General features: G+C 58.8%; 50 protein-coding genes and 1 pseudogene (1 of these 51 running past the window's edge). 37 read left to right on the top strand and 14 right to left on the bottom strand.

Going from position 1 to position 57671, the window contains the following annotated elements; all coding sequences use genetic code 11:
* The 7 genes from ACQKEK_RS12805 to ACQKEK_RS12775 form a co-directional block, all read left to right on the top strand.
* Window positions 1–585, top strand: the 3' portion of a protein-coding gene (locus ACQKEK_RS12805) for a methyl-accepting chemotaxis protein (RefSeq protein ID WP_499142999.1). The gene continues 1092 nt to the left of window position 1, outside the view; only the last 585 of its 1677 coding nucleotides appear in the window; its start codon lies beyond the left edge, outside the window; the stop codon is at window positions 583–585.
* Between the two features lie 62 nt (window positions 586–647).
* Entirely contained in the window at window positions 648–866 is a 219-nt protein-coding gene (locus ACQKEK_RS12800) for a ferredoxin (RefSeq protein ID WP_319299201.1), read from the top strand.
* A 63-nt stretch (window positions 867–929) separates the two neighbouring features.
* Window positions 930–1691: an SDR family NAD(P)-dependent oxidoreductase gene (locus ACQKEK_RS12795; protein WP_319299200.1), complete on the top strand. Its 762-nt coding sequence runs from the start codon at window positions 930–932 to the stop codon at window positions 1689–1691.
* Between the two features lie 61 nt (window positions 1692–1752).
* Complete coding sequence (locus ACQKEK_RS12790; RefSeq protein WP_319299199.1) at window positions 1753–2694, top strand: VOC family protein; 942 nt, start codon at window positions 1753–1755, stop codon at window positions 2692–2694.
* Window position 2695: 1 nt separating this feature from the next.
* Window positions 2696–3592 carry a fumarylacetoacetate hydrolase family protein gene (locus ACQKEK_RS12785; protein ID WP_319299198.1) on the top strand — a complete coding sequence of 299 codons (897 nt, stop codon included), beginning with the start codon at window positions 2696–2698 and terminating at the stop codon, window positions 3590–3592.
* Between the two features lie 40 nt (window positions 3593–3632).
* Window positions 3633–5219, top strand: coding sequence for an MFS transporter (locus tag ACQKEK_RS12780; protein WP_319299197.1), 1587 nt, complete (start codon window positions 3633–3635; stop codon window positions 5217–5219).
* A gap of 91 nt (window positions 5220–5310) precedes the next feature.
* A complete protein-coding gene (locus ACQKEK_RS12775; RefSeq protein WP_212619692.1) occupies window positions 5311–6105 on the top strand; it encodes an IclR family transcriptional regulator in 795 nt (264 codons plus the stop codon).
* 3 nt (window positions 6106–6108) lie between these two features.
* Here ACQKEK_RS12775 and ACQKEK_RS12770 read toward each other — a convergent pair whose 3' ends face one another.
* Window positions 6109–7299, bottom strand: a complete 1191-nt coding sequence (locus ACQKEK_RS12770; protein ID WP_319299196.1) for a thiolase family protein — start codon at window positions 7297–7299, stop codon at window positions 6109–6111.
* Window positions 7300–7698: a Zn-ribbon domain-containing OB-fold protein gene (locus ACQKEK_RS12765; protein ID WP_319299195.1), complete on the bottom strand. Its 399-nt coding sequence runs from the start codon at window positions 7696–7698 to the stop codon at window positions 7300–7302.
* Window positions 7699–7832: 134 nt separating this feature from the next.
* On the opposite strand from ACQKEK_RS12765, the gene ACQKEK_RS12760 reads away from it, so the two are divergent.
* From ACQKEK_RS12760 to ACQKEK_RS12745, 4 genes are all read left to right on the top strand, one after another.
* Window positions 7833–8534 (top strand): SDR family NAD(P)-dependent oxidoreductase, encoded by a 702-nt coding sequence (locus ACQKEK_RS12760; protein WP_486036354.1) that lies wholly within the window; start codon window positions 7833–7835, stop codon window positions 8532–8534.
* Window positions 8531–9529 carry a fumarylacetoacetate hydrolase family protein gene (locus tag ACQKEK_RS12755; RefSeq protein WP_319299193.1) on the top strand — a complete coding sequence of 333 codons (999 nt, stop codon included), beginning with the start codon at window positions 8531–8533 and terminating at the stop codon, window positions 9527–9529. The genes ACQKEK_RS12760 and ACQKEK_RS12755 overlap by 4 nt, the downstream gene beginning before the upstream one ends.
* Before the next feature lie 184 nt (window positions 9530–9713).
* Complete coding sequence (locus ACQKEK_RS12750; RefSeq protein ID WP_319299192.1) at window positions 9714–11120, top strand: aromatic ring-hydroxylating dioxygenase subunit alpha; 1407 nt, start codon at window positions 9714–9716, stop codon at window positions 11118–11120.
* A gap of 48 nt (window positions 11121–11168) precedes the next feature.
* Entirely contained in the window at window positions 11169–11744 is a 576-nt protein-coding gene (locus ACQKEK_RS12745) for an aromatic-ring-hydroxylating dioxygenase subunit beta (protein WP_312965229.1), read from the top strand.
* A gap of 59 nt (window positions 11745–11803) precedes the next feature.
* Here ACQKEK_RS12745 and ACQKEK_RS12740 read toward each other — a convergent pair whose 3' ends face one another.
* Window positions 11804–12547, bottom strand: coding sequence for a DUF2889 domain-containing protein (locus ACQKEK_RS12740; RefSeq protein WP_312965231.1), 744 nt, complete (start codon window positions 12545–12547; stop codon window positions 11804–11806).
* Between the two features lie 103 nt (window positions 12548–12650).
* Here ACQKEK_RS12740 and ACQKEK_RS12735 point away from each other — a divergent pair, with 103 nt between their 5' ends.
* Window positions 12651–13451 (top strand): SDR family NAD(P)-dependent oxidoreductase, encoded by an 801-nt coding sequence (locus ACQKEK_RS12735; protein WP_312965233.1) that lies wholly within the window; start codon window positions 12651–12653, stop codon window positions 13449–13451.
* Between the two features lie 111 nt (window positions 13452–13562).
* Here ACQKEK_RS12735 and ACQKEK_RS12730 read toward each other — a convergent pair whose 3' ends face one another.
* Window positions 13563–15194, bottom strand: coding sequence for an ATP-dependent acyl-CoA ligase (locus ACQKEK_RS12730; protein WP_319299278.1), 1632 nt, complete (start codon window positions 15192–15194; stop codon window positions 13563–13565).
* 182 nt (window positions 15195–15376) lie between these two features.
* Between ACQKEK_RS12730 and ACQKEK_RS12725 the strand changes: the two genes are divergently transcribed.
* The 15 genes from ACQKEK_RS12725 to ACQKEK_RS12655 all read left to right on the top strand — a co-directional run bounded on the left by ACQKEK_RS12725 (window position 15377) and on the right by ACQKEK_RS12655 (window position 31182).
* Window positions 15377–16105, top strand: a complete 729-nt coding sequence (locus ACQKEK_RS12725; RefSeq protein WP_319299191.1) for a TetR/AcrR family transcriptional regulator — start codon at window positions 15377–15379, stop codon at window positions 16103–16105.
* Window positions 16106–16446: 341 nt separating this feature from the next.
* Window positions 16447–17523 (top strand): amidohydrolase family protein, encoded by a 1077-nt coding sequence (locus ACQKEK_RS12720; protein ID WP_031310963.1) that lies wholly within the window; start codon window positions 16447–16449, stop codon window positions 17521–17523.
* On the top strand, window positions 17523–18377 hold the full coding sequence (locus ACQKEK_RS12715; RefSeq protein ID WP_319299190.1) for a fumarylacetoacetate hydrolase family protein: 855 nt from the start codon (window positions 17523–17525) through the stop codon (window positions 18375–18377). The genes ACQKEK_RS12720 and ACQKEK_RS12715 overlap by 1 nt, the downstream gene beginning before the upstream one ends.
* A 16-nt stretch (window positions 18378–18393) precedes the next feature.
* Window positions 18394–19299, top strand: coding sequence for a 3-hydroxyacyl-CoA dehydrogenase (locus ACQKEK_RS12710; protein ID WP_131648039.1), 906 nt, complete (start codon window positions 18394–18396; stop codon window positions 19297–19299).
* On the top strand, window positions 19296–20471 hold the full coding sequence (locus ACQKEK_RS12705; RefSeq protein WP_499142992.1) for a thiolase family protein: 1176 nt from the start codon (window positions 19296–19298) through the stop codon (window positions 20469–20471). The genes ACQKEK_RS12710 and ACQKEK_RS12705 overlap by 4 nt, the downstream gene beginning before the upstream one ends.
* A 24-nt stretch (window positions 20472–20495) precedes the next feature.
* A complete protein-coding gene (locus ACQKEK_RS12700) occupies window positions 20496–20999 on the top strand; it encodes a carboxymuconolactone decarboxylase family protein (RefSeq protein ID WP_255962029.1) in 504 nt (167 codons plus the stop codon).
* 163 nt (window positions 21000–21162) lie between these two features.
* On the top strand, window positions 21163–22437 hold the full coding sequence (locus ACQKEK_RS12695) for a cytochrome P450 (protein ID WP_255962028.1): 1275 nt from the start codon (window positions 21163–21165) through the stop codon (window positions 22435–22437).
* Window positions 22438–22668: 231 nt separating this feature from the next.
* The gene (locus ACQKEK_RS12690) at window positions 22669–23976 is read left to right on the top strand and encodes an amidohydrolase family protein (RefSeq protein WP_042928790.1); all 1308 of its coding nucleotides are present in this window, start codon (window positions 22669–22671) and stop codon (window positions 23974–23976) included.
* A 137-nt stretch (window positions 23977–24113) separates the two neighbouring features.
* On the top strand, window positions 24114–25262 hold the full coding sequence (locus ACQKEK_RS12685; protein WP_255962027.1) for an acyl-CoA dehydrogenase family protein: 1149 nt from the start codon (window positions 24114–24116) through the stop codon (window positions 25260–25262).
* Window positions 25263–25264: 2 nt separating this feature from the next.
* Window positions 25265–26338, top strand: coding sequence for an acyl-CoA dehydrogenase family protein (locus ACQKEK_RS12680; RefSeq protein ID WP_499142990.1), 1074 nt, complete (start codon window positions 25265–25267; stop codon window positions 26336–26338).
* Entirely contained in the window at window positions 26335–27135 is an 801-nt protein-coding gene (locus ACQKEK_RS12675) for a crotonase/enoyl-CoA hydratase family protein (protein WP_255962024.1), read from the top strand. The genes ACQKEK_RS12680 and ACQKEK_RS12675 overlap by 4 nt, the downstream gene beginning before the upstream one ends.
* A gap of 44 nt (window positions 27136–27179) precedes the next feature.
* On the top strand, window positions 27180–28304 hold the full coding sequence (locus ACQKEK_RS12670) for an acyl-CoA dehydrogenase family protein (RefSeq protein WP_486036402.1): 1125 nt from the start codon (window positions 27180–27182) through the stop codon (window positions 28302–28304).
* A 43-nt stretch (window positions 28305–28347) separates the two neighbouring features.
* The gene (locus tag ACQKEK_RS12665) at window positions 28348–29220 is read left to right on the top strand and encodes a cache domain-containing protein (RefSeq protein ID WP_499142988.1); all 873 of its coding nucleotides are present in this window, start codon (window positions 28348–28350) and stop codon (window positions 29218–29220) included.
* 44 nt (window positions 29221–29264) lie between these two features.
* Window positions 29265–30011: an alpha/beta fold hydrolase gene (locus ACQKEK_RS12660; protein ID WP_499142986.1), complete on the top strand. Its 747-nt coding sequence runs from the start codon at window positions 29265–29267 to the stop codon at window positions 30009–30011.
* A 793-nt stretch (window positions 30012–30804) separates the two neighbouring features.
* Window positions 30805–31182, top strand: coding sequence for an MmyB family transcriptional regulator (locus ACQKEK_RS12655; RefSeq protein WP_499142984.1), 378 nt, complete (start codon window positions 30805–30807; stop codon window positions 31180–31182).
* Window positions 31183–31360: 178 nt separating this feature from the next.
* Here the strand turns inward: ACQKEK_RS12655 and ACQKEK_RS12650 are convergent, their stop codons facing one another.
* On the bottom strand, window positions 31361–32014 hold the full coding sequence (locus tag ACQKEK_RS12650) for a TetR/AcrR family transcriptional regulator (protein ID WP_499142982.1): 654 nt from the start codon (window positions 32012–32014) through the stop codon (window positions 31361–31363).
* Window positions 32015–32171: 157 nt separating this feature from the next.
* On the opposite strand from ACQKEK_RS12650, the gene ACQKEK_RS12645 reads away from it, so the two are divergent.
* The 7 genes from ACQKEK_RS12645 (at window position 32172) to ACQKEK_RS12615 (ending at window position 40676) form a co-directional block, all read left to right on the top strand.
* Window positions 32172–33782 carry an MFS transporter gene (locus ACQKEK_RS12645; protein WP_499142980.1) on the top strand — a complete coding sequence of 537 codons (1611 nt, stop codon included), beginning with the start codon at window positions 32172–32174 and terminating at the stop codon, window positions 33780–33782.
* A 3-nt stretch (window positions 33783–33785) separates the two neighbouring features.
* Window positions 33786–34946 (top strand): HlyD family secretion protein, encoded by a 1161-nt coding sequence (locus ACQKEK_RS12640; RefSeq protein WP_499142979.1) that lies wholly within the window; start codon window positions 33786–33788, stop codon window positions 34944–34946.
* Window positions 34943–36385: an efflux transporter outer membrane subunit gene (locus ACQKEK_RS12635; protein WP_499142977.1), complete on the top strand. Its 1443-nt coding sequence runs from the start codon at window positions 34943–34945 to the stop codon at window positions 36383–36385. Before ACQKEK_RS12640 ends, ACQKEK_RS12635 begins: the two co-directional genes overlap by 4 nt.
* On the top strand, window positions 36385–37368 hold the full coding sequence (locus ACQKEK_RS12630; protein ID WP_423836949.1) for a lipid A deacylase LpxR family protein: 984 nt from the start codon (window positions 36385–36387) through the stop codon (window positions 37366–37368). Before ACQKEK_RS12635 ends, ACQKEK_RS12630 begins: the two co-directional genes overlap by 1 nt.
* 56 nt (window positions 37369–37424) lie before the next feature.
* A complete protein-coding gene (locus tag ACQKEK_RS12625; protein ID WP_319299179.1) occupies window positions 37425–37595 on the top strand; it encodes a hypothetical protein in 171 nt (56 codons plus the stop codon).
* Window positions 37596–37854: 259 nt separating this feature from the next.
* Window positions 37855–39687, top strand: a complete 1833-nt coding sequence (locus ACQKEK_RS12620; RefSeq protein WP_319299178.1) for an esterase/lipase family protein — start codon at window positions 37855–37857, stop codon at window positions 39685–39687.
* Entirely contained in the window at window positions 39684–40676 is a 993-nt protein-coding gene (locus ACQKEK_RS12615) for an Lnb N-terminal periplasmic domain-containing protein (RefSeq protein WP_319299177.1), read from the top strand. Before ACQKEK_RS12620 ends, ACQKEK_RS12615 begins: the two co-directional genes overlap by 4 nt.
* Before the next feature lie 25 nt (window positions 40677–40701).
* Here the strand turns inward: ACQKEK_RS12615 and ACQKEK_RS12610 are convergent, their stop codons facing one another.
* The 6 genes from ACQKEK_RS12610 to ACQKEK_RS12585 all read right to left on the bottom strand — a co-directional run bounded on the left by ACQKEK_RS12610 (window position 40702) and on the right by ACQKEK_RS12585 (window position 48950).
* Window positions 40702–41682, bottom strand: a complete 981-nt coding sequence (locus ACQKEK_RS12610) for a hypothetical protein (protein WP_499142975.1) — start codon at window positions 41680–41682, stop codon at window positions 40702–40704.
* Window positions 41645–41896, bottom strand: coding sequence for a hypothetical protein (locus ACQKEK_RS12605; protein ID WP_319299175.1), 252 nt, complete (start codon window positions 41894–41896; stop codon window positions 41645–41647). The genes ACQKEK_RS12610 and ACQKEK_RS12605 overlap by 38 nt, the downstream gene beginning before the upstream one ends.
* 565 nt (window positions 41897–42461) lie before the next feature.
* The gene (locus ACQKEK_RS12600; RefSeq protein ID WP_319299174.1) at window positions 42462–43592 is read right to left on the bottom strand and encodes an ABC transporter permease; all 1131 of its coding nucleotides are present in this window, start codon (window positions 43590–43592) and stop codon (window positions 42462–42464) included.
* 1 nt (window position 43593) lies between these two features.
* Window positions 43594–46365: a ribosome-associated ATPase/putative transporter RbbA gene (rbbA, locus tag ACQKEK_RS12595; protein WP_319299173.1), complete on the bottom strand. Its 2772-nt coding sequence runs from the start codon at window positions 46363–46365 to the stop codon at window positions 43594–43596.
* A 3-nt stretch (window positions 46366–46368) separates the two neighbouring features.
* Window positions 46369–47448 (bottom strand): HlyD family secretion protein, encoded by a 1080-nt coding sequence (locus ACQKEK_RS12590; protein WP_499142972.1) that lies wholly within the window; start codon window positions 47446–47448, stop codon window positions 46369–46371.
* Window positions 47449–47462: 14 nt separating this feature from the next.
* Window positions 47463–48950, bottom strand: coding sequence for an efflux transporter outer membrane subunit (locus ACQKEK_RS12585; RefSeq protein WP_319299171.1), 1488 nt, complete (start codon window positions 48948–48950; stop codon window positions 47463–47465).
* 635 nt (window positions 48951–49585) lie between these two features.
* Between ACQKEK_RS12585 and ACQKEK_RS12580 the strand changes: the two genes are divergently transcribed.
* Window positions 49586–50248, top strand: a complete 663-nt coding sequence (locus tag ACQKEK_RS12580; RefSeq protein ID WP_319299170.1) for a TetR/AcrR family transcriptional regulator — start codon at window positions 49586–49588, stop codon at window positions 50246–50248.
* Window positions 50249–50582: 334 nt separating this feature from the next.
* On the opposite strand, the gene ACQKEK_RS12575 is transcribed toward ACQKEK_RS12580, so the two are convergent.
* The 3 genes from ACQKEK_RS12575 to ACQKEK_RS12565 are packed head-to-tail and all read right to left on the bottom strand — an operon-like array spanning window position 50583 to window position 53704.
* On the bottom strand, window positions 50583–50990 hold the full coding sequence (locus ACQKEK_RS12575) for a phosphate ABC transporter substrate-binding protein (RefSeq protein ID WP_499142970.1): 408 nt from the start codon (window positions 50988–50990) through the stop codon (window positions 50583–50585).
* 11 nt (window positions 50991–51001) lie between these two features.
* Window positions 51002–52057, bottom strand: coding sequence for a porin (locus ACQKEK_RS12570; RefSeq protein WP_319299168.1), 1056 nt, complete (start codon window positions 52055–52057; stop codon window positions 51002–51004).
* Window positions 52058–52084: 27 nt separating this feature from the next.
* On the bottom strand, window positions 52085–53704 hold the full coding sequence (locus ACQKEK_RS12565; RefSeq protein WP_499142968.1) for a methyl-accepting chemotaxis protein: 1620 nt from the start codon (window positions 53702–53704) through the stop codon (window positions 52085–52087).
* A gap of 316 nt (window positions 53705–54020) precedes the next feature.
* On the opposite strand from ACQKEK_RS12565, the gene ACQKEK_RS12560 reads away from it, so the two are divergent.
* Both ACQKEK_RS12560 and ACQKEK_RS12555 read left to right on the top strand, forming a co-directional pair.
* Window positions 54021–56516, top strand: a complete 2496-nt coding sequence (locus tag ACQKEK_RS12560) for a putative bifunctional diguanylate cyclase/phosphodiesterase (protein ID WP_255964291.1) — start codon at window positions 54021–54023, stop codon at window positions 56514–56516.
* A gap of 700 nt (window positions 56517–57216) precedes the next feature.
* A pseudogene (locus ACQKEK_RS12555) lies at window positions 57217–57671 on the top strand (GntR family transcriptional regulator); the annotation flags it as partial.

Below are 57671 nucleotides of genomic sequence, written 5' to 3'. Positions count from 1 at the left end.
CGCGTTTCGGTGGGTGATTTCGTAGAGAGCACATCGGCAATCACTGCGAGCATCACGCAGGTAAAGGAATTGTCGGCTCAGACCAATCTTCTTGCTTTGAACGCGGCGATAGAGGCGGCGCGTGCAGGCGAGAGCGGGCGCGGCTTCAGCGTGGTTGCCGATGAGGTAAGGAATCTGGCGCAACGTTCCGCGCTGGCAGCGAATTCGATCAATGACCTCACCTTAAGGTTGGATGATCAGTCGGGAGTGGTCGACCAAGCGCTGCAAGCTGGTACGGTCGCGCTGGACGACAGCAGCAAGCTCCTCGTGGAACTTGAGAGCACGCTGCAACAGGCAGCTGTGCTAGTAGGGGATTCGACACGCGGCGTGGATGAGATTGCAAGGGCAGTCGAAACTCAAAGTGAAGGCGGGCGTGATATCGCCTCGAATGTTGAGCGCATAGCGCGCATGGCTGGCGAGGGTGATGCGATCACTCACAGCGTTGCAAGCGCTGTTGCGGGACTTCGCGAGCTTTCACAGGAACTGAACCTTGCGGTGAGCCGTTTCAGCTTCGAATCTGAAGCGGTGGAATGTTCAAAAAAATAATGTACAAAAAATCGATAAGTGTTCATTATCAGTGGTAGCTGGGCCTGATAAGGAGACAACAAATGAGTTCAGAAAAAGTACAATTCAAAGTGGTTGCCGACCGTGGCCGCTGCTGCGGATATGGTCTGTGCGCGTCAGTCTGCCCGAGCATCTACAAGCTCGATGCTGATGGCCTTGTGTATCTCGATAGCGACCTCGTTCCCGTAGAGCTCGAAGAAGAAGCCCGCGAGGGTGCAGCGGCTTGCCCCGCCGAAGCGATTTGGCTCGAAGAAATCAGATGAATGACGAATCGGCCTAGTCGCTGGTAATAGGACTAGGCGGATCGGGATATCGGGAGGACAGCAATGGTAGGTCGCTTACAGAACAAGGTTGCGCTGATCACCGGTACTGGCGGTGGGCAGGGTAGGGCAGCCGCGCTGCGTTTCGCTCAGGAAGGCGCCATTGTGGTGGGTTGTGACTTCAATGGGCCGGCGCACGAGGAAACCGCTGCGCTGATGCAGGAGCAGGGTTTGCGCTTATATGGCATGGCTCCGCTGGATCTTGGCGATCACGAACAGGCCAAGGCCTGGATCGACGCCGCCGTGGCCGAGCATGGTCGCATCGACATCCTTTATAACAACGCTTCGGCCGCGCGTTTTGGTGCGGTTAGCGAGATGTCAATCGAGGACTGGCACTACACCATCCGTAATGAACTGGATCTGCTGTTCTACACCACCAAATACGCTTGGCGTCATCTTGCCGAGCAGCGTGGCGTGATTATCAATATTTCATCCACTGCAGCGTGGGGCGGCTCCAAGGTCGCCGGCATCTCGGCGCATTCGGCTGCCAAGGGTGCGGTGGTGTCCTTTACCCGCCAGCTCGCGGTGGAAGGTGCGCCGGTTGGCATACGTGCTGTCAGCCTCAGCCCCGGATTCGTTGCGACGCCCGGTACCCGTGCATTTCTGGAGAATCCGGAAGCGCGTGCAGCGTTGCTAGATGGCGTGCTGATGGACCGTCCCGGTGAGCCTGAAGAGGTGGTCGCCATGGCGCTGTTTGTGGCTTCCAGCGAGGCCTCGTTCATTACCGGGTCGGATTTCGTCATAGACGGCGGGTTGCTCGCAATCTAGCAGCGCTCGTGCGGGCGCCGGTGGCGTCCGTGAACCTAGAACAACAAAGAGGTGAATTCTCGTGGATATCATCGGCATCGGTTACATGGGCTTCGAAACCACCAAACTCGATGAGTGGCGTGACTATGGCCCAAACGTCATGGGCTTCGGAATCGGCCGCAGCCCCGAGAGCGACCCCGATTCGCTTTATTTCAAGATCGACGATCGCCGCCATCGTTTTGCCTTCCACCCCGGTAAGGTCGACCGTCTCGCCTATATAGGCTGGGAAGCGATAGGGCGGATGGCCTTCGAGGATGCGTTGAAGAAATTCACCGCTGCCGGCGTTGAGTTCACCCGCGGCGACGCGGAGCTTTGCGAGAAGCGCGGCGTGCGCGAGCTGATCCGTTTTCGCGATCCGGTCGGCTATCAGCATGAACTTTTCTACGCACAAAAATGGACGCCACGCTCCTTCATGCCGGGGCGCTGCCATGGCGGCTTCGTTGCCAATGAGCGCGGTGCTGGGCACGTAGTGGTGATCACGCCGGAATACGGCCCCGAACTCGAGAATTTCCTGATCAACGTGATGGGCTTCAGCTGGTATGGCGCAGGCGCTGGCAAGGGTCGCACCGGCTTTTTCCGTTCCAAGCTGAACCATCACACCAGCCATGACATCGCATACGGGTTCGGGCCGGGGCGTATGGGTGTGCAGCATGTCGGCATCGTTGTCAGCAGCATCCGCGACGTTGGCGAGACCTATGACATCGTGCGTAAACGTGAGCTGCCAATGATGATGACGCTCGGCCAGCATGCCCAGGACCCGCACGTGTCCTTCTACCATTTCACGCCTTCGGGCTTCGCCATCGAGACCATTGCCGAGATCGAGCCGTGGCAGGGCGATCCGTTCGAACTCAATCCAGAAGTATTGAGCGTGTGGGGGCATGAAATGGTTGGCCCCATCCTCGGCCCGAGCGTGAAAACGCCTGAAGAGGTACTCGATCCGGATTTCTTGGCCAGCAAGCGCTGAGATGCGCATCGCGCGCGTGGAAGTTGCCGGCGAGGCCTTTTGGGCGTTGCTGGATGCCAACGGCCTTCGCTTGCGGGCCATTCGGGCGCCTTTCAGCGAATGGGCACCGTCGCTTGGCGCGGAAGGAGAAGCGGCGCTGGATCTCGACGCTGAGTGGATTCCTCTATCAGCGTGCCGCCTGCTACCGCCACTTCAGCTTGGCGGGCGGATTTTCGGCGTTGGGCTCAACTATCTGAGCCATCTCGAGCGGCTAGGTAGCAAAGCGCCGGCACATACCCTGGCGTATTCGATTCCGGAATCAGCTTTGGTTGGCGCGGGTGAAGACATTCAATTTCCAGCCGTGACGGGTGAGCTCGACTATGAAGTCGAGCTAGTCGCCGTGGTCGCCCGTCCTCTACTGGACGAGCCGCAGGCGAGCGCGTGCTTGCTCGGCTATACGGTTGGCAACGACATCAGTGCGCGAGATGCGGGCCGGCAGATCGGTCGTCTCGACCTGCTTACGCAAAAGGCCATGGATCGCACTACTCCGATAGGTCCCTGGATCGTTACTCTCGATGAGCTCGGTGGTCCCGGTCAGCCGGCACTGAATCTGCAACTGAGCGTTAATGGTGAACAGCGTCAGCAGGACAACACCGGAAACATGATTTTCCCGGTGGACGAGCTTCTGAATTACCTCGATGCACGAATAACGCTTCGCCCAGGGGATATGGTTTTTACTGGCTCGACGCATGGCGTGGCGCTGGAAACGGGCAACTTCCTAAAACCCGGCGATGCGATCGATGCCCGAATCGAGGGCGTTGGGCAACTGTGCAACCGCGTCGGTGAGCGGCGCGAGCTGCATGCTGCACGCAAGGTGGGCCGGCTTGGGCTGCCTGCGGGTGATGACGTTGTAGGCTAACTGGCGCCCGCCCTTTGCAGCCTTGTGTGAAGGAGCAGCAATGAAAGAGGGATCACCCTGGATTCCGTTCCGTCACCGAGTATTCCGAGGCCTCTGGTTTGCTGCTGCTGTCGTAAACCTGGCCATCTGGATGCAAACGGTCGGTGCGGCCTGGATCATGACGACGCTGTCGTCGTCACCGCTGATGGTCTCGCTGGTACAGACGGCGATGACGCTACCGGTCTTTTTGTTCGGCCTGCCAGGTGGAGTGATCGCCGATCTGGTGGATCGCCGCCGCTGGCTGATCGTAACGCAGGCGACGATGTTCGGCGCGGCCGCAGTCCTATGTCTGCTTGCCTACAGCGGCGAACTGGGTGCCTGGACGCTGCTTTTGCTGACCTTTGTTCTGGGTACTGGCAGCGCGTTGGGAATGTCCGCGTGGATGGTGACCATCGTCGATGTGTTGCCGCGAAGTGAGGTTCCGGCCGCAGTATCGCTGAATGGCATCGCGACCAATGCCGCTCGGGCATTGGGCCCGGCGATTGCCGGCGTGCTGATCGCATACTGGAACGCGGCATCGGTGTTTCTGGTGATTGCTCTGTGCATGACGGCCGTGATCCTGTTTATTCTCACCTTGAAATCGAGCCAGCAGGCGCATGACCTGCCGCCGGAAACCTTCAGCGGCGGCATGCGCAGCGGTTTGCGCTATATCCGGCACTCGTCAGTCCTGTTCAATGCGTTGAAGCAGGTGTTCGTGTTTACCAGTTGCGCCAGCGCACTATGGGCGCTGATGCCTCTGGTAGCCAAGGAAGAGCTCGACATGGACGCTGGCGGCTATGGCTTGCTCATGGCATTCATGGGCGGAGGGGCAGTGGTAGCTGCTCTCAATCTCACGAAGCTGTATCGCCGATTTACGTTGCGCACGCTCATTGCTGCAGGTGCGATCGCTTTTGCAGCTGCAACACTTGCTGCTGCCCTAACGCATAACCGTTACGTCGTGTGCGCGATGCTGATTTTCGCTGGCATGGGCTGGATGGCCGTGAATGCGACCATCTCCACGGTCGTGCAAACCTACGCGGCGAACTGGGTGCGTGCCCGGGTCGCTTCGGTGTACCTGCTAATGCTCATGGGGGCCATGGCGCTGGGCGGGGCTCTGTGGGGGGCGTTGGCAGAATATATCGGACTCAATAACGCGCTCATCATTTCTGCTGCGACTATTGTGTCGGGGCTTCTCATCACCCGTAACGGCACAATTGAGCTGGGTAACGAAGCTGATTTCGCTGAAGCGCAGCAGACTGACAAGCTGGTACTGGCACGCGATGTTTCTCATTCCGATGGTCCGGTGTCTGTGGAAATCAGCTACCGAGTCAATGATGCCGAACGCGACATTTTCGTCCGCACGGCCTATGCCGTCGGCCAATCCAGACGGCGAAACGGGGCACAGAACTGGCGACTTTACCGCGATCTGAGTGAAAAGAACCTTTACGTTGAGCGTTTTATCGTCGAGTCCTGGCTCGAATATTTGCGCCAGCGGGCTAGAGTCACCAAAGCTGACGAGTCTAGAGAAAATAGCTTGCAGCGATTCCGATGTGACACTTTGGCAACGCGCCGCTACATCTACCAAGCCCCTTCGGTAAACGATCAGTAATACCGCTTGGCATCCGTATGCTGAATTAGTTGCGGTGTTTTATTCTCAGTATAGAATGCAGATCTACAGCGAGCATGAGTTAGGGATCTGCATGAATAGCAACGAAATTTTAGACCTCGGTGAACAGCAGAAGGCCAACGGTGCCGTCCTTGTCAAACCGGTGGCCAATGCGATTCGTATCTTGCGGCATCTGAGCCAGGTCGGGACGCCAGAGCGCTCCGTTGATATCGCACGCCAGCTTTCAATCAATCCAAGCACATGCTTCAACATCCTGCGCACATTGGTCGCTGAAGACGTGGTGGATTTCAATCTCATGTCAAAGCGCTATTCGGCGGGGATAGGGCTGGCGCGTCTCGTTGAGCAGTTGGTCACCCAGGGGCAGCGGGTGCAGCTGGCGAAGCCGTTATTGCAAAGCTTGGCTGCGAGGCAGAGCATCACTGTCACGTTGTGGCGGCGCCTGGGTGCGGACCGCATTGTGATCGTCAGTTCCGCGGCGAGCCCCACGGACGTTCGAATCGATATGGCCGAAGGGCAACGTCTGCCGATGCTGATGGGTGCCAGCGGCAGATTGTTCGCTACGCAGATCGATCTCGACAGCCCCGAAATACGCGCGACCTACGACAGCATCCGCTGGGCTCGACCGTTGCCTTTCGATATGTACCGGGAAGAAGTACGCGAGGCTCAGAAGCGAGGCTGGGCAACAGACGATGGCCATTTTTCCGTGGGCATTCTTGCCGTTGCCGCGCCTGTTTTTTCCCCCGGCGGCAGTATCGACTTTACGGTTTCGGCAGTGATGTTCCGCGGTCAGCGTGATGAGGAGGGCATCGCCGAATTGGGCGATGCCCTCGTCGAATTCTGCAGCGAACTGACCAGCGTTCTCTTCTAGTAACTATTCCCGAACCAGCAAAAGGCTGCCGCCCAATGGGCCACCTCCAGCCGCCACTGCGCAGACTCTGTTCTCCGTAGTTTGTCGCCCCTCGGCTCGCCCCCATAGCTGCAGGCAGGCCTCATGCACATAGCCCAGGCCGTGGGTGCGGCCGCCGGAAAGCTGGCCGCCATTAGTATTGATAGGTAGCTCGCCGTCCAGCGCGATACGCTGGCCACCCTCGACGAACGTGCCGCTTTCGCCGGTCGGGCAGAACCCCAGGGCCTCCAGCCAGATCAAGGTGAGGATGGAAAAGCCGTCGTATAGCTGCGCGGAGTCGACATCCTGAGGGCGATAGTCGGTGCGGTCCCACATCATCCGACCTACGTCGAAAGCCGCCATCTGGGTGAGTGAGATCTGATCCCACGACCACGGCTGATTCAATGCCGCGCCAATGGATTCGATACGAATCGGCGTATTGCGTGTGTCGCGCGCAGTATCTCGCCGCGACAGTACGATTGCGGTGGATGCATCGCAATGTACGTCGCAATCGAACATACGCAGTGGAGTCGAGATCATCCGCGATGCCATGTAGTCGTCCATGGTCATTGGCGTTCGATAAAGTGCCTTGGGATTACGCATCGCATTTCGGCGACAGGTCAGGGCTATCTGAGCCAGCTGTTCGGGTCGTGTGCCGTACTCATGAAAATGGCGCTGCGCATAGAGCGCCATTAGGTTGATGCCGGACATTACGTTGAACGGCGTGAACCATTGCCAAGCGAAGCTGCTGTCGCGGCCCTGAGTCTTGTTGGTGAGCGCGCCAGCCTGCTTGTTCGACATGCGGGCCGATGCTTCGGTGATGGTGCGAAATACCAGCACGTGTTTGCACAGGCCTGCTTCGATGGCCATGGCTGCGTTGATCACGCCGGCAAGCGGGCCGGGGCCTTCATAGCCTGCACCGAACCAGTTTACGTTCAGGCCCAGTGTGCTTTTGAGCGCGCTGGGGCCAACGGGAGAAAAGGGGTCGCCGTTGTTGTTGTCCCCCGGCCAGCACGCGACACCGTCTATGTCGCTACGCTCCAGGCCTGCATCGGCGATGGCCTCCAGGCAGGCGTCCAGCGTCAGGCGCATGGCTGACAGCGATGATGGGCGGCCGACCTCGGACTGTCCGATGCCGGTGATGGCTACTTGTTTATCGTATCGACGATCGAACATTCATTGATCCCTTTCGAACATGGGCAGCCAGACATCTTCGACGTTCAGGAAGCTGACCCGGACCGGCATGTCGATATGCACCTGTTGCGGATCCATCCCGACAACGTTACTGACGAAGCGCAGACCCGACTGCTCGACCAACTCAATGATCGCTACGACGTACGGCACGTCGAGTTCGGCAGTCCATGGCTGGTAGTTAAGCGTGTAGCTCACCACTGTCCCTTTACCGGAGACTGAGCGTGGGCCGACCTCGAAGCTTGCACAGCGAGGACATATGGGTCCGGGAGGATGAAAGAACTGAGAACATGCTTTGCAATGGTGAATCAGCAATTCGCCGTGCCTGCCCCCCTGCCAGAAAGCGAGGGTATCGGCGTTCAGCGCAGGTAGTTTTCTAGGCATCGACATTTTCATCCAGGTGCGCGTCTTTCAGTAACGTTATCATTTGTACATAAAATCGAAAAGTGTCATATTTAGTTTCGGGTTGGTACTGCTTCAAGCGGTGCGTCGTGGAACAAAAACAAGAGGATTTCAGTATGTCCCAGTCATTGCAGGACAAGACCATTGTCGTCACAGGCGGCTTCGGCGTGCTTGGTAGAACCCTTGGCGATCTGCTCCTGGCCAGAGGTGCCCGCGTGGCGCTACTTGACCGCGCCGAGCCGTCCGGTTCGTTACCTGAAGCTGCACAACTGCATGCCATCGGCGGCGTTGACCTGACGTCCGTCGACGCGGCAGCGGAGGCATTGAACAGGGTAGTCGAGCATTTCGGGCGCATCGATGGATTGGTCAACGTAGCCGGCGGTTTCGCCTGGGAAACGCTTGAATCCGGAAGCCTCGATACCTGGGATCGCATGTATCAAATGAACGTGCGCACGGCGGTAGTAGCTTCCCAGGCGGCACTGCCCCATCTCACCGCGACTGGTTCGGGGCGGATCGTAAATGTCGGCGCATTGGCCGCACTCAAGGCTGGCATGGGTATGGGCGCCTATGCGGCGTCCAAGGCTGGCGTGGTTCGTCTGACCGAGGCGCTGGCAGAGGAGGTCAAGGATCGGGGCGTCACTGTCAATGCCGTGCTGCCAAGCATCATCGATACGCCGACCAATCGCGCCGACATGCCGGACGCCGATCCGAGCCGCTGGGTATCGCCAGCGGCTCTGGCATCGGTAATCGCGTTTCTCCTGTCGGATGACGCAGCCCCCGTAACCGGCGCCTGCCTGCCTGTGAGTGGTCGCGTATGAGACTCGTAACCTACACCGATGGCGCTGGCTTCGAGCGCGCCGGGGCATTGATCGAAAACGATGGACTGATTGTCGACCTGCAGATTGCCTATCGCAGCATGCAAGGTCGCGAGAGCCCCGAATTCGCCAGCGTTCTGGCGTTGATCGAAGGCGGCGAGCAGGTGCTCGAACACGCTCGGACGCTGATAGCCAAGGCGCCTTCCGCGGCTGTCATCGAACGCGCCACCGTCAAGCTGCGTGCGCCGATCCAGCCACCGCCGCAGATGCGTGACTGTTCATGCTTCGAGCTGCACCTGAAACAGAGTTTCGCCGCTGCCAGACGCGCGCGTGCCCTACGTACGCCGGACCCAGAAGCAACGCTGAAAGCGATGAACACGGGTGCCGATGACAGGGTAATCGAGACCTTTAATCGACAGCCGATCTATTACAAATGCAACCGCTTTGCAGTAGTCGGTATCGACGATGAGTTTCAATGGCCGAGCTTTAGCAAAGCATTGGATTTCGAGCTGGAATTCGGCTGCTACATCGGTAAGCGGGGCAAGGACATAAGCCGTGATACGGCCCGCTCGCACATCGTTGGCTACACCATATTTAATGACATGAGCGCGCGCGATGCCCAGGCGAAAGAAATGTCTGGAATGCTGGGTCCCGCCAAGAGCAAGGATTTTGATACGGCCAACATTATGGGCCCCTGCCTGGTCACCGCCGACGAGTTGGGCGATCCCTATGACCTGGACATGGTGGCGCGGGTGAATGGTGAAGAATGGGGGCGGGGCAACACCCGAGACATGCGCTGGCAGTTCGAAGATGTCATCGCTCATGTTTCACGTGCGGAAACCCTATACCCCGGTGAGTTTCTCGGTTCCGGCACCGTGGGCAATGGTTGCGGGCTGGAGCAGTTGCGGTATCTCAAACCAGGAGACCTGGTGGAGCTGGAAGTGCAGGGTATCGGCGTGCTGCGAACACGTGTCGGAACCGCCACGAAAGATGACTGAGGTAATTGCCTGTTTGGCTAGTTCGCCTTGATCAGTACCTCAAGTAAACCATGTCGGTTTATTTCAGCAGCAAGATGTCACATAAAGAACATGGGCATCTAGTATACATATTATCAAAAAGTGTCTTATATTTAGCTTGTCCTAATCGCCATCGGCGGCTATGCCCTATAAACAGGAGGCAATCATGCTAACAACAACGAGCCCCGTATTGTCCGACGGAACCAAGGTCTCGGATCTTATCTACCCAGCGACACGTGAAGTACAGATGCGCGTCCTGAGCGACCGGGAAATCTATGAGCTGGAGATGGAAAAGATCTTCGGCAAGATCTGGGTTCTCCTCGGCCACGAATCTGAAATCCCTAACTCCGGCGATTTCATCGTGCGCGACATGGGCTCGGATTCGGTGATTGCCGCCCGCGGTAAAGAGGGCGAGGTTTTCGTTTCGCTCAATGTTTGCCCGCATCGAGGAATGCGCATCAGTACCGCCGATTGCGGTAACACGCAGATACACAAGTGCATCTATCACGGTTGGGCGTTCCGGCCCAACGGTGATTTCATCGGCTCGCCAATCGAGCGTGAGTGCATGCATGGCAAGATGACGCCCAAGGAAGAACTGGGCTTGAAGAAGGCACGGGTAACTCTCTATGGCGGTCTGATCTTTGCGACCTGGAACGTCGACGGTCCGTCATTTGAGGACTTCCTCGGCGATGCCAAGTGGTATTACGACATGCTCTTCTGCCGCAGCGACAAGGGCATGGAGGTATTGGGCCCACCGCAGCGGTTCATCGTGAACGCCAACTGGAAAACCGCTGGCGAGCAGTCGGCTGCCGATGGCTTCCATACCCTGACCTTGCACCGCTGGCTGGGTGAAGTAGGCAACTACGCGAAGAAAGGTGAAGGCGAGGGCGAGGGTACCGACCTGAGTCCGGAAATGATCGGCGTCGAGATCAGCTCTCCACACGGCCATGCACTGCGTTGTATCGATCTGGCGCGCAAGATCAAGCGCCTGACAGGCCTGGACCCGGCGACCTTGTCGGTCGAGGAAAAACTGAACGCGCTGCCTCCCGCAGGTATGACGCGTGACATGGTCGAGCAGCTGGCGCGTAACCTCAGTGAAGATCAGCTTAGGGTGCTGACTAGCATGCCGCCGCAGGTAGGGGGCATGTTCCCGAACATTCTGTTTGGCTTCGTTTATATCCCGCAGCCGGATGGCAGCGTGGTCGGCTCTATGACGTTGCACGCCTATGTGCCTCAAGGTCCAGACAAGCTTGAGTTCGTCAACTGGATATTTGCAGAGAAGGATGCGCCACCAGAGCTTCGTGAAAAGATGCTCAAGCAGACCATCCAGCTGTTTGGTACATCCGGCATGGTCGAGCAAGACGACTCCGACACTTGGCCTCACATGACTCAGTCCGCCAAGGGCGCAATGGGTCGCAAGAGCACGCTCAAGTACCAAGCCTGTTTCGAAACCGGGGCGCCGGAAGGATGGCCAGGCCCAGGCATCGTCAATGAAGGCTTTACCAAAGACGATACTCAGTGGCACTGGTGGCAGTACTGGCATGAGCTGATGACCGCGTCGGACGAAAAATAAACGCTCGCTGGCCCGGGTCACGACAATAAAAAAGTAATGGAGATTTCCATGGCAGAAGTTCAACAACGCGGCGAGGACCAAATCCAGCCGGGCTCTCCGGTCGGTATTAAGCGTGTGCCGGTCGGGGCGGATATTTACAACCAGGTCGTGACCTTCCTCTATGAGGAAGCAACGCTACTGGATCAAATTCGTTTGCAGGAATGGGCAGCACGGCTTGATACCGATCTGATCTATACCGTGCCGCTGCGGCATACCCGCACCCAGTCCGAGCTGTCGGTGAGCATCGTGCGTAGCGTGCAGCATTACCACGACGACTATCGGTCGATCATGGGGCGTGTGCTGCGTCTCTCTGGCAAGAGCGCCTGGGCGGAAGACCCGCCATCGCGTACGCGGCGGTTGGTGACGAATGTGTTCGTCGAGGAAACCGCCACCCCTGGTGAGTATGTGGTGACCAGTTATCTGCTGCTGACGCGCAGCCGGTTCAAGGACCACCACGTCGACATCATCAGTGGTGAGCGTCGCGACGTGCTGCGTATGCACGAAGATGGTTTCAAGTTGGCGCGTCGCGAAGTCATTATCGACCAGGCCGTTCTGGGCACTCCAAACCTCGCTGTATTCCTCTGATGATGAGCCCGCATCTCTTTCGGGATGCGGGCCGTCTCATTGCAAAAGCTCGTCCTTCCCTATGAGCCACGGCTGTTCAGCCAATCCTGATCACTTGCGCACAGTTCTTCTTGGGACGATCCGAAATCCCACGTCGACCCCTTCATCCGTATGGCCTGTTCCGCCCGTTCGGGTTGTTGGCTATAGCAGAGGCCGCTCGGGGCTGCATGTGTCTGCCTATCCAGGTCACGTTCTCTTCCCAGCGAAATGAGCGTACAGCGGCGCAGTATCAAAGCAGCCTCCGCTTCCTCTTCCGATAAAGTTTGCAACGCCCAGCGCGCCATCCCCTCGCGTAGATTGACGCCGGCATAAGTCTCGGGAGCCTCGATAAGCGGACCATTTACGGACCAGTCCAGTTTCCAGTCCTGATCTCGCGTCAATCTCGCGATTGTTCGATTGTCGACCCGGCCAGGAATCTCGATATCGTAACGACGCCTGCGATTCTGACGGGCAGCTGCGGCAATCGCCAGCCCTGCCAGATCGAGTAGATGCGTGCACTGGTGCGTTGCGTCCGTCTGGCGGGTTACCGAGTGGGCGACCCGGCTGAGCGGCATGCCGACCAGGCGCTCAAGGGGTTCGGTTGCCTGCAGGCAGGCGGTATAGGGGTACCTTATCGCTTCGCCACCGACAGCAATCAGTGCGCCGGCTTGGTATTTCGCCCATACGCGGAAGTGGTGAAAGTCATCTTCGAGAGCCGCGCGAACTTCACCTTCGCCGTGTTCTTCGCTGGTCACTATGTCCACTCGGCGACGAAACGTACTCATCTAGTTATCCTTTTATTGCTGAATAATGCCCGATGATGCGGACAAGAGTATATTTGAACACTATAGTAAAAACTGTCTATCTAACAACAAGAAAGGAGGGGCTATGAAACTGCTACGAGAGCGTGTGGCGCTTATCACTGGCGCGGGCGGCGGTATAGGTCGAGGTGTGGCGTTGAGCTTCGCCAAGGCGGGCGCTGCGGTGGTAGTTGCAGAGCTGGACGAACAAAGCGGTACAGCCGTAGCGCAAGAGCTGAAAGCGTTGGGCGCCAGGGCGCTCTTTGTGAAGACTGATGTTTCCAGTAAAGAACACATCGAGGCGGCCATTCAGGCTGCCGTGGATGAGTTCGGCGGGCTCGATATCCTGGTGAACAACGCCTTCGCGCCTACGCCCAACGTTCTGCTTGAAGATAAGACCGATGAGATGCTGGCCCAAACGCTCAACTCCACAGTTTGGGCGGCCTGGTGGGCGATGAAAGCTGCGCTGCCTCACATGAAGGTGCGTGGAGGCGGAAAGATAGTCAACTTCTACTCCATCGACACCGAGATCGGTGCGTGGCTGCATGGCGATTACAACACCGCAAAATCAGCCATCGTCGGCTTGACCCGCAGCGCTGCCTCGGAGTGGGGGCGATTCAACATTTGCGTCAATGCCGTAGCGCCCACAGCCATGGGCGCTACCTTTCATAAGCTGGCGGCGGAAAACCCGGGGTTCGCTGAAATGTCGGCCTCGATGCGGCCATTGGGACGCTGTGGCGATCCGGAGGAGGACATTGGCCCGGTAGTCGTATTCCTGGCCTCGGAGATGTCGCGTTTCATTACTGGCGAGACCATTCACGTGGATGGCGGCCTGCACTTGCCGGGCTACAACTCACGCCCTAAAGACGTTCCAGTTCGGGAGTACTGAAACAATAGTGGGCGCAGCTCTTGCTGCGCCCACATGCCATTCCCATTCCTTAGCCCGCCTCGTTTTTTTGCGAGGTGGGAAAGGGGCTATGCCCAGCCCTTCGCAGCAGTCTCAGCGCTTGTCGACCTTGATATCCGTATCTTCCCAGTCCCAGGTCGAGGCTGTTTTACCTTCGTCCCGAAGGAGGTACTTCAACACTCGCCCCTGCGGATTTTTCGGCAGCGTCTCGCGGAATTCGATGTACCGTGGCAGTGCGTAGTAAGGCACCGAATCGGTAGCCCACCTGAATAGCTCTTCTGGCTGAAGTGTCGCGCCATCGTGCAATACCGCGGTTACCTTTACGTCATCTTCACCCTTGTCCGACGGAACGGCGTGTACCGCAACTTCGGAAATGTCCGGGTGCACGGCGAAGGCGGCCTCCATCTCGAAGCTGGAAATGTTCTCGCCACGCCTGCGCAGGTAGTCCTTTTTCCGGTCGACGAAATAGAAGAAGCCGTCGTCATCGAACTTGCCGATGTCGCCCGTGTGGAACCACATGTTGCGCATCAGCTTCAGGGTGTCCTCCGGGCGCTGCCAATAGCCTTGGAACATGATGTCCGGACGCAGCGGGCGTACCACAATCTCACCGGACGTGTTCGCCGGTACTTCACGATCTTCATCATCGACAATACGTACATCGAAGTCCGGGATGCGCTTGCCTGACGAGCCAGGCGCCGCATATTCGCCACCTGCAAGCGAGGTAATCACGCAGGCCTCGGTGAGACCGTAGCCATTACCGCCTACCAGCTTGGTGCCGAAGCGCTCACGCCATATTTTCTTGGTCTCCTCAGTATATGGATTGCCGCGAGCCGTATGGATTTGGCCATAACACCGCTTCATCGCGTCGTTTTCAGGCGCCTTTGCCAGCAGCCCGCCCATGCCACCGAGAATCGACGCAATGGTTGCACCTGAGCGTTCGACTTCCTGCCAAAAGTTGGAAACGGAGAAGCGCGGCAGTATCGCTGCCCGCGCGCCCACCAGAATGCTGGCGATAATCGACACGCACAGGGCATTCATATGAAACAGCGGCAGCGGCGTGATGGTTACGTCGTTCTCGTTCGCAGGTCCGGCCCGCAATTGCAGGCGCGCCAAGTTGCACATGAAGTTGTAGCTGATCATGCAGCCTTTCGATGGTCCCGTGGTTCCCGAGGTGTAGATGAGGCAGGAGAGATCGGATGGCTGAGGCTTGGTCTCGAAAGGCGTTTCGTCATGGCCGCGGAACTCATCCAGCGAAGCGACCGAAATAGCGCATTCAGGAAGCGATTCCAGCTGGCCACGGTAAAGAATGCTCTGTACCTCAGACAATTTCGATGCAAGCGGCACTATACGATCGAGATAGGCCGCCTCGCAGATCACCACCTTGGTATTGGTGTCGGCTATCTGGTGGCGCAAAAACTCGCCCTTCAAGGCGGTATTGATCGGCACGCTAACGGCGCGAAGCTTGTTGATCGCGAGCCATGTCACGACGGCGTCGATGTTGTTGTTCAGCATCGTCAGTACCGTTTCGCCTGCCTGCACACCCAGCGAAGCCAGCGAATGAGCCATTTTGGTGGAAAGTAGATCAGTTTCTCTGTATGTGTATAACTCACCACTAAAATCAAGCAGAACCTTGTCTGGATGCCGCGCCACAGCGCGCTCAAGCGCTGCGATAACAGTGTCTCTTTCGCCTACTGCCCAGGTGTCTGAATTTCCCGTGCCGCTCATGGCTCTTCTCCTTGTGGGGCGCTGCCAGTCGCTGGATCGCCTGATGTTATTTTGAAGGGAGAATTTGATTCTAAATACAAATTCGCGGAATGTCTTTAGGCAAAAGTTGAACAAATATAGATTATGTTGCCTATTTCATATGCTAGTGTTGCGTATCTTTCTTGTTATGAGCCCGTGCACCCATGCCAAAGCGCGCAAATCAGCTTGCTGAAGCAGCGTCACCTCCGTCGAAAAAAAAGACCGCACCCCGTGTGAAACCTGTGAGTGCCGTCAAGAAAAACGTTCGTCAGGGCATTGGCGTTTCATCATCTGGCGCCACGGTAAAACCCAACCGCCGGTCGGAAGAGACCATTTCCAATATCCTCGCGGCCACCGAAGAAGTCGTGCTGCGATCAGGTGCTGATCGCATTTCTATCCTTGACGTGTGCCAGGTCGCCGGTGTTTCCCGTGGGACGTTCTACCGATACTTCTCGTCGCAAGACGACCTGCTCGATACCTTTTCCAGACACAAGCGCGACAGTTTCCATACATCGCTGACCCAGGCGTTGGGAGATATCGCCGATCCGGATGCGCGGCTCAACGCGCTTATCGTCTATTTGGACAATTACCTCGAGCAAAGTCGCGCGCAACGTCTGCTGACGGTCGCGCCTGAATATGCGCTGGGGTTCTTCCGCCGAATTTTCCATGATTCCATTGTTCGTTTTCAGGATGTGCTCGACATCGTTTTCGATCAGTGGGACGAGCGCCTTGGCGTCAGGCTCGATCGCGAATTGATCAGCGAATTGATCATCCGCTATGTGATGAGCGAGACGCTGGTGTCCGAGTCGGCGAACCGTCGCATGCTTCCCGTCCGTGTGAAGAAGCTGATTGCGGCCCTGACAGTCGGATCGACTTCCCGCTCACGCCGCTAGTCTCTCCATCCCACCACACCTAAAGCAGAGCTCTCCTCCGAGAACTCTGCTTTTTTTTTGCGCACCATTTTTGCAGCCAGCATACGAATGGAGCCGCAATGCCGGCGAATACATACGTGTCTATAGGTGATGGCTTCTGTATGAGCCGCTCTAGAGCAGTGCTTTCGGCGTGTTCGTAAAAATAAATTGAACAGTTTTTTGATTTATGAACAGATTAATTTTATGCTCTGCCAATGGGGCCTGCAGACTGCAGTTTAGAAGCAGTTGCCCCCGGTTATACGGCGCAGCTGCACTGCGCTATACATAATTTCAAAAAGTGACAATTTCTGAGGTAATCGGACATGCTTATCGATCTTCACGCCCACGCTCCACACCCTGATTACTATGACCAGCATCCCCATTGGGGGCCTGCTTTTGAGTCGCAGCCCGATGGCGATATCAAATTGCGTGTTGGTGAGTGGATTCTTTCTCTAGGCGCACCAGAGCGTAAGAAAGCCTTGCGCGAGGCCCATGCCCGCGGCGAGACCTTGAACGTCGAAGAGTACATGGCCAAATGGCGCGACCCGAGCAACCGCCTCGCGGCCATGGATGCGGCTGGGCAGGATGCTCAGGTTCTGTCCGTTCCAAGTCATTGCTACATGTATTGGACCGAAGCCGAATTCGCGGTCCCGTTCGCTCGCAAGGTCAACGATGTGATGGCTGAGTATTGCTCGGCAGCGCCCAATCGGCTGATGTTCTGGGCGCACGCACCGCTGAACGTGCCCCATGAAGCAGCCAAGGAAATCCGCCGCGCCTGCAACGAACTGGGAGCAAAAGGCCTGAGCGCCGGTGGCTCGAACTTCGGTGGGCTGGAATATGACTCGCCAGAGCTGGACCCAGTTTGGGAAGCGTTGTGCGAAGTTGACTTGCCGATTTTCGTTCACGGCTACAACCAGTCCGTGACCTGGGGCAAGGACGCTAATACCGATCGGTATGAAACGACCGCGATCGTCGGCATGAACTACGACGAAACCAAATGCCTGTGGTATCTCATTAACGGCGGAGTGCTCGATCGCTTCCCGAATCTGAAGATCTACATCACCCACGGTGGCGGCTTCGTTCCTTATCAGCTGGGTCGGCTTGCCCAGACCAACCCGAACCTCGATGTTTTCCACAACAAAAAACCCTTCCTCGACTATCTGCCGAATTTCTATTTCGACGTGGAGCTTCACGAGCTTCCCATGCGTCAGGCCATGGTCGATGTGATCGGCGCGGATCGGGTGCTTTATGGATCGAACTTCGGTGGCAGCGACGCAGTCCGCCACGACCTGACCGAGGGGCTTCGCCTATCGGACGAAGATCTGCAGAAAATCCGCTGGAAGAACGCGTGCGAATTGCTGCGCCTCGATCCCGCTAAAGTCGGGAAGGTTGGTGTCTGATGAAGCTGGCGCGTTGTTCCCACAATGAGGGAGAACCCTTCTGGGCGGTAGTCGATATCCAACAGGACGAAGTCACTCCCATTGTCGGCCCGTTTTCCGAGTGGGCTCCTGCTATCGCTCAAGGCAAGGGAATCAGTGCGTTGCGTTTCCTGGGGCGGCCAGTGCCGCTTTCCCAGGTTCGCCTGTTACCGCCAATCGAGCCCGTTAATCGAGTGGTTGTCGCTGGGGCGAATTACACCAAGCACCTCGCCGAGGATTTTGGTCTCAGCGCGCCGGCACAGCCTGTGGCCTTTCTCAAGGCCTACGGTGCACTTATTGGAGCCCGCGATCCGATTCGCTTTCCGCCGCTGACCGACAAGCTCGATCACGAGGTCGAGCTGGTGGCAGTCATTGGTAGCAGCGAGATCGACCTGTCTGACCCCTTGGGTTGCGTCCTGGGATATACCGTTGGCAATGATGTAAGCGCCCGCGACCTGCAGCTCAGCGGTCCGCCGGGCATCGGAATGGATCTATTCGCTGCCAAAAGCCAGGACAAGACCACCGGACTTGGTCCGTGGATCGTCACCAAGGATGAGTTCCCGGCGGGGTCTCCAGCTCTCAGGCTGACTTTGAAAGTAAATGGCGAAACCCGTCAGGACAGCTCTACCAGCGAAATGACCTGGAATGTTGGTGAGTTGATCAGTTTCGTCCACCAGCGCTCCAGTTTTGCTTGCGGTGACGTGTTGTTCACGGGGTCGCCGGCCGGAGTCGGGATGGGAACTGGCGTGTATTTAAACCCTGGCGATGTGGTCGAGGCGACCGTGGAAGGCATAGGTACGCTACGTAACGTAGTTGGCGAAAAGCCCAGCGTCTAAATCGAGAGCGAATTAAATGACTAATAAAGAAGACAAAATTGTAGTGGTTGGTGCCGGCTTGATGGGTACCGGCATTGCGCATGCATTCGCCAGTTCAGGATTCGCCACCTTGTTGGTGGATACTCACGCCGAGTCGCTCACTCGTGCCAAAGGCAACATCGAAAACATCCTCAGCACCGGCGTCAAGCTGGGAAAGATTACCGATGAGGTCGCCCAATCTTCGCTGGCGAATTTGATTACCTGTGGTGATTTGAGCGAGGCGGCGCTTGGCGCCAACTGGCTGGTGGAGACCGTTTCCGAACAGCTGGCCGTGAAGAAAGCCGTTCTCGGTCAGGCTGCGCCTCTGCTGGCACCGAACGCGATCATTGCGACCAATACTTCAGCGCTGAGCGTCACCGAGATTGCCGCATCGGTGCCCGGCTTTGCCGACCGGGTCGTTGGCATGCATTTCTTCAATCCAGTGCACAAGATGAAGTTGGTCGAACTGGTGCGCGGCCTAGCCACCACTGACGAGGTCGTCGTGCGTACCAAGGCCCTGTGCGATGCGATCGGCAAGACTTCGATCACCGTCAACGAGTCGCCCGGCCTTACTACCAGCCGCATGTCCGCTCTACTTGGTAACGAAGCCATGTACATGCTGCAGGAAGGCACGGCGACGGCCGAAGATATCGACACTGCGCTGCGCATGGGTTTCAACCATCCGATGGGGCCGCTGGAACTCGGCGATCTGACAGGTTGGGATACTCGCTTGTCGGTGCTGCGGTACTTGCACCAGACACTGGGAGAGAAATTCCGACCCTGTCCGCTGATCATCAAGATGGTTGCCGCCGGACGTCTGGGTCGCAAGACGGGGCATGGCGTCTATCGTTACGAGGACGGTAACCGAGTGCCGGGCTCCGGCCTCAAGGCGAGTGCGCTATGAAAGACATCGTAATTGTTGATGCGGTGCGGACGCCGGTCGGTCGTTTCCGTGGAAGTCTTGCGGGCGTGCGAGCCGACCATCTGGGTTCGCTGGTCATCGGCAAGCTGCTCGAGCGTGTCGACCTATCGCCATCGCAGGTCGACGATGTGATTTTCGGCTGTGTTACGCAGATCGGTGAGCAATCAGCAAACATCGCCCGCACCGCGCTTCTCGGCGCTGGCTGGCCGGTGACGATTCCGGGGCTGACACTCGACCGCAAGTGTGGCTCGGGCGAAGCTGCGGTGCATGCTGCGGCAGGCGCTATCGCGTCTGGTATGGCTGATGTCATCGTTGCAGGCGGTGCGGAAAACATGAGCCGCGTGCCCATGGGTAGCAATCGTGAAATCCACGGCGAAGCCTTTGGTTGGATGGCGGCAGAGCGTTACGAGCTGACGAGCCAGGGCGAGGCCTCCGAGCGGATGGCTGACAAATGGTCACTCAGTCGCGAAGCGTTGGACGACTACGCTTTCGAAAGTCATCAGCGTGCCGCGAAGGCAGCTGATGCGGGTTATTTCGATAGCCAGATCGTTCCGGTACCGGTCGAGTTGTTGCGTGAGCACGCGCTGACCGAACCAGCAGCTGATCTGGCGGCGGACGAAACCATCCGTCGCGATACCTCGAGGGAAAAGCTCTCGACGCTGAAAACCAGTTTCCGCCCGGAGAATGGACGGATCACTGCAGGTAATTCATCGCAGATATCCGATGGCGCTGCTGCGCTGCTGTTGATGTCCGCGGACACCGCCAAGCAGCTGGGCCTCAAGGCTCGCGCGCGCATCCGCGCCTTCGCGACCGTAGGTGCAGACCCAACACTGATGTTGACCGGCCCTATCGAGGCGACCAAAAAGGTGCTGGACAAGGCTGGTTTGTCCATCGATGACATCGATCTTTTCGAGGTCAACGAAGCCTTCGCGTCGGTACCGCTTGCCTGGATGCAAGAAATCGGTGTGCCGCATGACAAGCTCAACGTCAACGGCGGAGCCATTGCGTTGGGTCACCCGCTGGGTGCCAGTGGCGCGCGGCTGATGACTACGCTGCTCAATGAACTTGAGCGGCGGGGCGCCCGCTATGGCCTGCAGGCGATCTGTTGCGCTGGCGGCCTGGGTACTGCAACGATTATCGAGCGGCTCGACTGATCTTCCGACAGTGAGGTAGCGGCTATGGCGCGCGTGTCTTTCGTTCCGCTGGATGAAATGCCGAAAGAGTTGCGTAGCGCCGTTGCGCGCGGCCAGCAAAGTCGAATGCTGAGCTCGCCCAGACCTGTTCAGGTCTGGGCGCATCGGCCCAGTGCAGCATTAGCCTGGCTTGGTTTGCTGGAAAGCCTGCATCAGGACAGCCTGCTCGATGAGCGCCTGCGTGAATTAGTGCGCCTGAAAATCGCCAGCATCACCACCTGCCAAGCGTGCCAACTCGCTCGTAAATCCGACCAAGTGACGGAAGATGACATCGCCTGTCTTTCTTCAGATAGCGATCGTTTCGAGCCGTCTGAAAGAGCTGCTTTGATCTTCGCTGAATTGTTCGCCAGCGATTACATGGCCATCAGCGACGAACACTATGCGCGTCTCGCCGAGTTCTTCTCCGTGGCTCAAGTGGTCGAACTGAACATGTATTGCGCGCTGATGCTGGCGGGCGGTCGGATGACCTATGTGCAGCAGGCGTATTGAGCGGGGCGACGCCCTGGGATGGATGTGGAGCAGACCGTCCAGTAAATTTGATCGAAATGTAAAAAGCCGTTCAATAAGTAGTCGGTTGAGCCTAGTATCTCGCCTATGCAGGCGGCTTTTAGACGCAACGGCGTATGCCTGAACAATAACAAGGAGAAGAACAATGTCTACACAGGCGCGGGACAATCTAGGCAAGGCGTTCGCGGACGTCGCCAGCAACTATCGTGGAAGCGATGTGGACCTTCATGCGGTATATCGCGAGATGCGCATGAATTCGCCGGTTCTTGAAGAAAACTTCATGGCGCGTCTGGGGGTGCCGAGCATCGCCGGGCTGGACGCCAACCGCCCTACGTTCACCTTGTTCAAATACAACGATGTCATGGCAGTGATGCGCGATGCCAGCAACTTCACCAGCGGTTTTATCGCTGAAGGCCTGGGCGCGTTTTTTGACGGGCTGATCCTCACTGCGATGGATGGAGACGCGCACAAGAACATTCGCAACCTGCTGCAGCCGGTGTTCATGCCCGAAACCGTCAACCGCTGGAAAGAAACCAAGATCGACCGCGTTATCCGCGAGGAATACATTAAGCCGCTGGTGCCGAGCAAAGGCGGCGATCTGATGGACTTTGCCCTGTATTTTCCGATTCGGGTTATCTATTCCCTGATCGGCTTCCCTGAGGATCGTCCGGACGAGATCGAACAATATGCTGCCTGGGCGCTGGCGATCCTTGCCGGCCCGCAAGTGGATCCGGAAAAAGCCGCCGCCGCGCGTGGTGCCGCGATGGAAGCTGCTAAGGCGCTGTACGACGTCGTCAAGGTGGTAGTGGCTGAGCGCCGCGTCTCCGGCGCTGAAGGGGATGACCTGATCAGTAGGCTGATCCGTGCAGAGTATGAGGGTCGCTCGCTCGATGATCATGAAATAGCAACCTTTGTGCGTTCGCTGCTGCCGGCGGCCAGCGAAACAACTACGCGTACGTTCGGTACGCTGATGACGTTGTTGCTCGAGAACCCTGACGTACTGGAGCGGGTGCGCAACGATCGCAGCCTGGTTTCCAAGGCCATCGATGAAGCGGTGCGGCTGGAGCCCGTCGCCACCTTCAAGGTGCGTCAGGCAGCTAAGGACATGGAAATCCGCGGTGTGCAGATTCCCAAAGGGGCTATGGTGCAGTGCATCGTCACCTCGGCGAACCGTGATGAGGATGCCTTCGAGCACGGCGACGTATTCGACATCGACAGACGACCAAAACCCTCGTTCGGCTTTGGTTTTGGGCCGCATATGTGCATCGGGCAATTCGTCGCGAAGACGGAACTCAACTGCGCACTGAACGCGATCCTCGACCTTATGCCGAATATCCGCCTGGATCCTTCGAAGCCTGCACCAGAGATTATCGGCGCTCAGTTGCGCGGGCCTCACTACCTCCACGTCCTCTGGGATTGAGGCACGGGCTTACTGCCCTCACGCCACATCCAGCCCTTTCCTGCCCCGCAGGGAAGGGCGCCTGCCTTGTTGTTTTCCCCTCGTTGAATCCCGTGGTGTCTGGTAACAGTAAAAGAATGTGTTCGCTCTCAAGATTAGATTTGAACACAATCTAAATATGTGTTTAATTTGATCGCAACGTGTTCTATGCTTTGAACACAACAACAAACCCATTTGCGAAGGGGAAGAACAATGAAGGTTGAAGATCTCATTCTCGTCAGCGTTGATGACCATGCCATCGAGCCACCAAACGCCTTTGCTCGCCACATGCCTGAGCGCTTCAAAGGGCGCGAGCCTCATGTCGTCAAGCGCGGCGACCGTGATGTATGGGTTTTCGAAGAGCAGGCCACCGGCTACATGGGCCTGAACTCGGTAGTTGGCCGACCGAAGGAAGAGTACGGCATGGAGCCGTTGGGTTATGACCAGATGCGTCGCGGTACCTGGAGCGTCGCTGATCGTGTCGACGACATGAACGCCAACGGCGTGCTCGGCTCGCTGTGCTTCCCGACGTTCCCAGGTTTTGCCGGTCAGCGTTTCCAGAATCATCCGGATCGCGCCGTGTCCCTGGCCGCGATCCAGGCCTACAACGACTGGCATCTGCACGACTGGTGCAACGCTGCGCCGGGCCGCTTCATTCCGCTGATGCTCGTTCCTTGGTGGGACATGCAGGCCGCCGCCGCCGAGGTTACGCGCCTGGCGAAACAGGGTGTGCATGCGCTGTCACTGTCGGACAATCCGGCGATCCACGGCTACCCGTCGATCCACAGCGATTACTGGGATCCGCTCTGGCAAGCCTGTTCGGATAATAACGTCGTGATCTGCTGCCACATTGGTACTGGTGTAAAGGCCAATCATGCCTCTGACCTTTCGCCAATCGATGCCTGGATCACGTCCATGCCTATTTCCATCGCCAACTCCGCGGCCGATTGGATCTGGGCACCGATGTGGAAGAAATTCCCCAACCTGCGCATGGCGCTGTCCGAGGGCAGCATCGGCTGGATTCCTTATCTGCTCGAGCGCGCCGATTTCACGCACCGCCACCACAACGCGTGGACCAACTCGAACTTCGGCGGGCAGATGCCCAGCGACATCTTCCACAAGCATTTCATCACCTGCTTCATCGAGGATAACTTCGGTCTGCAGAACCTGAAATTCATGAACGAAGACATGGTTACCTGGGAAAGCGACTACCCGCACTCGGATTGCACCTGGCCGAACTCGCCGGAGTCCGCATGGGAAGGGCTGCAGCACCTGTCCAAGGAAACCATCGACAAGGTCACCCACCTCAACGCCATGCGTGAATTCTCCTTCGATCCATTCTCCATTCATGGGCGCGAGAACTGCACGGTAGGCGAGCTTCGTAAGAAAGCGACGCACGTCAAGATCGAGCCCGCATTGGGGCTCGGCGGCGCCGACCACGGACGCAATGACGGCAAGCCGGTCACGTCGGGGGACATCAACGCGATGTTCGAGAAGGCTGATGCCGGAACTGCTCTCTAACAGGCCGTAAAAAGTATCGGCAAGGCGCGGCAACTCCCCGTTGGGGCAGGTTCATTTGCGATAGGTACTAACGCCTCGCGAGTGCGCCTGCCCTGGGGCTAGTTCTAGAGCCTTGCGCCCAGTTGATGAGCGTGCACATGTCTATCACTCAGTTCAGTTACAGCAAAATTCCCGCCGAGGCCGAGTCCCTTCGGGCTGAGGTGCGGGAGTTTCTAAAAAGCAATCTTGCCGACTATCCGGCGACAGCCAGAGCGCAGTCCTGGATGGGTTTCGATGCTGCCTTCAGTCGCAAGCTAGGCGCCCAGGGCTGGGTTGGCATGGCGTTGCCCGAGCAGTATGGCGGCGCCGCGGCAGGTCCGTTTGCGCGTTACGTGATCATCGAAGAGTTGCTCGCAGCCGGCGCGCCGGTTTCGGCGCATTGGATTGCTGACCGGCAGAGCGGACCGCTGATCAACCGATTCGGCACCGAGGCGCAGAGAGCGCGCTATCTGCCATCGATTTGCTGTGGTGAGAGTTATTTCTGCATCGGCATGAGCGAACCGAACTCCGGCTCCGATCTCGCTTCGATCAAGACTTCAGCTGTGCGTAATGACGCCGGCTGGCTGCTCAATGGGCAAAAGGTCTGGACGACCAACGCGCAGCACTCGCACTACATGATCGCCTTGGTGCGCACCGGTGAAAGACAAGCGGCGCGTCACGAAGGCATGTCGCAGTTCATTGTCGATCTTAAGTTGCCGGGCATCACCATTCGGCCAATCCGCGATCTTGCTGGCGGCGAGCATTTCAATGAGGTGTTCTTCGACAATGTGCAACTCGATGCAGACGCGCTGATTGGGACCGAGGGCAAAGGCTGGGACCAGGTAACGGCCGAATTGGCTTTCGAGCGCAGCGGCCCGGAGCGTTTTCTCAGCTGTATAGAGCTGCTCAAAACGTTGATCGCCGGGATGGGCACAGCGCCGGACGCTTTGCAAAGCCGCGAAATTGGGCGACTGACCGCGAAGCTGCTGACGTTGCGCAACATGTCGCTGGCAGTGACCTCACAATTGGCTGCCGGCGAACATCCAGCCTGGGCTGCGTCATGCGTGAAAGACCTGGGTAACCAGTTCGAACAGGAAATACCCGAGATCGCCCAATTGCTGCTCGAAGCTGAGCCTTGTCAGAACGGCGGTAGCGAACACGCGCAGGTTCTTGCCTACCTGACTCAAATGGCACCGTCTTTCTCACTGCGCGGAGGCACCCGCGAAATCCTGCGCGGGATCATCGCGCGCGGATTGGGGTTGCGATAATCATGCGAGAACTATTCGAATCGACTATCGAGCGCCTGCTCGCTGATCTGGCGACACTTGAATACGTACAAGGCTGCGAAGGCGGCGAGTGGCCTGCGCAGCTTTGGGCAGCGGTGGAAGAGTCCGGGTTTGCGCTGGCTGCTGTTCCAGAATCCCTTGGCGGAGCACAAGCGGGATGGGGTGATGTGTATGTCTTGGCACGCGCTGCTGGACGGTACGCCGCGCCTGTGCCGCTGGGCGAAGCGCTATTGGCCAACTGGTTGCTGGGTAAGGCCGGGCTTGAGCCGAGGACCGCGGCCATCAGTTTTTCAGCCAATGCGCAGCTGAGTCTGAATGGAGGGGTGGTACACGGCACCGTGCGGGGCGTGCCGTGGGGTCGTCATGTCGAGACGCTGGTCGCTGTAGCCGATGCGACTAGCGAGACGCCCAGCGTCGTGCTGCTGTCGGTAGCCAGCGCGGCCGGTCAGACGCTTAGCTTGAACGTCGCGGGAGAGCCTCGCGACTCCCTGCATTTCGACAATGCTCATGTATTGGCTTGCGCTCCGTTGCCTGGCGAGCTGTCCGCCGATGTGCTGCTTTTGGGTGGCGCCATGCTGCGCTCGGCGCAGATTGCTGGTGCTTTGCATACGCTGCTGGATATGACATCGAGCTACGCCACTGAGCGCTCACAGTTCGGGCGGCCAATTGGTGCATTCCAGGCCATTCAACAGCAGCTTGCGGTATTCGCCGAACAGACGGCAGCCGCGAACGTCGCTGCCGAGGCAGCCTTTGCTGAGTCGGATGCCGCACTTGCGGGGCTGACCATTGCGGCTGCGAAGGTCAGCTGTGCCGAGGCGGCCAGCGCTGGCGCAGGCATTGCCCATTCGGTGCACGGTGCCATCGGCTTTACCCAGGAATATTCGCTGCATCTGTTTTCCCGCCGGCTGTGGGCCTGGCGCAGCGAGTTCGGCTCGGCCAGCGTCTGGAGCCAGCGCATCGGCCAGCTGGTCTGCTCATCAGGTAGTGGAGGCTATTGGCCGCTGATCACTGGCCATGCCAGCCAGTCGCTCTCAACCCTTGCGGAGAAACCACTATGAGTACATTCCTGCAAATCGAGCGTGATGGCGGCATCGTCACCGTTCGCATGAACCATCCCGAAACCCGCAATGCATTGACTTCCCCCGAACAGATTCAGGAGTTCGTCGATCTCTGTGCTCAGTTGCGCAGCGACCGCACGGCGCGGGTAATGGTGTTGACCGGTAATGGCAGTGCATTCTGCGCCGGTGGCAACGTCAAGGACATGCGCGACCGCGCGGGTATCTTTGCCGGTTCGCCGTATGAGCTGCGCAACACCTATCGTGACGGTATTCAAAGGATCCCGATCGCGTTGTATGAGCTAGACATTCCCATAATCGCTGCGGTCAACGGCCCGGCGATCGGTGCGGGCCTCGATTTGGCCTGTATGTGCGACATCCGTCTGGCTGCGAGCTCGGCGCTGTTTGCTGAGAGCTTCGTGCGCCTTGGCATCGTTCCGGGAGATGGCGGCGCCTGGTTGCTGCCGCGAATCATCGGAATCCCCAAGGCCAGCCTGATGGCGTTCACCGGCGACACCATCAATGCTGCGAAAGCATTGGAGTGGGGTTTGGTGGAGCAAGTCTGCACACATGAAACGCTGCAGGCGGAAGCGCAGGCGTTGGCTCAGCGGATCGCCGCCAATCCTGGGCATGCGCTACGGCTGTGCAAGCGCCTATTGCGCGAAGGCCAGCATATGCGACTCGACTCATTGCTGGAGCTATCCGCGGCGTACCAATCCTTGGCGCATCACACAGAGGATCATCATGAAGCGGTGGCTGCCTTCGTCGAGAAGCGTAACCCTGACTACCTGGATCGATAATTAGCGCCTGTGCAGAAGCAACGAAGAATTTAGGAGTAGTAATGATGCGTGGAGTTTTCCGCGAAGATCACAATATGTTCCGCGAAATGGCCCGGCGTTTCGTTGATCGCGAAATCGTACCGAACCTGCATGAGTGGGAAAAGAACGGCATCGTGCCCAAGGAGGTCTGGCTCAAGGCCGGCGAATTGGGGTTGCTCTGTTCGACCGTGCCTGAAGAATACGGTGGCTCCGGTGGCGACTTCGGCCACTCCGCCGTAATGATCGAGGAGCTTGCGCGGGCCAATGCGACCGCCGTCGGGTTTACCACTCATTCGGAAATCGTCGCGCCCTACATCGTCGCTTATGGCAGTGAAGAGCAGAAGCAGAAGTGGCTTCCGCGCATGGTCAGCGGTGAGCTGATCGGCGTAATCGCCATGAGCGAACCGGGCATCGGCAGCGATCTGCGTTCGATGCGCACACTGGCCCGACGTGATGGCGATGACTACATCGTTTCCGGGCAGAAAACCTTCATTACCAACGGCAGCAATGCAGGGTTGATCGTTACGGCGACCAAGCTCGATCCAGCCGCTAAAGAGCTGACGCTGATTTGTATCGAAGAAGAGCGCGAGGGGTTTTCCAAAGGACGGCGGCTGGAAAAGATCGGCCTCAAAGGACAAGACACCGCCGAGTTGTTCTTCGATGAAGTGCGCGTGCCGGCAGGTAATCGCTTGGGCGAGGAGGGCAAGGGCTTCAAGTACCTCACCCATCAACTTGCCTGGGAGCGGCTGATCATCGCGATTCGCGCAGCGCAGTCAATCGATACGCTGCTGCAGGAAACCATTGACTACACGCGCGAGCGCAAAGTGTTCGGCAAGCCGGTGTTGGATTTCCAGAACACACGCTTCAAACTGGCGGAGGCCAAGGCGCAGGCGACCATGCTGCGTGTATTCGTTGATGATTGTTTGGAAAAGGTCATGCGTGGCGAGCTTGCACCTGACGTCGCAGCCATGGCGAAACTGCTGGGTTCCGAAATGCAGGGCAAATTGCTCGATGAGTTCCTTCAGCTTCATGGCGGCTATGGATTCATGAGCGAATACAAGATTAGCCGTGCCTGGGTCGATGCCCGAGTGGCGCGTATATATGGCGGTACCTCGGAAATCATGAAAGAAATTATTGGCCGCGCTTTGTGACATTTCCAAATGCCAGCCAGCGGGACCTAGGAGAATGACACCCATGGGCTTCTATCGAGTCTTTCTTGCTTTGTGCCTGAGTGCGGTTTCGTTGCTGAGCGTTGCCCAGCCCGTCAGTCAGGCGGACGACTACAGCGCTGAGGCCGAACGCGCCAAGGCGCTGTTGGGCAAAGCCGTGACGGCTTACCAGGCGGAAGGCGACAAGGCGTTGGCCAAGTTCAGCCGACAAGGCGATTACATCGATGGTGAACTCTACATCTATGTTGTCGATACCTCCGGGGTGATGCTCGCCAGTGGTGGCCCTTCAGCGACGCTGATCGGCAAGCAGGTCACCAATGTTCTGGACGAGGACCTGAAGGCTGCGTTCGAAGCCGCATTGAAAGCGCCTGAAGACGGTACGGTACGCAGCGCGGATTACCGCTGGTGGAACTGGCAGCATGGCAAGGTCGAACGCAAGCAGGTGTTCTATCAGCGAGTTGGCGACCGCATCATCTCAGTCGGCTACTACATGCCTCGCTCCAGCAGTGAAGCGGCAGAAGAGTTGCTGGAGAAAGTCGCCAGCGAAGTAAAAGCCGATCCGAAGACGACTTTCGACCGAATCAACAGGCACGACAAGGCGCTGAGCCAGGATGACCTGTACGCATTCGTCGTTGATTTGAACACTCAGAAGTTTATTGCTCATGGCTTCATACGCCGCCTGGTAGGCACCGATTTTCAGGCGTTACGCTCTGCCGACGGCCAGCCGATAGGTAAGCAGATGCTGCGCGCTATGGCGCAGGGCGATACCGGGCAAGTCTCATATATATGGCGCAACCCTGTAACCGGCCAAACCGAGTACAAGAAGACCCTTTTAAAAAAGGTCGATGGTTATGCCGTCGCGGTCGGTTCGTATGAAAAATCAATGAAACTGGATTGAAAGCCGGCCGGCGTGGGACAGGATGTTAAAGGGAGGGTGGACCGATGACCGATCTGGTATTGCTTCATGGCGGGCAACACGGGTCTTGGTGCTGGAAGTTTTTTGTCGATGCGGTCAAGCAGCGCGAGGCCTTGTTCGAGCGGGTCATCTGCCTTGATATGCCTGGTTGCGGCACGAAGCGTGGGCGGGATGTAACGACGCTGACCCTCGGCGACATTGTCAAAGAACTCAACGACGAGTTGAGAGCTGCGAACGTTCGCGACGCGGTGCTGCTCGGCCACTCGATTGCAGGTGTTTTGCTGCCAATGATGGTCATCGAAGATCGGTCGCTTTACTCGCGGCTTGTCTACCTCGCAACTGCGATACCGGCCGAAGGCCAATCTATCATGCAACTGCTCGGTTCATCCTTGCATGGCCAGAATTCGGATGAGGTTGGTTGGCCGCTGAATCCTATTACTACCCCGCCAGCTGACATGCTGAAAGCAATGTTTGGTGCTGATATGAGCGACGCTCAGCTTGTTTGGTTACTGGGAGAAGCAGCCGATGACGTTACGCCTCCTGCAGTAGCCACCCAGCCAGCAACCCGAAAAGGCTACGCAAATGCCATACCTTCGGTTTACATCCTAACGTCCAGGGATGGCATTTTGCCGCCTGAATGGCAGCGCCGGTTCGCTGAAAGATTAGGCTGTGAGCACCTCATCGAAATCGATACGCCACATGAACCGTTTGTAACTGACCCTGAATTGCTCGGCGCGACGCTGGCTGACTGGATGATTAGTCGACGATCCTGATTGTGAGCTTAGTGATCGTTATCGCTGGCCCCGCTTAGCCTTGATCCGCTAGAGCAGCGGCATTAGTTATACGTTTTTGTTGATAACGCCTAAAAAGCTCCGAGTGGTAGTGGCGCTAGGGCCAGCTAAGGCCTATCTTGAGACTTGGACATTCACCCTCGCACAGAATAAAAGGGGCATGAGCCATGAAAATGTTGCGTATTGCGATATTTAGCACTTTCTGCTTTTTTGTCACTTCGTCTCAGGTAGGCCAGCAAGCGCATACGTCCGTCGAAATAACGGCGGGTGTTGAATGTTCGAACGGGCACCCATGCTTTTATGCATTACCACCAGTAGTGTCCCTTTCAGGCCTGTTTTTTTAGTAGCCCGCATTTGCTGCGCTATGGCGCAATGTCCATCTTAAGCCTATACGTCCTACATGCGATCGGTGAGGCTTAGGTGGCCACTCATCGAACGGATCGTAACGAATTTGCCATTACCCCAGTTGCTCTGCGCCGTTGGGAGCGCACATGCCCGGTTGGCTTGAACATGGCGAGCAAGCACGTTCCTAGCGCTGGAAGGCGAGTGGTGTGGCGTAGTGATGCTGAGCCCTCGGCCAGGATCGAACTAAGATTGGCTCAAGCACTATTCCGGACCTTGCCATTGACGTATTCGATAAACGCATTCTGTATGAGTTTGCCGGGCTGAATTAGCTCTCGCTTTCTGTCGCGCCGATTAGAGATTCCGCCCCTGGTGCATCGGTTGATGGCCGATCTGCCGTTGCCCGGCCTACGTGCTTAACCTGCGGTGGGACGTGCTGGCGTGGAGTGCGGCGACGGATCGCCTGCTTGGTTTCTCGAGCTTTCCGGCCGAGCACCGCAACCTGCTCTGGCTACTGTTTTCCGCGCCCTCGATGCGCGCCCTGTTCTATCCCTGGCAGGATCAGGCGCTGCAGATCCTGTCGAGCTTTCGCCTCGACTTCGTCAGGGCTCCGCTCGATCCGGACATCGGCACCCCGGTCAAGGATCCGGAAAAGGTCGATACCTACTTTAGGGCCTGGTGGCGCCATCAGGATATCCACGGCCCTTGTCAGGGGGGTCGGTATCTGAGCGTTCCCGAGGTTGGCCCGGTCGTCTTCGACCATACGTCCCTGACGATCGACGTCGACCGTGACCTGCTGCTGGTTTATTAGGCGGCGAGGGGAGGGCAAGCCGCGATCCGGAAGTTCAATATTGGCTGGTCGACGTCACCAGTATGAGGAATAAGTCGCTCCACCAATGACCGGGCCCTGCGAGCGATCAAGGTGCTCGGAGACTGTCCGCGCGGAATCTGCAGCGTCTTTCGTCTGCTGATGAAATGATGCTCTCGCTTCAGCCCTCAAGCGCCTTGAGATAGCCGATCAGGGCGCGAGGAATTTCCTGTAGCCAGATCCGCTCTAGGCTTTCGTCCGTCTCTGTAGACGATTGGAACATCCCGGATGGTATGGATAACAGAACCGCACTATAGGCACGCAAATCTTCGGCACTTGCGTCGGGCAACCTCATGTGCAGAACCCTTTCGTAGATCGAGCGCACTGCAGCGCGAAGCGCTGGCGAATGAAGTTGCCGATCGCCCAGGGTCGGGCTGAGCAGTAATTGGATATCCGGATGGCGGGCAATGTATGCAAGAAAGGGAACGATGAGCCGCTCCACCATCTGCGCGGTAGAAAGACGCTTCCAGACGTGATCGTCGATCTGCTCCAGTCGCTTAGTGATGGTACACAGCGCGTCGGTGTGACGCTGATTGAGGGCGGCGAAGACGCTCTGCTTGTCGGGGAAGAAGTGATAAAGCGAGCCAATGGAGGTGCCAGACTCCTTGGCGAGACGATGCATCGTCAAGCCCGCTTCGCCATCACACTCCAACACCCTCGCGCAGGCATCCAGAATGGCGGCGACACGCTCGTGTCCACGGTCCTGCTGTGGCTTGCGGGGCGTCCGGCCTGCTTTTACAGATGGACGCGTGGTGGGCGCTAGTTCTGGAGTCATGGCCTGAATGCTAGCGGAACGCAGCGAAGAGTGCAGTAATACTAGACAGATACTTCTAGTTAAGTAACATGCGCAGCTTCATCCCAGATCGACTCGCATGGCCCAGCCCCAGTATTTGAAGCCCAATCCGAATTGGGAGCCTCACGAGCGACCATCTATGCCGGGTTCGCCGTCGGCGCCATTGCACAGCAATCCGGTCAGGCTCGCCTATGCGCTCGTCGCCATTCTGGTTGGCATCACCGGCGGCCTGGGCAATGCGTTGTTTAGCGCCAATCTCGCCGCCATCCAGGGGGAGCTGGGGCTGACGCCCGAGCAGGGCGCCTGGCTGCCCGCCGCCTACCTGATGGTCAACGTTTCCACCAATCTCCTGCTGATCAAGTTTCGGCAGCAATACGGATTGCGCCGTTTCGCGGAGATCGGCCTGACGATCTACGCGCTCGTGACCGTTACTCATATCTTCGTCGAAGGCTTCGGCATGGCCGTATTCGTTCGGGCGGTCAGCGGTTTCGCCGGTGCCACGGTCAGCACCTTGGCCGTGCTCTACATGCTGCAGGCGTTTCGCAAGGCCGACATGCCCAAGGGGCTGATCATCGGCATCGGCATATCCCAACTGGCGACGCCGCTGGCCTGGCTGCTGTCCCCGGCCTTGCTGGATCTGGGGGAGTGGCATCGCCTGTACGTATTCGAGGCGGGCCTCGCCCTGTGCTCGCTGGCGGCGGTGGTGGTGCTCAAGCTGCCGCCGGGCGAACACATCAAGGCATTCGAACCGCTGGATTTTCTCACCTTCCTGCTCATCGCTCCGGCGCTGGCGCTGTTCGCCGCCGTGCTGGCCCAGGGGCGGGTGCAGTGGTGGTTCGAGCAGCCCTGGATCGCCTATGCGCTGATCGCCGGCCTGGTGCTGATGATCGCCGCCCTGACGATCGAGCATCATAGGAAAAATGCTCTGGTGCAGACGCGCTGGCTGGGTATGGCCGACACCCTGCGTTTCGCCATCGGCGCGATCGCCCTGCGCTTCGTCCTGACAGAGCAGAACTACGGCGCGGTCGGGTTGCTGCAGACGCTCGGCATGGGGGCCGATCAGTTGCGGGAGCTCTATACCGTGATGCTGATCGGACTGGTGCTCGGCATCGTCGTCAGTGCGCTGACCTTCGGCCCCAGAACCATCGTCGCGCAGATCGTCCTGTCCATCGTACTGATCGCGACGGGCAGCTTTCTGGATACCGATGCCACCAACCTGACCCGCCCCCACGACATGTTTCTCAGCCAGGGCATGCTGTCCTTCGCCGGCGGCCTGTTCATGGGGCCGCTGATGTTGACGGGGGTCATGAAGGCGCTGAAGAACGGGCCGAATTATCTGGTGAGCTTCGCCGTGCTGTTCTCGATCACCCAGAGCCTCGGCGGTCTCGCCGGCCCGGCGGTATTCGGCACCTGCCAGGTGGTGCGTGAGAATGCCCATTCCAGTTATCTGACCGAACAGATCAACCCGGCCGACCCGATCGTGGCGCAGCGCCTGCAACTGCAGGGGCAACTCTATGCGCCGCTGATTAGCGATCCACTGCTGAGGCAGGCGCAGGGTTCCGCGCAGTTGAGCCAGGTGGTGCGCCGCGAAGCCAACGTGCTGGCCTTCAATGATGTGTTCCGCCTGATCGGGCTGGTGGCCATCAGCGTACTGAGCTGGTCGCTCTTCCACATTCTGCGCGCGGCCCGGCAAAAGAAGCGCGAGAGCCTGGCCAGCGTGACTCCCCCTACCGATATCCAAGATACCTGAGCCATGACCGACGAAAAGAAGCCCGGCGAAGATCTGCCCGCTGCCCCGGTCGTGGAGGAATCCGCCGCGCCGGCCGATGCCGGGCCGGTCGAGAGCGAGCCGCCGAAGACGATCAGGCCCAGGGCCCGCACCGTGGTTCTGATGCTGGGCGTCGCCCTGGTCGGGATTCTCGCAATACTCTACGCCTGGCGGCTGCCGCCGTTTACCAGCGGCATCGTCACCACGGAAAACGCCTATGTCCAGGGCCAGATCACCGTGCTGGCACCGCAGGTCAACGGCTATGTCTCTGAAGTCCTGGTCGAGGATTCCCAAGCGGTGGAGCAGGGACAGGCGCTGATCCGGATCGACGACCGCATCTATCGTCAGAAGGTGGCGCAGGCCAGGGCGGAGCTGGCCGCGCGCCAATTCGAACTGGATAACGTGGTGCAGACGCTGGCCTCCGATCAGGCGACGCTGGCTTCCCGACGCGCCGAAATCGGCGCGGCGAAAGCTGAGTTTGACCGTGCGCGGGCCGATGAACTGCGCGTCAACGAGCTGTCCGAGTGGGGCTCAGTTTCGGTTCGCGAGCGCGACCAGATGCGCGCCACCGCGCGCTCGGCCGCCGCCAATGTCAAGCGCTCGGAAGCCGCGATCCAGATCGCCGAGGAAAGCCTCAAGGCCACCGGCGTCTCCAAGGGCGGGCTCCAGGCCCAGGTCGCGTTGGCCGAAGCGTCCCTGCGCCTGGCTGAAATCGATCTCGCCAACACCCTGATCAAGGCGCCGAGAGGCGGCCAGGTCAGCCAGGTCACGGTGCGCCTCGGACAGTACGTCTCGGCGGGTTCGCAACTGCTCTATCTGGTGCCGCGGCAACTCTGGATCATCGCCAACTACAAGGAAACCCAGATCCACCACATGCGCGTCGGCCAGCCGGTCACCTTCGATATCGATGCGCTGGACGGCGCCACGCTCACCGGACGGGTCGAGCGGCTGGCGCCTGCCACCGGTTCAGAGTTCAGCGTGCTGGCGCCCGACAACGCCACCGGCAACTTCACCAAGGTGGTTCAGCGGCTGCCGGTGCGCATCGCCATCGATGCCGAGCAGCCGCTGGCCGAGCGCCTGCGTCCGGGCCTCTCGGTGGTCGTCCATGTCGATACCAGCGCCGATGACGAGGAGGGCGTGCAATGACGCGGCCCGACAGGGTCAGCCGGGCGTTGTCCCCACTACTGCTGGCCATGGCCCTGACCGCTTGCGCGCCGGCTCGGCAGGCGATACCGCCGGCGGCGCAGGTCGAGGTGCCGGATGCCTGGCGCGACGGCACGGCAGCCAGGTCGGCCATCCAACTGCGCTGGTGGCAGGGTTTCGCCGATCCGCAACTGAACCGCCTGATCGAAACCGCACTGGCCTCGAACACCGACATCCTCACGGCGATGTCCCGGATCGACGAGGCGCGCGAGCAGGTTAGGCTGGCGCGCTCGTCCCTGCTGCCCAGGGCCGATGCCGTGATCGGCGGGCAGCGCATCCGTGATCTCGGCACGACGGGAATCCAGCACACCACGGCCTTTCAGCCGGAGTTGCAGGTATCCTACGAGGTTGATGTCTGGGGCCGTCTGGGCAAGCTGCGGGAAGCGGCCGAGCTGGGTTACCAGGCCAGCGAAGCGGATCACGATGCGGTGCGCCTCGCGGTGGTCAGCACCCTGGCCAGGGCCTACATCCCACTGCTATCGCTGGACTACCAGTTGCAGGTGACCCGCCAGACCGCCGAATCCCGCCAGGAGGCCCTGCGCATCGCCGGCGACCGGGCGAGCCTCGGCTACACCTCGCAACTGGAGCTGACCCAGGCGCAGTCCGAATACGAGGCCGCCGCACAACTGATTCCCGAACTGGAACAGGCGATCCGCCAGCAGGAGAATGCTATCCGTCTGCTGACCGGCACGCTGCCCGGTGCGGTCACGCGCGGCAGCCACTTCGACACCATCGCCCTCCCAGCAGTGCCCGCGGCTCTGCCGTCGGAGCTGTTGCGGCGCCGGCCCGACATCCGTCAGGCCGAACTGCTGCTGGCCGCGAGCGATCTCAGCCTCGACGCCGAGCGTGATCGTTTTCTGCCGCAGGTTCAGCTTTCCGCGAACATCGGCCAGTTGTTCGTCAACGCGCTGGACTACCATCCAGAGCGGGTCTGGGGGCTGGGCGGCAGCGTACTGGCGCCTTTGTTCAATGGCCGACGGCTGGAAGCGGGGGTTGCGATCGCTACCGCTCAGCGCGATCAGGCCGCTTACCGTTATCGAGCCTCTGCGCTGAACGCCTTCAGCGAAGTAGAGAGCGCCCTTTCCGGCATCCAGCAGTTCGCCGCGCAGGCAGAGCGCGTCGAGGCGCGGCGCGAGATTCTGGCGCGGTCGCTGGAAATCGCCCGCGACCGCTACCGCGGCGGCTACTCCTCCTACCTCGAAGAACTCGACGCCCAGCGCAACCTGTTCGACACCGAGCTGGCGGTGATCCAGATCGAAGAAAACCGCATCGGCAATCTGATCAACCTCTACCAGGCGCTGGGGGGGGGCTGGCAGGCGGATGCGATCCACGCGAGCGAGGAGCACCCAGTTCCTTTGACACATATCACGAGGGATCATTGATGAAATACCGCACCCAACTCCGGCCAGGCCTGCTGGTCATGCTGCTGGTCGCTTGTGCCGCGGCAGAAGCCAATACGCTGTCGATCAAGGCGGAGAACGACATCATCTCCTCCGGAAGCGACGGCCATTACAGCAACGGCCTGGAAGTAATCTGGGGCTTCGAGCCCGAACAGGATCACTGGAGCCGTAGTCTCGCCGATCTCCTGCCGAGCTGGTCGGGCAGTGCGGTGGACAATGTCGCCTATCACTTTGGCCATCAGATCTATACCCCTGAGGAAATCGAAAACCATTGGTTGATCAAGGACGACCGTCCATATGCGGGGCTGATGTTCGCCGGAGTGTCGTTGTTCTCCGACACCCAGCACGAGGGCTGGCGTTCAGCCGAGGAGCTGCACCTGGACGTCGGCATCGTCGGCCCAGCCGCAGGCGGCAAGCGACTGCAGCGCGCCGTGCACAAGGCCACCGGCAGCGACGAGCCCAACGGCTGGGAACATCAATTGGAGAACGAGCCCTTCGTCAATCTGGCCTACCAGCACCGCTGGTGGCTGCAGAAGCGCATGGGCGGGCTGGAGCTGGAATACGGCCCCAGCCTGGGCTTCTCGCTCGGCAATCTGTACACCTACGCATCGACAGGCCTGGGGGCGCGGCTCGGGCAGAACCTGCAGCGTAGCTTCAGCATTCCTTCGGTCACTCCTGGGCAAAGCGGCAACCAGTTCTTCCACGCGGGCAGCGGGTTCGGTTGGTACGGCTTCGCCAATCTCGAGGGCCGCTATATGGCGCAGAACATGCTCCTCGACGGCAACACCTTCGAGGACAGCCATTCGGTGGATCGCGGCGAATGGGTCGGCGACGCCACGCTCGGCGGCGTGCTGACCTGGAGCCGCTGGCAATTGGCGTTCGCCAGCGTCTGGCGCACCCGCGAGTTCGAGGGACAACAGGAGCACGACCAGTTCGGTTCGATCACGCTTTCGACCTGGTTGTAATGCTGACGAGGGGCGCTGCGCGACCCGAGCAAACCATCCTATAGGAGTGGCTGGAAATGGACGAATTGAATGTAATGCTTTTCATTGTGCTGGTGGCGCTCCTGACGATGACCGTCGGGTTCGCCGCGCGCGAAAGGGACTGGGGGATTGCGCTGATCGGGCTAGGCATCGTCGGTGTGATGTCGATACTGGGCTACAAGATGTACATCACCTTTGGTGGAGTGTGATGGGCTCCGTGTCTTTCGCGGCCGAAAAGCCATGCGTGGCGTCGGCTCGCGCCTCTTGGGCTGCAATCAGGTCCGCGAGTGCCGGCGGCCGCTTCCTTAGTTCACATTCGAGTTCGTCAGTTTGAATCGTCAACCAGCTCCGCTCTGCGTAGATTTAAATGGCTACAACATCGGGCGAGGGGCACTCCTCGTGCTGTTGCTTCTGTCGCTGGGTGGTTGCGCCGGAGTCAAGGTATCCGCTCTTGAAACCAGGGACTACATGTCCCTGCGCCGCGGGGATGTGCTGAGCACAGGGCAACTCAGCGCTTCGGTGGGGACCGCACTGCAGGTGGTCGGCATCGGCCAGGACGAATGCAAGGCAGCCGCTGCCGTCTGCCTTCGAACGCTGGGTGAGTCGAAGGCGCTGGGCGACGAGCAGCGGCTGTCTGTATTGGCCGAACTCTGGCTGCAGGAAGCGTTGCGGCTGAATCGATCGGCGCAGACCGATGCGCAGACCGACGCCATGCTGGATGCTTACCTGGAAAGCGCCCGGCACGCTTACGCTTACCTGTTCATGACCGAGCGCACGGTGGGGCAGAGGGCCCTGGACGATAGGCAGACCCAGGTGCGCGACTATTACAACTTCTCCGTGCAAAAGGCGTTGACCGGGCTCTTTGCGCGCTATCAAGGCAACCCGCCACAGGCTGGCGAAGGCCAGGGCAACTTCGTGCTGCATAGCGGCCGCTGGCAGATTCAGGGTACGGTGGGCGATGTCCGTCTGGCTGGCGGCCGGGACCTGCCGGAGGCGCTGATTCCAGCGGCTTCGCTTTCCTTTAAGGGCTTGCGTAACCAGTATCGGCGGGACGGGTTGGGAGCAGAACTGGTCGCCATGACTGATCGCAGAGTGGTGAGAAAGGACAGTGCGGAGCTGGCCTGGAGCGAGACGCCGTTCCCGGCCGTCACTGCAGTGGCGAGTTTTCCGGGAGCGACCCTAGACGAGGTTCTGAGCACGCAAAGGGTGCATATCGTCGGCTACGACCCATTTCGCCAGGACAGCATCACGATGGCCGGGCGAGAGATCCCACTGGCGGCTAGCTTCACCTCTGGCTACGGGCTCTGGCTAGCTCGTTCGGGATTTGCCTCCCAGTCATTGCTGACACTAGTGGGCAAGGGCGAGGTACTGGAAAAGCCACACGTCTATCTGATGCAGCCCTACGATCCGAACCGCCGCATCATCATCATGCTGCATGGCCTGGCCAGCAGTCCGGAAGCCTGGATCAATGTCGCCAACGAGGTGCTGGGCGACGAAGCCCTGCGGCAAAACTACCAGATCTGGCAAGTCTATTACCCGACAAACGCCCCGTTGGCATTCAACAACAAGGCGATCCGTACGGCCCTTGAGCAGACCCTTGAGCACTTCGATCCGAGCGGAACGGCCCAGGCCTCTCGGGATATGGTGGTAATCGGGCATAGCATGGGTGGGGTGCTGTCGCGGTTGATGCTGTCGTCTTCCGGAGATCAACTGTGGGACGCCCTGCTTGAGAGGTATCCGCTTCAGGGGCGTAGGCTCGAGCGGGTGCAGAAGGAGGTCGGCCCCTATGTGAGGTTCGAGCCCTTGCCCGATGTCAGCCGCGCGATCTTCGTCGCGGCCCCGCACCGCGGCACGCCATTCGCCGAGAACCGCATTTCCCGCTGGGCCGCTGGCCTCGTCAAGCTGCCGGCCTCGGTGCTTGGGCGGATCACCGATGTTGCGCAATTGCTGATCGTCCCGGGCTCGGCCAATGCCGAGGTGTTGACCCGGCCACTCAACAGCATCGACAATCTCAGCAGCAACGACCCCTTTGTCAGGCTGAGCGCCGACCTGCCCATCTCGCCTGCGGTGCGCTACCACTCGATCATCGGCAACTACACCCCCGCGTTGTCACTGCTGGATTCCAGCGATGGTGTGGTGCCGTATTCCAGTGCCCATCTGGCCGCGGCAGAGTCGGAAATCGTGATTCCTTTCGGCCACAGCGTGCAGGAGACGCCCGAGGCCATCATGGAAATCCGCCGCATTCTGCACGTTCATCTGCAGGAGTCCGACGGCGACCGGTTCGCGGGACCGGTACCATGACCCTGCGTGTTTTCCTGCAGGTGCTGGCTTCGCTGGCAATGCTGCTGGCGACAGCCTGGGGGGGCATGGCGCTGTGGTATCAGTTGCCGATGATGGCTGCGGGCAAGAGCGCGTCGATAGCCCTGTGGTGCATCCTCGCCTCGGCGCTGCTCATCACGCTCTGGCGGCTTCGGCCCTGGATAGCGATTTGCGGCTACCTGTCGCTGTTCGCGCTGTTGCAGGTCTGGTGGAACTCCCTAGAGCCCTCGAACCATCGGGTCTGGACCGATGATCTGATGGGAATGACCCACGGACGTGCGGAGGGCAGTCAGGTAACCTTGCACAACGTGCGCAATTTCGACTGGCGCAGCGACGAGGACTATGACCCACGTTGGGAAACCCGCCGCTACGATCTGGATCAGCTGACGTCGGTCGATTTGGCGACCTCTTACTGGGGGATGCCGGCCATCGCTCACGTTCTGGTCTCGTTCGGCTTCGATGATGGCCAGTTCGTGGTATTCACGGTGGAAATCCGCAAAGAGCGTGGCGAAAGCTATTCGGAAATTGGCGGCTTCTTCAAACAGTTCGAACTGAGCATCGTTGCCGCCGACGAGCGAGACGCGTTGCGGGTGCGCACCAACGTTCGCAACGAAGATGTCTATCTGTATCGGGTAAATATGCCCGAAGAGGCGATGCGGGCGCTCTTCCTGTCCTACATCCAGCAGACAAATCAGCTGCAGGAAGAACCTCGTTTCTACAACACCATTACCGCCAACTGCACCACCATCGTCTTTGAGATGATGCGCCAGATCATCCGCGGATTGCCGCTAGATTACAGGCTGCTGCTCACTGGTTATTTACCCGGATATGTCCAGGATGTAGGCGGTTTAGAGCAGAATCTTAAACTAGAAGAGTTGCGTCAGCAGGGACGCATCACCGAACGGGCTCGGCGGGCAGGTAACAATATGGAGTTTTCTCGGGTAATCCGCGATGGTGTGCCCGGCTGGTAAGGGAAGGTCCAGTATTGATTTCGCACTAGAGCACAAACCTCTGTGCTAGTTCTGCCAGCGGCCGACGCAAGGAAAATGCCGGCTCCCCGCTGACGAGGCGAACTTCGGAATGGCTAAGTTCTACCGTTCTAGCACAATCATAGTCATGACGTGAACGTATTCGTCGCTGATATTCTGTGATGTTTGACGACGATCCGGGTCGCAGTCGATACCATGAGCGCGGTCTTGAGGAGTCGCTGTTTCTTCCGCGCAGCTTCTTCTCGCCCAGGCGGGCAACAAGGCCAGCGACGATCGCACCACCTAGGAACAGTGCGCCCATCTTGTCCATCCACCAGCCCTGGGAGGAGACACCCCAGATCATTACCACGAAGGTCAGTGCGAAGATCGCCAGAACCAGTTTCTGGGTCAGGCTCAGCTTGACGTCGTTTAAATCGTCATGCCCCTGTAGAAAAATTTTGCGGTGGGCATCGCGCTGTTTGGCTACGACGGAGCGCGAGGGGTCAGCCTTGACTCGTTTCGCGTAGCGCATCACGTAGGCGGCACAAATCACCAGCCCACCGACTAGCAGCACTAGACGCAGCAGCATGCCGTCCGTAAAGGGAATGCTCGCCGCATTGGAGGCGATCACGGTGGCGAATGGATTGATGGTCGAACCCAGCACGCCGACTCCGGCGCCGATCAGAATCACCGCTACCCCAGTCACCGCATCGTAGCCGGCGGCAATGACGATCGGAATCAGAATGCTGTAAAACGCAAGGGTTTCCTCGGCCATGCCGTAAGTCGTGCCGCCAAGCGCGAACAGCGTCATCAGGATCGGAATCATCCAGATCTCTCGGCCTTCCAGATGTCGCATGACGCTGCGTATACCGGTGTCGATCGCACCGGTGGCATTTATCACACCGAGAAAGCCGCCCAGAAACAGCACGAACAGCGCCACGTCGATGGCGTTGGCAACATAGCTTTCTGGATCATAAAAACCCGCAATGGGAGCCAGCATGACGTCCATAAAGCCCTGGGGGCTCGACCACTTGGTAAGTACCTGGCACAGCCACTTCACGGCCGACCTCTTCATTCATCACCCGCTCATACTTTCCGGCGGGAATAACCCAGCTCAGCGCAGCAACTAGGACGATCAGTAGCAGCAGGATGGTATAGGCCGTTGGAAAGCGGCTTGTCAGATCCTCTTCCGGGTTTTGCGCGGTAGTGTTTTCTTCAGCCATGGTGGCTCTCCTTCTCTGTGGCCTCACTGAAGACTGCAATAGCGAAGCTAGTGGTGCCGGTAAGATTGGCAGTGATCCTTTCGATCAACGGTAGCGGGGCAATAAAAAACCATCCAGTCGTTTGTTTTTGTGAGCGATTTAAATGCGTTGGAGTTGATTAAGATCTATCTATTGAGCAACAAATGCGGGAGTAGCATTCCTTTATGCATCCCAGCTTTACTGTGAGCATTGGGGCGCCTAGCCAATGGCGATTGATAGCAGAGGTGAGGACAACCGCACCATCGCCGTCGGCGTGCCTAGCTCTCCGCCAGAGGTACTAAAGGGAGAGGTGTATACCGTTGACGTTGAGGTGACCGCATCGGTTTGAATTCAGCGGCAAGGGCTGGAGGGTTAACCTGGAAGGTCGACGTTTTTCGGAACTGGATCTGGAGCGCACACGGCAGCGTTATTGAATGCCCCGCAGAAACTGGCGAGCCAAGTTCTGATCGGGGGCGATCAGATCCTATCAGTCAACACTTGCTTCGCACGATACGAGCATTTGTTTCCGAGTACACGCGGCAGCCAGTCACGCCATCTGGCCGATGGTTTTGCGAAAGCGTGCCAACGACAGGAAAAACAGCACCGTGCCGATCAGGGCCAGCGCCAGGAACGGCTGCCATACCGTCTCCAGGCCCGCACCCCGGTAGAGAATGGCCTGGCTCAATTCCACGAAATGGGTGGTGGGCGCGATCAGCATGATGTTCTGCACGATCTCGGGCATGCTTTCGCGCGGCGTAGTGCCACCCGAGAGCATCTGCAGCGGCATGATCGTGAGCATCATCAACATGCCGAACTGCGGCATATTGCGCGCCAGCGTGGCGATGAAAATGCCCATCGAGGTGGTGGTGAACAGGCTGAGGGCCGCGCCGGCGAAGAACAACGCAATGGAGCCCTCGATGGGCACGCCCAGGATGCCGCGCACCATGAGATTCAGGGACAGGAAGGAGGCGATCAGCACGACCAGGGCCATCGACCAGACCTTGGAGAGCATGATCTGCGCAGGGGTAACCGGCATCACTAGCAGGTGCTCGATGGTGCCGTGCTCGCGCTCCCGGATGAGCGCCGCGCCACTCAGGATGATAGACAGCAGCGTGATGTGGTTGATGATCTGCACCACGGAGCCGAACCAGGCCTTGTCCAGCGCGGGGTTGAAGCGCGCGCGCATCGCCAGATCCACGGGGGGCGCGTCGGTTCCACGATAACGCTTGACGAACTCGTTGACTTCACCCGTGAAGATCTGTTGAACGTAGCCACTGCCGGTGAACGCCTGGCTCATGCGGGTGGCGTCGACATTGAGCTGCACGGCGGGCGAACGCCGCGCCAGCACGTCGCGCTGGAAGTTGGGCGGAATGACCAGGGCGAACGTGTACTGCCCGGCATCCATGCCCGGGTCCACGTCCCCATAGTCGATCATGGCCGGCTGGGTGAACTGCGGCGGGTAGAATGCCGAGGCAATCCGCTGAGACAGCGCCGAATTATCCTCGTCGACGATGGCGATGGGCGCGTTGTGCAGCGTCTCCGGCATGGATGTGGCAGAGGTGTAGACCGACGCCGTGAACACATAGAGGATGAGCACGAGCATCATCGGATCGCGCCACAGACTCCACAGCTCCTTGACACCGAGGTCGTAGATATTGGCCAGGGTTCTTCTGCTCATCTCAGCGCTCCTGCTTCTTGAGTAGCAAAACGGCTGCGCCCAGAATGACCGGGACCGACAAAAGCATCGACCACAGCGGCCCCGTCAGATCGGCCAGGCCGAGCGCTTTGCTGAAAACGCCGCGGCTGATGGAGATCATGTGCGTGGCGGGATAGATCTGCCCGATGAACTTGCTGGAGCCCTCGAGCGAGGACACCGGATCGATCAGACCGGCAAACTGGGTGGCCGGTATAAGCGTGCCGATCATGGCAAAGAACATGGCAGCGATCTGGCTGCGAGTGACGGCCGAGGCCAGCAGCCCCATGCCGGTCGCGGCGAAGGAGAAGATCAGCGCGGCCAGCGCGAGAGTGAAGAAGCTGCCCGTGACTGGCACGCCAAAGATGGTGACCGCGAGCAGCGTCATCAGTAGGAAGTTCACCATCGCCAGGCCGACATAGGGCAGTTGCTTGCCAAGCAGAAACTCGAGACGCGTGACCGGCGTCACGTACAGATTGGTGATCGAGCCCGTCTCCTTCTCACGCACCACCGCCAGCGCAGTCAGCATCGCCGGCAACATGAGCAGCAGCAGAGGGATTACCGCCGGCACCATAGCCGGCAGGCTCTTGACATCGGGGTTGTAGCGAAAGCGTGTCTCGACGCTCGCATTACTGGCTGCACTGGCGCCGCCGCGTTCGCTAGCCTGAGCTAGCAGCCAGTGCTGGTGCATGCCCTGGACGTAGCCTTGGACGGTCTCCGCGCGTTGCGGCATAGCGCCGTCGATCCAGGCGCCTATCTGTACGTTCTGGCCCCGCAACACATCGCGGCTGAAGCCAGGGGGGATTTCGATGGCCAGCGACAGCTCCCCGCTGCGCATACGCCGGTCGAGGTCCTCGTAGTCGACGATCGGTGCGTGCTCGGTGAAGTAGCGCGAGCCGGCGAGGTTCAGCGTGTAGCTTTGGCTTAGGGTGGTCTGGTCGCGATCGAGTACCGCATAGCTCAGGTCCTCTACGTCCATGGTGATGCCGAAGCCAATCACAAACATCAGCAGCAGTGAACCGCCCAACGCCAGTGTGGCACGTACAGGGTCCCGCTGCAGTTCGAGCGTCTCACGCCACAGATAGCTAAACATGCGCTGCAGACTGAAACCGCCGGCGCCGTTCCCGCCGTGCTCAGCAGGCGCCGCAGAGGGTTGATCCTCGTGATTAGCGGCCTCCGGCTGGCTGAGCGGGGTGACTGGGCCGCCGCCCTCGGCTTCGAGGAGGTAGCCGATGAAGGCGTCTTCAAGGGATTTGGCGCCGCGCTTCTCGACCAGTCTTGCGGGCACGTCGCTGTCCAGCACCTTACCCGCATGCATCATCGACATGCGGTCGCAGCGTTCGGCCTCGTTCATGAAGTGGGTGGAAATGAAGACCGTTACCCGGTCGCGCCGCGACAGCTCGATAAGCAGCCGCCAGAACGCATCGCGCGCCACCGGATCGACGCCGGAGGTCGGTTCATCCAAGATCAGCAGCTCGGGCTTGTGCACCATGGCAACGGCCAGCGATAAACGCTGCCGTATGCCCAAAGGCAGGCTGGCCGGCAGGCTGTCGAGGACGTCCACCAGCCCGAAGCGCTCCACCATCTCATCCACGCGGCCGGGAATGTCCTCCGGGGGCACGCTGAAGAGCTTGGCGTGCAATTCCAGGTTTTGCCGTACCGTGATTTCGCTATAGAGCGAGAACGCTTGCGACATGTAGCCGACGCGGCGACGGGTGTCCAGATCATGCGGATCGACTTCGTGACCGAACAGCCAGGCCCGACCCGCGCTCGCCGGCAGCAGGCCGGTGAGCATCTTCATGGTGGTGGACTTGCCACAACCGTTGGAGCCGAGGAAGCCGAAGATTTCGCCGCGCCGGATGCGAAAGGAGACGCTATCGACGGCGATGAAGTCGCCAAAGCGCATGGTCAGCTCCTCGGCTTCGATGGCGATATCGTCCGCGCCGTCATCCGGCAAAGGGGGAATGACTACCGCTTGGTGTCCGCGCTTTTTCTCTTCCGGGAGCAGGCGGATGAATGCCTCTTCCAGGTTCAGGCTGCTTGTTCGTTCCAGCAACTCCTGCGGTGTGCCGGTGGCGAGGACATTGCCGTCGTCGATGGCCGCCAGCCAGTCGAAGCGCTGGGCCTCATCCATGTAGGCGGTGGCCACAATCACGCTCATGCCGGGACGATCAGCGCGGATCCGGTCAATTAGATCCCAGAACTGCGCGCGCGCCAGCGGGTCCACGCCGGTCGTCGGCTCATCGAGAATCAGGAAGTCCGGGTCGTGAATCAGCGCGCAGCACAGGCCGAGTTTTTGCTTCATGCCCCCAGAGAGTTTGCCTGCCGGGCGCGACAGGAATTTGAACAGGCCGGTGGCCTGGGTCAGCCCATTGATGCGCTGGCGGCGCTCTGCGGCACCATGACCGAACAGGCGCGCAAAGAATTGCAGATTTTCCTCGACCGAGAGCGTCGGATACAGGTTCTTGCCCAGTCCCTGCGGCATGTAGGCGATGCGAGGGCACACTTGCTTGCGATGGGCCTTGCTGGCCATGTCGCCACCCAGTACCTCGACCGTGCCCTTCTGGATGATACGTACGCCAGCCAGCAATGAGAGCAGACTGGATTTACCGACGCCGTCGGGGCCGATCAGGCCAACCATCCTCCCGGCGGGAATGTCCAGATCGATGCCATCCAGGGCGATGACATCGCCGTAACGCAAGCGCACCTGACGGACGCTTGCAACGGTCGTGAGCTGCGCGCTCCCACTGTGGCTCATACCTTACTCCGGCACGCGAAGGGACAGGTTTTGAGGCCATTCGGCATTTGCGTCGAGCTTGATCCAGGCCACGCCGGGCAGCCCGGTCTTGACCTGATTCAGGTGTTCACGCAGCAACTCCGGCGAAATCTGCGCGCGCACACGAAACATCAGTTTTTGCCGTTCGCTGGCGGTTTCGACCGTTTTGGGGGTGAACTGTGCCGCGCTGGCGACGAAGGAAACGGTGGCTGGTATCACGTACTCCGGCGCGGCATCCAGAACGATGCGCACCTCTGAGCCGAGCCCGACGCGCCCGGCCACGGTCTCGGGCAGGAAGAAGGTGAGGTATACGTCCGACAGGTCGATCAGGTTCAGGACGCGTCCGCCCGACCCAAGCACCTCGCCAGGTTGCGCCACGCGCACCTGAACCCGCCCGTCACGCGGCGCGCGCAGTTCACTGTCGCGGATGTCGGCTTCGATGCGAATGATGCTGGCCGTGGCGGCGGTCACGCTGGAGCGGGCGCCGACCAGTTGTGCTTTGGCTGCCTCGACTGCGGCGCGGGCAGCGGCAGTCTGCGCTTTGCTGGCCGCGAGCGTCGCCTGTGTGCCCCGTACGCGCGCCCGGTCATCGTCCAGCTCCTGTATCGAGGCGGCGCCCTCTCGGGACAGTGTCTCCGAACGTGCCAGACGCCGCTGTGCGGCGTCTAGCTCCGACTCGCGCTGACCGACGAGTGCCTGCGCCGCAGCAACGTCGGCTTCGCGCAATGCGACCTGTGCCTGCGCTGCGGTCACCGCGTGCTCGGCCTGTTGACGCATGGCGAAGGCTTCGTCGCGCTGTGCCTCAAGCGTTTCAAGTTGCATCCTGGCCAATGGCTGGCCAGCTGTGACGAAATCGCCTTCACGTACCAGGATGTCTTCGATACGTCCGGGAAGCTTGGTAGCGATGTCGATTTCGGTGGCTTCGATTCGGCCGTTACCGCTGACAAAGCCTTCGCCGGGTCCGCTGTTGGCAAACTTCGTCCACCCCCACCAGGCCACCGCGACGACAACCGCTGCAGCGGCAACGACCAGGAGTTTTTTCTTGAGAGAGGGTGAGAAGGTCATGGGTTCGGCGTGCCTTAGCGGGTTGATGGGATGGAGGCGGGAGTCGAGGTTGCACCGTCTACCTCGTTGGATGCGGCGAGGGTGCCGCCGCCTAGCGCGGCATACAGCGCTACCTGGCTGGACAGCAGCGCGCGGCGCGCCTGTACCAGTTGTTGCTGGGCACCCAGCAGATCGCGTTGGGCGTCCAGCACCTCTAGGAAAGCAGCCGAGCCGTTGTCATAACGCAACTGGGCCAGCCGTGCGCGTTCGCTTTGCGTTTCCAGGTTGGCTCCCTGGATCGTCAACTGTTCAGCCAACCAGTACTTGGCGCTTAGGGCATCAGCCACCTCGCGAAAGGCCGTTTGAATGGTCTTCTCGTACCCGGCCACGGCGATATCGCGACGCACTTCGCTCAGTTCCAGGTTGGCGCGCCGCCGGCCGCCATCGAAGATGGGCATCGACAACGTGGGCATGAAGGTCCAGGCACGACTACCTGAATCGAACAGGCCATTGAGATCGCTGCTGGCCGTGCCGAAGCTGCCAGTCAGCGCGATGCGCGGTAAGAACGCTGCACGGGCCGCGCCGATGTTGGCATCGCCAGCACGCAATTGGTGTTCGGCGGAAATGATGTCCGGGCGACTGACCAGCAGCTCCGAGGGGAAACCGGCCCGAAGTTCGGCCAGCACCGTCGTTTCATCGAAGGGAGCCTTAGCAGGCAGCGGGCCAGGATCGGCGCCCACCAGCAGCGCCAACGCGTGCAGTTGCGTGGCGCGAGCTTGCTCAAGCTGGGTTAGTAGCGCCTGAGCCTGGTTCAGGAGGGTCTGGACTTGGGTGAGATCCAGCGTCGAGGTCGAGCCGACTTCGACACGACGCCGGAAAATGCGATAGGACTCCTCGCGGGTTGTCACGGTTTGCCGCGCGATAGCCACGCGCTCGTCGATCTCGCGCAAGCCAAGATAACCGTCCGCCACTTGGGCGATCAACGCTAGGTGGACAGCCCTGCGCGCTGCATCGGTAGCCAGCCAGGTTTGCAGGGCGGCGTCTTCCAGATTACGAACTCGGCCCCACAGATCCAATTCCCAAGTGCTTAAACCCACCTCGGCCCGATACTCGCCACCCACATGCGTTCTGCCCGACATGTTCAGATCGCCAGGGACGCGGGCGCGTCCACCTTGAGCACCCAGGCTTACGACAGGAAATCGATCCGAGCGCTGAATGCGGAACGCAGCGCTGGCTTCCTCAACACGCAGCGCGGCCAGGCGCAGATCGCGGTTGTTCTCCAGTGCAGTCTCGATAAGGCGTTGCAGCAAGGGATCCGTAAAGTACGCCTGCCAGGCCAGTTCTCCCGCATGGGCGCCGTCTGTGCTCGATTCAAGATGATCAGGCCAAATTTCGGGTACCGGCAGCGATGGCGTGTCAGGAGCAGGAGCTAGCGACATGCAGCCGGCTAATGCGACGGCGCTCAGTGCCAGCGAGGCAGTGCGCAATCTGAACTCAGGAAACAAGAGAGAAGCTGGAGGCATGGTCACGTTCCGTACGGGTATCGGGCCTAATGGGGTCTGGTTGTAGAGCGGTAGGCGTCCATGTGCAGCGGCGTGCTGGTGGCGGCGCTCGCTTTGGCATCGATGAGCGCGCATGCAGTAATTCGGCACTTCGATCATTAAGGTCTGCCGCAATCGAGCGGGGGCCTTAAGGGCTGTGCGCACCTTGTATTACGCCTGTCGACACCAACGTTCAGAACACGGTGCAGAAGAGGTTGGTTGGTGTTCGATTCGCCGAAGGGCCAGTGCAGCCTATTGCATGGCATGTACGTTCACCCTTGCACTGGGTATGTGGCTCACGCCCGCCATCAGCTTTTCTTTCTCACAAGTTTGATAAAACCCACCGGGCATCTCCGTTAATTGTGTATGCATCCGGGTCTTAGCGGCTGGTCGACGAGGTGTTCTTTCGGTCGTATTCCTCATCATTATAGGTTTTTTTAAAACAAACGACCAGGCGGTTGTTTCTAATGGTGCGTTACAATTCCGCCTCCGCAACCCCAGGGGCGGCTCGTTGATACCGGTTGACGGAAATTGTTTGGGCGGAATCAAAGTTGTTTTTCGGTGGAGTCGGTGGCCATCCCGTGAGAACATTTTTCAAATTTGGAAAGGGGCTTTGAATGCCAGCCAGGAAAGAAGACGTCGTCACAGAGAAGCGCCGCTACTTGTCCTCGGCAGCTAGGAAAGAGGAAATATTGGACGCGGCTCTGGTTGAATTCTCGGATCGGACATACAACGCCGTGTCGATGGAGCGTCTAGCGGAATGCGCGGGAATGTCAAAGGCAGGGATTTACGCGCACTTTAAAAGCAAGGAAGAGATCTTTCATGCCTTGCTCGAACGTATGACCAAGCAGCTTTGCGATTTCCAAGGCTGGCTCCCGGACGAAGATTTGACTTTGCCGGAGCTAGTAGACGTGTACCTTGATCGCCTGTACGCGACGTTTGACTCCCCCGCTACCATATCGGTCTACCGACTGCTCCTAGCCGAAAGTGCCAGAGCACCTGCACTGGTCCGGCATTGGCGAGAGGAAGTCGCGCGCGGATTACGGGAGCGGGCGCAACTCATCATCCAGCGCAACATAGAACGCAGGGTCATTCGCCCAGGTGTCTTGACCGAGCACTTTTTCCCGCTGGCGCTCGCTCCCGCATTGCTATGGCTGAACTCTTCAATGTTGTCCAGAGGCGACCCGTCAATATCGCTTGTACAGTTGCGGGAGGCGCATAGGCAACTGCTGCTTGAGCTTCTGCAGCCAGAGGTGAGTAGGGGCAGCGGGCTGAATTAGATGTCGGTTTGCCATAGTATTGCCATTACCAACGTCGGGACCGCACTGGCATGCCATACAACCGAAGCGACTGGAGGCTGCATAGCGCAACGGCGATCAAAGCGAACAAGCGGCTGCCTCGCTAAAGTGAATAAAACATGCTGACGGCGTCCAGACATTGCTAATCGCGGCATCCCCAAAGTTTGAGCAGCCTCAACCTCGTTCTGAATACACAAACCGCCCGATGCGCTGCACCGGGCGTCTTAAAGATTGGGGCTGGGGGAAACGCTGCAGCCATTAAGTGCTACATCGCGCCAGAGTCTCTTAGGGGCCGCAAACCAAAACACAAAATGTGTCAGGGCAGGATGAACAGTACCTTGACTGAATCATTGACTGCGGCGCTGTCGACGTAGCCGATGGCGTCGGCTTCGGCGGCGACTTTGGCTACAACCGCGGAGTCGCCGGCTTCGGCAGGCAGTGGCTGGCCCTTGCCTGTAAACACCAGACCTGACCAGTACGACTTCAGCTGAGCTTCGTTCTTGCTGATGATGTCGGCGTAAAATTTTTCTTTGGTGGGATTCCAGTCTTTTTGGTCTATGCCTTTCAAGGACTTGTCCTTTCCAAGAAATATATTTGCCACCTCTGCTTGCGAAGGGGCCTTGGCTGCGCCCGGACTGACGATAACCGCCACTTCGGCCTGCAATACCGTGCAAGCCAGGCATGACAGGGCAGCGGCCAGAGTCTTTTGAGTGAAACGATTCATGTTGGCTCCCCTTAGAATACGAAGTCAGCGCCGATGCTGAAGATGTCGCCGTCGAACGTTGGCTCGGCGGCGTTATAAGCCGGCACAAAGCTGCCGTTGTAGTTGCGGGTGGATTCGACGCGCTTGTACTCGCTCTTCAGCGTAACGTTGGCGTTCAGGCTGTAGTTCAGGCCAAACGCCCATGACGAGTCGCGCCCAGCGTCGCTTTCGTCATGCTGCGCATAGGTAACGTGAGGCAAAAAATCACCGAAGCGGTGACCGGCCATGATGTAGAACGCATCATGCTCGCCCAGCGGGCTGCGGCGGTTGATGACTTCAGCGTTAGTGACCCAGCTGCCGTTATCGTACTGATGGCCAAAGGACATGAATTTACCCTTGAACTCGTCGCTTTGGTCCACGCTCAGAGTGGACTCGGTGTAGCTGTAGCGGAACGTGCCGATGTCATTGGTCGCCAGGCTCACGCTGCCAGTCAGCAGCTTTTTGTAATCCACGTCGAGACGAGTATCGAGACCGTGAATGAATATATTGCGGTTTACTGCCTGGCCGTAACTGGCTTGAAAATTCAGCGTACCGAAGGAAAGCGGCAGGGCGTATAGGGCATCGGCGCCTTCGTAATTTGTAATAGGCATCTGACTGTAGACTTCGTCCGGCAGGCGCAGCCATGGGTAGGTGTAACCGACGTCTAGCGTCTCGGAGAACATGAACGCGCCCGGGCGCAAGCGGCCAGCACGAACGGTGAATTGATCGTTGACGGCGTACGCCAGATACGCCCATTCCAGCTGTAGACGCCAGTCGTCCTGCTCAGGCTTGGCGACGGTCTGAATAGTAGCGCTCAGCTGGTCGGTTAGGCCGTAGGAAAATTGTCCGCCGAGCTTTGACAGCTGGTCGCCGCGCCAAGAGTCGGTGGTCTGGCCGGAAACGCCATAGCCCTTCGCATCGTCTGCCCCACCGATGCGGCTGATGGCTGCAGTGCCAAAGCCGTTGAATCGGTATTCACCTTGATCCAAGGCGAACGCTGAGGTACTGGCCAGGCAGATGGCCACGCCGAGGATATTGAGTTTATTCATTGTTCGTACTGCTCCAGGATTATAAATTTAAACGCGGAATTGGGCGGTTGCCTGGCGTAGGTGATCTCCCGTACCTACCAGTTGTTCGCCGAGACGAGCCGTGGCTTCGGCCCCGTTTGCGGTTGCTTGTGCATCCTGCTGCAACACTTCTGTTTCTTTTTGAATCGATTCGGACAGACCGATCTGCTCTTGTGTATGGCGAGCAATGCCTGCGTTGAGCTCGTCGATCTTGCTGACCGTCTGCGCGATGGTTTCGAGTAGCTGAGTCGCCTCGATCGAATGCTCAATGCTTTCGCGGGATTTATTACCGTTGACTGTCATAACGTTAAGCACGGTATTGGCGCTGTTCTGTAACCGCTGGATGATTTGCTGGATCTCCGCGGTCGAGGCGGCGGTTTTTTGCGCTAGGTTGCGTACTTCGTCGGCGACCACCGCAAAGCCACGTCCCTGCTCGCCGGCTCGGGCGGCCTCGATGGCAGCGTTCAATGCGAGCAGATTGGTTTGTTCGGCGATACTGCGGATCACCGTCAACACCGAGCCGACTTCCTGGGTTTCTTCTTCGAGCTGTTGCATTGCACGAACGGCACCCATCACGCTGTCGCCCAAATCACTGATACTGCTTGAAAGGTTGCCGATGTTCTTGCGGGCCGTGACGGCCTGGCGCGAAGCGGAGCCGGCCTCATCGGAGGCTTGGCGCGAACGCTGTGCTACCTCATGAATGCTGCTGGTCATGGTATGGATGTCACGGCTGATCGAGTCCGTGTGATGTTGTTGGGACTTTGCGTTTTCCTCGGAGCCTTGGGTCAGGCGGTACAGCTCTTTCGAGCAATCGCCGATGGGACTGGCGGCTTCGATGATTTGTCGGATAGTGGTTTGCAATTTGTCGAGGAAGCCGTTGAACAGACGGATCATCGCGCCGATTTCGTCGTTGGACTGGACGTTGACGCGACGGGTCAGGTCGCCGTCGCCCTTGGCAATGCCTTGTAATGAGTCGATCACGCCACGGACGTTAGCCATGATGCTGCGCGTGACGGCCCAGGCACATAAGGTGACCAGGATCAACAGCGCCAGGCTGAGGATGATTCCCAGGCGAGTGGTGGTTGCGTTGACCTCACGGGTTTCGGCAAGCGTTTGCTCGAAGTCCTCATAAGCGGCACTGCGGAACTCCGCGGCAAGTTTTTGGGCCTGAGCCAGGTCATTGGCCATGCGATCGAGACTCGGACGCAAGTCACCAAAGGACGCGCTGCCGGTGACGAGCTTACCGGACGCGGAGATCGCATTTTCAGCGTAACGATCCACGGCGAGACGCCAGTCGTTGAGTTGCTCACGGCGATTGGGTACCTGTACGAGCTTCTCCAGCTCCTGCTGGTGTGTGTTGATAGCCTGCAGAACTTCGCCAGCTTCGGTGAGCAGGTTCTGTTCGCCAGCCGCAACAGCGCTATTGAGCAGTCCGGGGATACGGGAGAACTGGAAAATGGCTGCATCGGCCCGTTCTAATACTGGATAGCGGCGGGTTTCCAATGCTTGCAGCTGCGAATCGGTCGCCGAGAGCTGAAACGACGTGTAGCCCACGTACAAGACAAGGCCAAGTATCGCAACGGCAGGGGCGAGGGACAGTTTTAGAGTCAGCGGTAGATTTTTAAGCATAATTTTGGCTCTAGGCAGAACGCATCGGATTGCACACTGAGTGATGGCTAGATGATGTTGGGCGCGACCGTTGATCATCGACCGCCGTCATACGTATCGACTTAAGTTGGCTTAACTTGAACAGAAAATAGAAAATTGTAGAATTTAGAAGGCTGCTTATCACAAACCTTCTCGATGATCTCTGCACCAAGCTAGTTATGCTTGCCTGAGGTCGAATCCTCAATGCATCGGTGTACCGAATACCCCCTCTGCCGTTTCGCTGTGGTAATCCGGGGCGCTCCGCTCCGCCAGCACTAATAAAAACAACAGGTATTTCATGGGTGTTAGCCAGATAATCCTTCGCCGCTCGCTTCCTTTGCTGCTCGCCGTGCTCCTGGTTGTATCGTCTGTTATCTCCTATTCCGTTAAGCGAATGACCGATACGCTTGACCGTAACGTGATCGAGCACAGCCATTTCTTGATAGAGAAGGCGTTAAGTCACAGACAGGCCATGCTTCGGCAGGGAATGGCCGCATTCGTCACGCTCAATAACGCCTCAACCGATCCGCAATCGCGAGCTAAGATGGCGGCTCCAGACGTGCTTTTTTACAGCCTCGATTTCGATGCCCTTATGGTGTTTGGCTCCGGCGTCGAAAAAACTCGGGCGCTCACTTCCGAGGCAATGCGGGACAGCGATCTGCTTCAGCGGCTCGGCGTTGGGTTGGATGGGCTGTTAGAGCAAGCCCGGCGGGGTGGCCCCGATGCGTTGACAGGTGGAATTCTGCGGCTCGATGACACGCTGGTTCTCGCTGCTGCGGCAAATGCTTTGCCTGAGGATCAGGTCGCCCTGAGGCGGGCTTCCGGCACCACCTTGGTTCTGATTGATTTGCTGGATCCGGACGAACTGCTGCGGCTCGGCTTCCAATACGGACTGATCGATTTACATTTAATTGGCCAAGGTGAGGGTGGTGCGATATCAGAAGATGGCAGCCTAGCGCTCACCGACTTGGCGGGCGCCTCGGTAATCTTCGGCTGGTCGGCTCCTGAGTTCGGTCATGAGATGCTTGAAGGGCTGCTACCGATAGTCGGCTCCTCTGCGGTATTAATGCTTCTTCTAATAGGGTTGATCGCCCTTGATGCGGTGAGGGCATCGCGACGCCTTGAAGATAGTCACTCGGCGCTTACGGTCAGCCAGGCAAGCCTTGCTAGTAGTGAGAAGCGCTTTCGTGATATCGCCGAGGCTGCATCGGACTGGTTGTGGGAAACCGATGAGCGCTTGAGGTTGATATACCTCTCCGAACGGTTTGAACGGGTCACCGAATTCAAAGCCAGCCAATGGCTGGGACGTCCGCTAGATGAGCTGCTTCAGGCTGATACGCAGGGCATCGCGCTGTGGTTACAGAAACAGAGCGGCAAACCCTTGCGTTGCAAGTACTCGGACCGTAACGGTGACGTTCGGATCTGTCGCGTGGCGTCGCGGCCGATCATGGCGGACGGGAAATGTGTCGGTTACAGAGGTACTGCCAGCGACATCACCGAGGAGGTCAAAGCGCAGACGCAGGTGGAGCATCTATCCATGCACGACGCTTTGACTGGCCTGCCCAACCGTAACAACTTGAATGGTTTTCTGGCCGGTAAGCTGGGAGCCAACAGGCCGTTGGCAATGATCAGTCTGGACCTGGATCGATTTAAGCCAGTGAACGACACCCTTGGGCATGCTGCAGGCGATCTGGTGCTCCAGGAAATGTCGCTCCGTTTGCTTAACTGTACGCGCAATGAAGACCTCGTCGCTCGGCTTGGCGGCGACGAATTCATCATGGTTCTTGATGGCATAAGCTCCCAGGAAAGCATTGAGACGCTTTGTGCACGCCTTATCGATCAGATCAAACAACCGATCGTGTATGAAGGGCAGAACATCTTCGTCGGCGGAAGCATCGGTATTGCGCTTGCGCCGCAGGACGCTACCGAGGCGAGCGAGCTGTTGCGCTGTGCGGACATTGCGCTCTATCAGGCCAAGGAAGACGGACGTGCCACGTGGCGGTTCTACGCCAGCGAAATGAACCAGCGGTTGTTACAAAGACGGCAGCTTGAGATGGACCTGCGGCAAGCCATGGCTATGGGAGAAATGGCGCTTCAGTATCAGCCGCGCTATCGAACAAATGGTATGCACATCATCGGAGCTGAGGCACTGGTGCGCTGGCAGCATCCACAAAAGGGGCTGCTCGGACCGGCACACTTCATTGACCTAGCGGAGGAAACTGGGCTCATCGTCCCGCTTGGACGATGGGTTTTAACTGAGGCCTGCAACGAAGCAGCACGCTGGCCGGAGGATATCTGCGTGTCAGTTAACCTGTCCGTGGTCCAGTTCCGTCAGAGCGACCTCCGACTGGATGTTCAGCGGGCACTGACGGAAGCCGGTCTGGCTGCCTCGCGGCTTGAGCTGGAGGTTACCGAGAGCATCTTACTGGATGAGTCTGCGGGAGCGTTAAAAACACTCAATGCGCTCAAAGAGTTAGGCGTACGCCTGACCATGGACCACTTCGGTACGGGCTATTCTTCGCTCAATTACCTACGAAGTTATCCATTCGACGGGTTGAAGATAGATCGCAGCTTCATTGGCAACGCGCTAAGTTCCGCTAATGACCGTTTGATCATCAAGGCAATCGTTGGGCTCGCCGAGGCCTTGGAGCTCACGGTTACCGCCGAAGGCGTGGAGACTTATGAGCAGCTTGAGTGGTTGGACGAAGCAGACTGCGCGGTGGTGCAAGGTTTTCACATGTGCCAGCCTCAACCCGCTGAGGAAATGAAGCGTCTGGTTCAGAAAATGGGCTGATGCAGCTCGCCGCCCTCAGAGAGTCAGGCACCAGCAGCTAGTTAACTTGAGGTCCGTGTCAGGCGAGAAACCTTGAGAGCTAACGATACGATTGTAGTAGCTAACAAGGCAATCAATGGCAAGTTTTGTGACCGAGTATTCAGCCCTTACCCAAGGAGTTCTCCAGTCGAATGCTAGCTAGCATCGATATCACCCCCGGCCTAATTAGGCTGCGGTACTACGGTTGCTGACCGCCTAGCGCTCGTTTTGGAGCAGTTTCACTTGGCGGTGTAATGCCGAATCCACGAGGCCAGGCGAAAGACAGGCCTCGACATGACTTCTAGCGTTGTTCTAGTACCAAGGCGGCTACGACATCGGCGCGGCCTGGGAGAAGTTCAATCATGCCGAGCGGTCCTGCAGTTGGTTAATACGAAATCTCCTATGTCCGTGACGATCTGCCAATACCGCTTTTTCGCTTGCTTGGGCGATGTGAGCAAGCGGTGGTATTGGCTGAGCTTGCGGCTATGTTCAAGCCGAGCAGATCGCCAAGGCGTGCGACAGGTAACCAAAACCTAGCCAGCTTGTCCATCCTATGTGTCGACAATCTTCGTTGACGATGACATTTATTTGGAATAAATTCACTGGCCGCTACGTTATGTGTCAACAATATGCTAAATCCAGCTTAAGGCGGGAACACGTATTCCGTCACATTTAAACTGCCATCGTGAAAGGCGAGATAACCCCCGGCAGCAAATCTCTGAGCCCGAGCTTGCGCGCACATATGGCATAAGCCGGGGACCGTTGCGTGAGGCTGCTGGTTCGCATGCCGCACGTGGGAGCTCGTGTTGTTTCACTCAGCCATGCCGAGCTGATCGAGCTCTACGAGATCCATGAGTCACTGGAAGGCATGGCCTGTCGCCTGGCGGCCGAGCGTATGAGCGAGGCTGAAATTCAAGAGCTGCGCAAGGTACTAAGCACCCATGAACGCGATGAGGCCTTCCAGGCCGGCGTCGGCTATTACCAGCAGGAAGGCGACTTCGACTTCCATTACCGGATTATCCAGGGCAGCGGTAACCGCACGCTGGCCAAGTTGCTGTGCGACGAGCTGTATCAACTTGTCCGTATGTACCGCATCCAGTTTTCCGCAACGCCCAACCGCCCGCGTCAGGCGTTCGC

Source organism: Pseudomonas sp. NPDC077408, assembly GCF_050269105.1.
Lineage (GTDB): Bacteria > Pseudomonadota > Gammaproteobacteria > Pseudomonadales > Pseudomonadaceae > Stutzerimonas.
Note: the sequence above shows the minus strand (reverse complement) of the source record. Positions and strands in the feature narration are given on the sequence as shown.

Bases quoted from the DNA above. Each gene is read 5' to 3' on its own strand.
- ACQKEK_RS12760 (WP_486036354.1), top strand. From the start codon at position 7,833: ATGTCCCAGTCATTGCAGGACAAGACCATTGTCGTCACAGGCGGCTTC.
- ACQKEK_RS12795 (WP_319299200.1), top strand. From the start codon at position 930: ATGGTAGGTCGCTTACAGAACAAGGTTGCGCTGATCACCGGTACTGGC.
- ACQKEK_RS12710 (WP_131648039.1), top strand. From the start codon at position 18,394: ATGACTAATAAAGAAGACAAAATTGTAGTGGTTGGTGCCGGCTTGATG.
- ACQKEK_RS12565 (WP_499142968.1), bottom strand. From the start codon at position 53,704: ATGCTTAAAAATCTACCGCTGACTCTAAAACTGTCCCTCGCCCCTGCC.
- ACQKEK_RS12605 (WP_319299175.1), bottom strand. From the start codon at position 41,896: ATGGCTGAAGAAAACACTACCGCGCAAAACCCGGAAGAGGATCTGACA.
- ACQKEK_RS12695 (WP_255962028.1), top strand. From the start codon at position 21,163: ATGTCTACACAGGCGCGGGACAATCTAGGCAAGGCGTTCGCGGACGTC.
- ACQKEK_RS12705 (WP_499142992.1), top strand. From the start codon at position 19,296: ATGAAAGACATCGTAATTGTTGATGCGGTGCGGACGCCGGTCGGTCGT.
- ACQKEK_RS12785 (WP_319299198.1), top strand. From the start codon at position 2,696: ATGCGCATCGCGCGCGTGGAAGTTGCCGGCGAGGCCTTTTGGGCGTTG.
- ACQKEK_RS12780 (WP_319299197.1), top strand. From the start codon at position 3,633: ATGAAAGAGGGATCACCCTGGATTCCGTTCCGTCACCGAGTATTCCGA.
- ACQKEK_RS12720 (WP_031310963.1), top strand. From the start codon at position 16,447: ATGCTTATCGATCTTCACGCCCACGCTCCACACCCTGATTACTATGAC.
- ACQKEK_RS12765 (WP_319299195.1), bottom strand. From the start codon at position 7,698: ATGCCTAGAAAACTACCTGCGCTGAACGCCGATACCCTCGCTTTCTGG.
- ACQKEK_RS12675 (WP_255962024.1), top strand. From the start codon at position 26,335: ATGAGTACATTCCTGCAAATCGAGCGTGATGGCGGCATCGTCACCGTT.
- ACQKEK_RS12580 (WP_319299170.1), top strand. From the start codon at position 49,586: ATGCCAGCCAGGAAAGAAGACGTCGTCACAGAGAAGCGCCGCTACTTG.
- ACQKEK_RS12620 (WP_319299178.1), top strand. From the start codon at position 37,855: ATGTCCCTGCGCCGCGGGGATGTGCTGAGCACAGGGCAACTCAGCGCT.
- ACQKEK_RS12600 (WP_319299174.1), bottom strand. From the start codon at position 43,592: ATGAGCAGAAGAACCCTGGCCAATATCTACGACCTCGGTGTCAAGGAG.
- ACQKEK_RS12745 (WP_312965229.1), top strand. From the start codon at position 11,169: ATGGCAGAAGTTCAACAACGCGGCGAGGACCAAATCCAGCCGGGCTCT.
- ACQKEK_RS12700 (WP_255962029.1), top strand. From the start codon at position 20,496: ATGGCGCGCGTGTCTTTCGTTCCGCTGGATGAAATGCCGAAAGAGTTG.
- ACQKEK_RS12750 (WP_319299192.1), top strand. From the start codon at position 9,714: ATGCTAACAACAACGAGCCCCGTATTGTCCGACGGAACCAAGGTCTCG.
- ACQKEK_RS12635 (WP_499142977.1), top strand. From the start codon at position 34,943: ATGACGCGGCCCGACAGGGTCAGCCGGGCGTTGTCCCCACTACTGCTG.
- ACQKEK_RS12690 (WP_042928790.1), top strand. From the start codon at position 22,669: ATGAAGGTTGAAGATCTCATTCTCGTCAGCGTTGATGACCATGCCATC.
- ACQKEK_RS12575 (WP_499142970.1), bottom strand. From the start codon at position 50,990: ATGAATCGTTTCACTCAAAAGACTCTGGCCGCTGCCCTGTCATGCCTG.
- ACQKEK_RS12650 (WP_499142982.1), bottom strand. From the start codon at position 32,014: ATGACTCCAGAACTAGCGCCCACCACGCGTCCATCTGTAAAAGCAGGC.
- ACQKEK_RS12800 (WP_319299201.1), top strand. From the start codon at position 648: ATGAGTTCAGAAAAAGTACAATTCAAAGTGGTTGCCGACCGTGGCCGC.
- ACQKEK_RS12590 (WP_499142972.1), bottom strand. From the start codon at position 47,448: ATGACCTTCTCACCCTCTCTCAAGAAAAAACTCCTGGTCGTTGCCGCT.
- rbbA (WP_319299173.1), bottom strand. From the start codon at position 46,365: ATGAGCCACAGTGGGAGCGCGCAGCTCACGACCGTTGCAAGCGTCCGT.
- ACQKEK_RS12610 (WP_499142975.1), bottom strand. From the start codon at position 41,682: ATGGACGTCATGCTGGCTCCCATTGCGGGTTTTTATGATCCAGAAAGC.
- ACQKEK_RS12660 (WP_499142986.1), top strand. From the start codon at position 29,265: ATGACCGATCTGGTATTGCTTCATGGCGGGCAACACGGGTCTTGGTGC.
- ACQKEK_RS12715 (WP_319299190.1), top strand. From the start codon at position 17,523: ATGAAGCTGGCGCGTTGTTCCCACAATGAGGGAGAACCCTTCTGGGCG.
- ACQKEK_RS12560 (WP_255964291.1), top strand. From the start codon at position 54,021: ATGGGTGTTAGCCAGATAATCCTTCGCCGCTCGCTTCCTTTGCTGCTC.
- ACQKEK_RS12585 (WP_319299171.1), bottom strand. From the start codon at position 48,950: ATGCCTCCAGCTTCTCTCTTGTTTCCTGAGTTCAGATTGCGCACTGCC.
- ACQKEK_RS12770 (WP_319299196.1), bottom strand. From the start codon at position 7,299: ATGTTCGATCGTCGATACGATAAACAAGTAGCCATCACCGGCATCGGA.
- ACQKEK_RS12730 (WP_319299278.1), bottom strand. From the start codon at position 15,194: ATGAGCGGCACGGGAAATTCAGACACCTGGGCAGTAGGCGAAAGAGAC.
- ACQKEK_RS12775 (WP_212619692.1), top strand. From the start codon at position 5,311: ATGAATAGCAACGAAATTTTAGACCTCGGTGAACAGCAGAAGGCCAAC.
- ACQKEK_RS12725 (WP_319299191.1), top strand. From the start codon at position 15,377: ATGCCAAAGCGCGCAAATCAGCTTGCTGAAGCAGCGTCACCTCCGTCG.
- ACQKEK_RS12680 (WP_499142990.1), top strand. From the start codon at position 25,265: ATGCGAGAACTATTCGAATCGACTATCGAGCGCCTGCTCGCTGATCTG.
- ACQKEK_RS12670 (WP_486036402.1), top strand. From the start codon at position 27,180: ATGCGTGGAGTTTTCCGCGAAGATCACAATATGTTCCGCGAAATGGCC.
- ACQKEK_RS12640 (WP_499142979.1), top strand. From the start codon at position 33,786: ATGACCGACGAAAAGAAGCCCGGCGAAGATCTGCCCGCTGCCCCGGTC.
- ACQKEK_RS12735 (WP_312965233.1), top strand. From the start codon at position 12,651: ATGAAACTGCTACGAGAGCGTGTGGCGCTTATCACTGGCGCGGGCGGC.
- ACQKEK_RS12630 (WP_423836949.1), top strand. From the start codon at position 36,385: ATGAAATACCGCACCCAACTCCGGCCAGGCCTGCTGGTCATGCTGCTG.
- ACQKEK_RS12685 (WP_255962027.1), top strand. From the start codon at position 24,114: ATGTCTATCACTCAGTTCAGTTACAGCAAAATTCCCGCCGAGGCCGAG.
- ACQKEK_RS12740 (WP_312965231.1), bottom strand. From the start codon at position 12,547: ATGAGTACGTTTCGTCGCCGAGTGGACATAGTGACCAGCGAAGAACAC.
- ACQKEK_RS12645 (WP_499142980.1), top strand. From the start codon at position 32,172: ATGCCGGGTTCGCCGTCGGCGCCATTGCACAGCAATCCGGTCAGGCTC.
- ACQKEK_RS12625 (WP_319299179.1), top strand. From the start codon at position 37,425: ATGGACGAATTGAATGTAATGCTTTTCATTGTGCTGGTGGCGCTCCTG.
- ACQKEK_RS12570 (WP_319299168.1), bottom strand. From the start codon at position 52,057: ATGAATAAACTCAATATCCTCGGCGTGGCCATCTGCCTGGCCAGTACC.
- ACQKEK_RS12755 (WP_319299193.1), top strand. From the start codon at position 8,531: ATGAGACTCGTAACCTACACCGATGGCGCTGGCTTCGAGCGCGCCGGG.
- ACQKEK_RS12665 (WP_499142988.1), top strand. From the start codon at position 28,348: ATGGGCTTCTATCGAGTCTTTCTTGCTTTGTGCCTGAGTGCGGTTTCG.
- ACQKEK_RS12615 (WP_319299177.1), top strand. From the start codon at position 39,684: ATGACCCTGCGTGTTTTCCTGCAGGTGCTGGCTTCGCTGGCAATGCTG.